This is a genomic window from Stenotrophomonas sp. YJH_SMC_80 (assembly GCF_059372495.1).
The window spans coordinates 1-55,020 of the sequence record NZ_JCAFVP010000012.1 but is presented as its reverse complement, the minus strand read 5'-3'; the positions used below and the strand labels follow the sequence as shown (position 1 = coordinate 55,020).

Annotated in this window: 55 protein-coding genes, 2 tRNA genes and 1 pseudogene (1 of these 58 only partly in view); 26 read left to right on the top strand and 32 right to left on the bottom strand. The window is 66.8% G+C overall.

The genetic code is table 11. The annotated features are described in order from the left end of the window. The 3 genes in view from erpA to AC5P99_RS17115 are tightly spaced (at most 31 nt apart) and all read right to left on the bottom strand, a layout consistent with a single transcriptional unit that may run on beyond the window. On the bottom strand, positions 1-22 hold the beginning of the coding sequence (gene erpA / locus AC5P99_RS17125) for an iron-sulfur cluster insertion protein ErpA (protein WP_005411302.1). The gene continues 371 nt to the left of window position 1, outside the view; the window shows 22 of its 393 coding nt (coding positions 1-22); its start codon is at positions 20-22; the stop codon falls past the left edge of the window. 31 nt (positions 23-53) lie between these two features. Continuing rightward, a complete protein-coding gene (locus tag AC5P99_RS17120) occupies positions 54-518 on the bottom strand; it encodes a bactofilin family protein (protein ID WP_057497546.1) in 465 nt (154 codons plus the stop codon). A 4-nt stretch (positions 519-522) separates the two neighbouring features. Continuing rightward, on the bottom strand, positions 523-1,266 hold the full coding sequence (locus AC5P99_RS17115; RefSeq protein ID WP_057497545.1) for a DUF6776 family protein: 744 nt from the start codon (positions 1,264-1,266) through the stop codon (positions 523-525). A gap of 179 nt (positions 1,267-1,445) precedes the next feature. Here AC5P99_RS17115 and AC5P99_RS17110 point away from each other — a divergent pair, with 179 nt between their 5' ends. The 3 genes from AC5P99_RS17110 to AC5P99_RS17100 are packed head-to-tail and all read left to right on the top strand — an operon-like array spanning position 1,446 to position 6,230. Continuing rightward, complete coding sequence (locus AC5P99_RS17110) at positions 1,446-2,063, top strand: DUF4126 domain-containing protein (protein ID WP_005411305.1); 618 nt, start codon at positions 1,446-1,448, stop codon at positions 2,061-2,063. Positions 2,064-2,107: 44 nt separating this feature from the next. Continuing rightward, positions 2,108-3,994, top strand: a complete 1,887-nt coding sequence (locus AC5P99_RS17105; RefSeq protein ID WP_227832760.1) for an EAL domain-containing protein — start codon at positions 2,108-2,110, stop codon at positions 3,992-3,994. A 1-nt stretch (position 3,995) separates the two neighbouring features. Then, complete coding sequence (locus AC5P99_RS17100; protein ID WP_099481262.1) at positions 3,996-6,230, top strand: ATP-binding protein; 2,235 nt, start codon at positions 3,996-3,998, stop codon at positions 6,228-6,230. Position 6,231: 1 nt separating this feature from the next. Here AC5P99_RS17100 and bfr read toward each other — a convergent pair whose 3' ends face one another. The 3 genes from bfr to AC5P99_RS17085 all read right to left on the bottom strand — a co-directional run bounded on the left by bfr (position 6,232) and on the right by AC5P99_RS17085 (position 7,783). Next, positions 6,232-6,702 (bottom strand): bacterioferritin, encoded by a 471-nt coding sequence (gene bfr, locus AC5P99_RS17095; protein ID WP_005414691.1) that lies wholly within the window; start codon positions 6,700-6,702, stop codon positions 6,232-6,234. A 142-nt stretch (positions 6,703-6,844) separates the two neighbouring features. Beyond that, entirely contained in the window at positions 6,845-7,054 is a 210-nt protein-coding gene (locus AC5P99_RS17090) for a (2Fe-2S)-binding protein (protein WP_005411309.1), read from the bottom strand. 108 nt (positions 7,055-7,162) lie between these two features. Next, positions 7,163-7,783, bottom strand: coding sequence for an RNA pyrophosphohydrolase (locus AC5P99_RS17085; RefSeq protein ID WP_005411310.1), 621 nt, complete (start codon positions 7,781-7,783; stop codon positions 7,163-7,165). A gap of 121 nt (positions 7,784-7,904) precedes the next feature. Here AC5P99_RS17085 and AC5P99_RS17080 point away from each other — a divergent pair. Both AC5P99_RS17080 and AC5P99_RS17075 read left to right on the top strand, forming a co-directional pair. Then, positions 7,905-7,981, top strand: a tRNA-Met gene (locus tag AC5P99_RS17080). A gap of 55 nt (positions 7,982-8,036) precedes the next feature. Further along, positions 8,037-8,111 (top strand) — tRNA-Gln (locus tag AC5P99_RS17075). 322 nt (positions 8,112-8,433) lie between these two features. Here AC5P99_RS17075 and rpsI read toward each other — a convergent pair. Together rpsI and rplM are read right to left on the bottom strand one after the other, a co-directional pair. Further along, on the bottom strand, positions 8,434-8,826 hold the full coding sequence (gene rpsI / locus AC5P99_RS17070; RefSeq protein WP_005411311.1) for a 30S ribosomal protein S9: 393 nt from the start codon (positions 8,824-8,826) through the stop codon (positions 8,434-8,436). Positions 8,827-8,828: 2 nt separating this feature from the next. After that, complete coding sequence (rplM, locus tag AC5P99_RS17065; protein ID WP_005414692.1) at positions 8,829-9,257, bottom strand: 50S ribosomal protein L13; 429 nt, start codon at positions 9,255-9,257, stop codon at positions 8,829-8,831. Positions 9,258-9,454: 197 nt separating this feature from the next. On the opposite strand from rplM, the gene coq7 reads away from it, so the two are divergent. Continuing rightward, entirely contained in the window at positions 9,455-10,099 is a 645-nt protein-coding gene (gene coq7, locus AC5P99_RS17060) for a 2-polyprenyl-3-methyl-6-methoxy-1,4-benzoquinone monooxygenase (protein ID WP_005411313.1), read from the top strand. An 83-nt stretch (positions 10,100-10,182) separates the two neighbouring features. Here the strand turns inward: coq7 and AC5P99_RS17055 are convergent, their stop codons facing one another. Next, entirely contained in the window at positions 10,183-10,503 is a 321-nt protein-coding gene (locus tag AC5P99_RS17055) for a DMT family transporter (protein ID WP_005411314.1), read from the bottom strand. 169 nt (positions 10,504-10,672) lie between these two features. Continuing rightward, the gene (gene speD, locus AC5P99_RS17050) at positions 10,673-11,467 is read right to left on the bottom strand and encodes an adenosylmethionine decarboxylase (RefSeq protein WP_005411315.1); all 795 of its coding nucleotides are present in this window, start codon (positions 11,465-11,467) and stop codon (positions 10,673-10,675) included. 149 nt (positions 11,468-11,616) lie between these two features. Here speD and crp point away from each other — a divergent pair, with 149 nt between their 5' ends. Both crp and AC5P99_RS17040 read left to right on the top strand, forming a co-directional pair. Next, positions 11,617-12,306 (top strand): cAMP-activated global transcriptional regulator CRP, encoded by a 690-nt coding sequence (gene crp, locus AC5P99_RS17045; RefSeq protein WP_012481435.1) that lies wholly within the window; start codon positions 11,617-11,619, stop codon positions 12,304-12,306. A 62-nt stretch (positions 12,307-12,368) separates the two neighbouring features. Next, complete coding sequence (locus tag AC5P99_RS17040) at positions 12,369-13,130, top strand: sulfite exporter TauE/SafE family protein (protein ID WP_076739673.1); 762 nt, start codon at positions 12,369-12,371, stop codon at positions 13,128-13,130. Positions 13,131-13,246: 116 nt separating this feature from the next. Here the strand turns inward: AC5P99_RS17040 and AC5P99_RS17035 are convergent, their stop codons facing one another. The 10 genes from AC5P99_RS17035 to AC5P99_RS16990 all read right to left on the bottom strand — a co-directional run bounded on the left by AC5P99_RS17035 (position 13,247) and on the right by AC5P99_RS16990 (position 21,919). Then, on the bottom strand, positions 13,247-13,963 hold the full coding sequence (locus AC5P99_RS17035; RefSeq protein ID WP_005411318.1) for a haloacid dehalogenase-like hydrolase: 717 nt from the start codon (positions 13,961-13,963) through the stop codon (positions 13,247-13,249). Beyond that, the gene (gene trpC / locus AC5P99_RS17030) at positions 13,960-14,754 is read right to left on the bottom strand and encodes an indole-3-glycerol phosphate synthase TrpC (protein ID WP_005414695.1); all 795 of its coding nucleotides are present in this window, start codon (positions 14,752-14,754) and stop codon (positions 13,960-13,962) included. Before trpC ends, AC5P99_RS17035 begins: the two co-directional genes overlap by 4 nt. A gap of 75 nt (positions 14,755-14,829) precedes the next feature. Then, complete coding sequence (gene trpD, locus AC5P99_RS17025) at positions 14,830-15,861, bottom strand: anthranilate phosphoribosyltransferase (protein ID WP_005414696.1); 1,032 nt, start codon at positions 15,859-15,861, stop codon at positions 14,830-14,832. A 16-nt stretch (positions 15,862-15,877) separates the two neighbouring features. After that, positions 15,878-16,465, bottom strand: a complete 588-nt coding sequence (locus tag AC5P99_RS17020) for an anthranilate synthase component II (RefSeq protein WP_012481439.1) — start codon at positions 16,463-16,465, stop codon at positions 15,878-15,880. Positions 16,466-16,467: 2 nt separating this feature from the next. Then, a complete protein-coding gene (locus AC5P99_RS17015) occupies positions 16,468-17,247 on the bottom strand; it encodes an SIMPL domain-containing protein (protein WP_495213355.1) in 780 nt (259 codons plus the stop codon). Positions 17,248-17,313: 66 nt separating this feature from the next. Next, positions 17,314-18,789, bottom strand: coding sequence for an anthranilate synthase component I (gene trpE, locus AC5P99_RS17010; RefSeq protein ID WP_049418006.1), 1,476 nt, complete (start codon positions 18,787-18,789; stop codon positions 17,314-17,316). A 300-nt stretch (positions 18,790-19,089) separates the two neighbouring features. Beyond that, the gene (gene yegS / locus AC5P99_RS17005) at positions 19,090-20,019 is read right to left on the bottom strand and encodes a lipid kinase YegS (protein ID WP_049451138.1); all 930 of its coding nucleotides are present in this window, start codon (positions 20,017-20,019) and stop codon (positions 19,090-19,092) included. 324 nt (positions 20,020-20,343) lie between these two features. Continuing rightward, entirely contained in the window at positions 20,344-20,826 is a 483-nt protein-coding gene (locus tag AC5P99_RS17000) for a GNAT family N-acetyltransferase (protein WP_049451139.1), read from the bottom strand. Positions 20,827-20,885: 59 nt separating this feature from the next. Further along, the gene (gene rpe, locus AC5P99_RS16995) at positions 20,886-21,560 is read right to left on the bottom strand and encodes a ribulose-phosphate 3-epimerase (protein WP_005411326.1); all 675 of its coding nucleotides are present in this window, start codon (positions 21,558-21,560) and stop codon (positions 20,886-20,888) included. A gap of 29 nt (positions 21,561-21,589) precedes the next feature. Then, the gene (locus AC5P99_RS16990) at positions 21,590-21,919 is read right to left on the bottom strand and encodes a J domain-containing protein (RefSeq protein WP_005411327.1); all 330 of its coding nucleotides are present in this window, start codon (positions 21,917-21,919) and stop codon (positions 21,590-21,592) included. A gap of 144 nt (positions 21,920-22,063) precedes the next feature. Here AC5P99_RS16990 and AC5P99_RS16985 point away from each other — a divergent pair, with 144 nt between their 5' ends. The 8 genes from AC5P99_RS16985 (at position 22,064) to AC5P99_RS16950 (ending at position 29,931) form a co-directional block, all read left to right on the top strand. Then, positions 22,064-22,990 (top strand): phosphoribosylaminoimidazolesuccinocarboxamide synthase, encoded by a 927-nt coding sequence (locus tag AC5P99_RS16985; RefSeq protein WP_005414703.1) that lies wholly within the window; start codon positions 22,064-22,066, stop codon positions 22,988-22,990. Positions 22,991-23,189: 199 nt separating this feature from the next. Beyond that, positions 23,190-23,675, top strand: a complete 486-nt coding sequence (locus AC5P99_RS16980; protein ID WP_495213354.1) for an Mpo1 family 2-hydroxy fatty acid dioxygenase — start codon at positions 23,190-23,192, stop codon at positions 23,673-23,675. A 333-nt stretch (positions 23,676-24,008) separates the two neighbouring features. Next, positions 24,009-26,837 carry a monovalent cation/H+ antiporter subunit A gene (locus AC5P99_RS16975; protein WP_109337547.1) on the top strand — a complete coding sequence of 943 codons (2,829 nt, stop codon included), beginning with the start codon at positions 24,009-24,011 and terminating at the stop codon, positions 26,835-26,837. Then, positions 26,837-27,229, top strand: coding sequence for a Na+/H+ antiporter subunit C (locus AC5P99_RS16970; protein ID WP_024957677.1), 393 nt, complete (start codon positions 26,837-26,839; stop codon positions 27,227-27,229). The genes AC5P99_RS16975 and AC5P99_RS16970 overlap by 1 nt, the downstream gene beginning before the upstream one ends. Next, positions 27,226-28,761 carry a monovalent cation/H+ antiporter subunit D gene (locus AC5P99_RS16965; RefSeq protein WP_495213353.1) on the top strand — a complete coding sequence of 512 codons (1,536 nt, stop codon included), beginning with the start codon at positions 27,226-27,228 and terminating at the stop codon, positions 28,759-28,761. Before AC5P99_RS16970 ends, AC5P99_RS16965 begins: the two co-directional genes overlap by 4 nt. Then, positions 28,758-29,264, top strand: coding sequence for a Na+/H+ antiporter subunit E (locus tag AC5P99_RS16960; RefSeq protein WP_005411333.1), 507 nt, complete (start codon positions 28,758-28,760; stop codon positions 29,262-29,264). Before AC5P99_RS16965 ends, AC5P99_RS16960 begins: the two co-directional genes overlap by 4 nt. Continuing rightward, the gene (locus AC5P99_RS16955) at positions 29,261-29,545 is read left to right on the top strand and encodes a K+/H+ antiporter subunit F (protein WP_005411334.1); all 285 of its coding nucleotides are present in this window, start codon (positions 29,261-29,263) and stop codon (positions 29,543-29,545) included. The genes AC5P99_RS16960 and AC5P99_RS16955 overlap by 4 nt, the downstream gene beginning before the upstream one ends. After that, positions 29,542-29,931 carry a Na+/H+ antiporter subunit G gene (locus AC5P99_RS16950; protein WP_012481450.1) on the top strand — a complete coding sequence of 130 codons (390 nt, stop codon included), beginning with the start codon at positions 29,542-29,544 and terminating at the stop codon, positions 29,929-29,931. The genes AC5P99_RS16955 and AC5P99_RS16950 overlap by 4 nt, the downstream gene beginning before the upstream one ends. Positions 29,932-30,005: 74 nt before the next feature. Here AC5P99_RS16950 and AC5P99_RS16945 read toward each other — a convergent pair whose 3' ends face one another. Together AC5P99_RS16945 and AC5P99_RS16940 are read right to left on the bottom strand one after the other, a co-directional pair. Next, positions 30,006-30,965: a sodium:calcium antiporter gene (locus AC5P99_RS16945; RefSeq protein WP_043034283.1), complete on the bottom strand. Its 960-nt coding sequence runs from the start codon at positions 30,963-30,965 to the stop codon at positions 30,006-30,008. Positions 30,966-31,038: 73 nt separating this feature from the next. Continuing rightward, positions 31,039-31,695, bottom strand: a complete 657-nt coding sequence (locus AC5P99_RS16940; protein WP_005411337.1) for a hypothetical protein — start codon at positions 31,693-31,695, stop codon at positions 31,039-31,041. Positions 31,696-31,820: 125 nt separating this feature from the next. On the opposite strand from AC5P99_RS16940, the gene AC5P99_RS16935 reads away from it, so the two are divergent. Beyond that, a complete protein-coding gene (locus AC5P99_RS16935; protein ID WP_033833880.1) occupies positions 31,821-32,357 on the top strand; it encodes a hypothetical protein in 537 nt (178 codons plus the stop codon). An 84-nt stretch (positions 32,358-32,441) separates the two neighbouring features. Here the strand turns inward: AC5P99_RS16935 and hmgA are convergent, their stop codons facing one another. Further along, entirely contained in the window at positions 32,442-33,740 is a 1,299-nt protein-coding gene (hmgA, locus tag AC5P99_RS16930; protein ID WP_005411339.1) for a homogentisate 1,2-dioxygenase, read from the bottom strand. Positions 33,741-33,825: 85 nt separating this feature from the next. Beyond that, entirely contained in the window at positions 33,826-34,938 is a 1,113-nt protein-coding gene (gene hppD / locus AC5P99_RS16925; protein ID WP_005411340.1) for a 4-hydroxyphenylpyruvate dioxygenase, read from the bottom strand. A gap of 66 nt (positions 34,939-35,004) precedes the next feature. Between hppD and AC5P99_RS16920 the strand changes: the two genes are divergently transcribed. Continuing rightward, entirely contained in the window at positions 35,005-35,562 is a 558-nt protein-coding gene (locus AC5P99_RS16920) for a MarR family winged helix-turn-helix transcriptional regulator (protein ID WP_005411341.1), read from the top strand. Positions 35,563-35,936: 374 nt separating this feature from the next. Beyond that, on the top strand, positions 35,937-36,992 hold the full coding sequence (locus tag AC5P99_RS16915; protein WP_495213352.1) for a PDDEXK nuclease domain-containing protein: 1,056 nt from the start codon (positions 35,937-35,939) through the stop codon (positions 36,990-36,992). 31 nt (positions 36,993-37,023) lie between these two features. Here the strand turns inward: AC5P99_RS16915 and AC5P99_RS16910 are convergent, their stop codons facing one another. The 4 genes from AC5P99_RS16910 to AC5P99_RS16895 all read right to left on the bottom strand — a co-directional run bounded on the left by AC5P99_RS16910 (position 37,024) and on the right by AC5P99_RS16895 (position 41,627). Next, positions 37,024-38,163 carry a hypothetical protein gene (locus tag AC5P99_RS16910; protein WP_495213351.1) on the bottom strand — a complete coding sequence of 380 codons (1,140 nt, stop codon included), beginning with the start codon at positions 38,161-38,163 and terminating at the stop codon, positions 37,024-37,026. 282 nt (positions 38,164-38,445) lie between these two features. Continuing rightward, positions 38,446-39,051: a thioredoxin family protein gene (locus AC5P99_RS16905; RefSeq protein ID WP_329753914.1), complete on the bottom strand. Its 606-nt coding sequence runs from the start codon at positions 39,049-39,051 to the stop codon at positions 38,446-38,448. 19 nt (positions 39,052-39,070) lie between these two features. Next, the gene (locus tag AC5P99_RS16900; protein WP_005411345.1) at positions 39,071-40,570 is read right to left on the bottom strand and encodes a peptide MFS transporter; all 1,500 of its coding nucleotides are present in this window, start codon (positions 40,568-40,570) and stop codon (positions 39,071-39,073) included. 181 nt (positions 40,571-40,751) lie between these two features. Beyond that, positions 40,752-41,627 carry a tryptophan 2,3-dioxygenase gene (locus AC5P99_RS16895; protein WP_282256213.1) on the bottom strand — a complete coding sequence of 292 codons (876 nt, stop codon included), beginning with the start codon at positions 41,625-41,627 and terminating at the stop codon, positions 40,752-40,754. Positions 41,628-41,962: 335 nt separating this feature from the next. Between AC5P99_RS16895 and pdhA the strand changes: the two genes are divergently transcribed. Genes pdhA through AC5P99_RS16875 form a run of 4 tightly spaced genes read left to right on the top strand, consistent with a single transcriptional unit; the run spans position 41,963 to position 45,848 of the window. After that, positions 41,963-43,045 carry a pyruvate dehydrogenase (acetyl-transferring) E1 component subunit alpha gene (gene pdhA, locus AC5P99_RS16890; protein ID WP_495213350.1) on the top strand — a complete coding sequence of 361 codons (1,083 nt, stop codon included), beginning with the start codon at positions 41,963-41,965 and terminating at the stop codon, positions 43,043-43,045. Continuing rightward, positions 43,038-44,105, top strand: coding sequence for an alpha-ketoacid dehydrogenase subunit beta (locus tag AC5P99_RS16885; protein ID WP_005414714.1), 1,068 nt, complete (start codon positions 43,038-43,040; stop codon positions 44,103-44,105). Before pdhA ends, AC5P99_RS16885 begins: the two co-directional genes overlap by 8 nt. Before the next feature lies 1 nt (position 44,106). Then, positions 44,107-44,460: an SH3 domain-containing protein gene (locus AC5P99_RS16880; protein ID WP_005411349.1), complete on the top strand. Its 354-nt coding sequence runs from the start codon at positions 44,107-44,109 to the stop codon at positions 44,458-44,460. After that, entirely contained in the window at positions 44,457-45,848 is a 1,392-nt protein-coding gene (locus AC5P99_RS16875; protein ID WP_005411350.1) for a dihydrolipoamide acetyltransferase family protein, read from the top strand. The genes AC5P99_RS16880 and AC5P99_RS16875 overlap by 4 nt, the downstream gene beginning before the upstream one ends. Positions 45,849-45,986: 138 nt before the next feature. Here AC5P99_RS16875 and AC5P99_RS16870 read toward each other — a convergent pair whose 3' ends face one another. From AC5P99_RS16870 to AC5P99_RS16860, 3 genes are all read right to left on the bottom strand, one after another. Continuing rightward, positions 45,987-46,373, bottom strand: a complete 387-nt coding sequence (locus tag AC5P99_RS16870) for a VOC family protein (protein WP_024957667.1) — start codon at positions 46,371-46,373, stop codon at positions 45,987-45,989. A 187-nt stretch (positions 46,374-46,560) separates the two neighbouring features. Further along, the gene (locus tag AC5P99_RS16865) at positions 46,561-47,268 is read right to left on the bottom strand and encodes a helix-turn-helix transcriptional regulator (RefSeq protein WP_495213349.1); all 708 of its coding nucleotides are present in this window, start codon (positions 47,266-47,268) and stop codon (positions 46,561-46,563) included. Continuing rightward, positions 47,268-47,903 carry a Rossmann-fold NAD(P)-binding domain-containing protein gene (locus tag AC5P99_RS16860; protein ID WP_258391909.1) on the bottom strand — a complete coding sequence of 212 codons (636 nt, stop codon included), beginning with the start codon at positions 47,901-47,903 and terminating at the stop codon, positions 47,268-47,270. Before AC5P99_RS16860 ends, AC5P99_RS16865 begins: the two co-directional genes overlap by 1 nt. 105 nt (positions 47,904-48,008) lie before the next feature. Between AC5P99_RS16860 and AC5P99_RS16855 the strand changes: the two genes are divergently transcribed. Then, the gene (locus AC5P99_RS16855) at positions 48,009-49,547 is read left to right on the top strand and encodes a GGDEF domain-containing protein (RefSeq protein ID WP_005411356.1); all 1,539 of its coding nucleotides are present in this window, start codon (positions 48,009-48,011) and stop codon (positions 49,545-49,547) included. 107 nt (positions 49,548-49,654) lie between these two features. On the opposite strand, the gene AC5P99_RS16850 is transcribed toward AC5P99_RS16855, so the two are convergent. Further along, entirely contained in the window at positions 49,655-50,581 is a 927-nt protein-coding gene (locus AC5P99_RS16850; RefSeq protein WP_005411357.1) for a DUF808 domain-containing protein, read from the bottom strand. 207 nt (positions 50,582-50,788) lie between these two features. On the opposite strand from AC5P99_RS16850, the pseudogene AC5P99_RS16845 reads away from it, so the two are divergent. Both AC5P99_RS16845 and AC5P99_RS16840 read left to right on the top strand, forming a co-directional pair. Then, a pseudogene (locus tag AC5P99_RS16845) lies at positions 50,789-52,435 on the top strand (ABC1 kinase family protein); the annotation flags it as partial. 244 nt (positions 52,436-52,679) lie between these two features. After that, positions 52,680-54,785 (top strand): phosphoglycerol transferase I, encoded by a 2,106-nt coding sequence (locus AC5P99_RS16840; protein WP_088429029.1) that lies wholly within the window; start codon positions 52,680-52,682, stop codon positions 54,783-54,785. Positions 54,786-55,020: the final 235 nt, after the last annotated feature.

The window sequence follows — 55,020 nt, the reverse complement described above, 5'->3', positions numbered from 1 at the left end:
GCAGGGAGACTAGCGTGCTCATGGTGTCAGCATGGGGGTGCCGACGATGGCTTTCAAGCCATCGCCTCGGCCAGCTTGCGGCGCGCGGCGGTGTCGCCCTTGCCGGCATTGGCCTCATCGCCTTCCGGGGCTGGCAGCGCTGCCATCGGGGCGCTGGCATGGATCAGGCGGCCGTTCAGCTGGGCGCCCGCATTCATTTCCACCACCTGGTAATGGACGTTGCCGTTGACCCGCGCACTCGGGGTCAACTCGACCTTCTCGGTGGCGTGTACATCGCCGTCCAGGCGACCGCTGATGACCACCACCTGGGCCCGGATCTCGCCCTCGATCACGCCATGCTCGGCCACCGTCAGGGTCGCGCCACTGGCGCCCTCGGCGGCGATCACCTTGCCATGGATGCGGCCTTCCACATACAGGCCCCCACTGAATTCCACATCGCCGCGGATCACCACCTGGTTGCCGATCAGGGCATCGACCACCAGCTGGCCTTCACGGTTGGATTTGCTGCTTCCGAACATCTGCCTACTCCCCTTTGCTGGCCGGCGCACCGGCCTGTTTCCAGTCGAATACCTGGGTGGTACCCCCCGTACCACTCCCCAATGTCACCCGCACGCGTTGCGGGGTGAAGTCAGCCGGCAGCATCACGCTGCCGGTGAGCTGCTGGAAGTACCGGAACGAGTATTCCTGTCCCGGTACCTTGCTGCGCTGGTGCAGATCATCCCAGCTGATCGTGGCCAGCTTGCCGTTCTTGACGCCTTCCACGGTGAAACGCATCTGCCCCTGGCTGATGGCGCCGCGGTTGAGGTTCTGGGTCAGCACCGCGGTGTACTGCCAGGTGCCGGCCGCTTCCGGGCTGAACTCGATCGAATGGGTGTTCAGGCCCTTGCGCTGGCTGGTCGAACCCACCAGGCGCTCATAGAAGGCAACGTCGGCACGCAGGCCGGCGATTTCCTCATCGCGCTCGGCCAGCGAGGACTGCACCTCGGTGTTGGCGGCGCGGCTGATGCGGTCGGAGGCTTCCAGCGTGGCCTGCTTCTGGCGCAGTTCGGTCAGCTGCGCCTGCAGCGTCTCGGCACGCTTCTCGGCGGCCTGCAGGCGCTGGCCCTGCGCATCGCGCGGGGTGGCCATCCAGCAGCCGCCGAGCACCGCCAGCACCAGGCTGAGCAGCCAGATGCCGCCGATCACCAGCAGGCGGCGGCGGTCGGCCGGCGGTTGCGGCGCGCCGGGCAGGCGGACCTGCACGCGCATGGGAGGACGGTTGGTCATGGGTGGATTCCGGGGCATCGCGAGGGCGACACCGGTACGGCCCCTGTGGCAAACGACGGGCTAGTGTATGACAGGACGGGTGGGTTTCCTGCGCAGTGGCGAGCCACGGTCTGTGGCGTTCAGGCATGCCATCGTCGATAGTGTGGTCCCCTGCACAGTTCCGTCGCCGGAGCATCGCCATGACCGAAGCCCACCTGTTCGTGATCGGCATCCTGCTGGCCTGGCTGGCCGGCATCCGCGTCTACCTCACCGTATTCGGTGTCGGCCTGGCCGGCCTGCTCGGCTGGGTCGACCTGCCACCGGCCCTGCAGGCCACTGAATCGTGGTGGGTGCTGGGCACCTCGGCGGCGCTGGCGGTGACCGAATTCTTCGCCGACAAGATTCCCGGCGTCGACTCGGCGTGGGATCTGGTGCAGACCCTGGCACGTGTACCCGCAGGTGCCTTCCTTGCCGCAGCCACGCTGTCGCCGGATGGCCAGCTGGGCACCGGCGCACTTGCTGCCGGTGCAGGTGTCGCGCTGGCCAGCCACGGCCTGAAGGCAGGCACCCGCGCCCTGCTCAATACCTCGCCCGAGCCTGCCAGCAACTGGGTGGCCTCCGCCGCCGAGGACACCGTGGTGGTCGGTGGTCTGGCCCTGGCCTTGGCACACCCGTGGATCGCGCTGATCGTGGTGCTGGCCTGCAGCCTGGCGGGTGCGCTGCTGGTGTGGCTGGTCTGGCGCACCCTGTGGAAGGGCGTGCGCTGGCTGGCACGCAGTGCGTCGCCCGACAGTCCACGCCAGCCCGGCACCGGTTGATCGCCGGGCTTGTCGCATAATGGACGCGAACACCAGGAGCACCGATGGCCGCAAACGAATCCCCCGCGGGCGCCCGCCCGGGACGCGCTGAAACCCCTCCGGCCGATCATTGGCAACGCTGGACCGCTGAACCGGCGAGCGCCGTCGCCGCAGCGCCGGCAGCGGTTCCGCCGCTGGCCGCCTCCGACGCACCCGCATCGATCGGCAGCGCACCGCCGCCGCTGCCCGGCCCATCCCTGCTGGCCGAGGCCGGCGGCAATGACCCGGCACCGCTGCACTCCGATTCGCCCTACCGCGTGCTGATCGTCGAGGATGATCGCGCCCAGGCACTGTTCGCACAGAGCGTGCTGCATGGCGCCGGCATGCAGGCGATCGTGCACAGCGATGCCGACGGTGCGCTGCAGGCGATCAAGGAACATCGCCCCGACCTGATCCTGATGGACCTGCACCTGCCCGGTCTGGACGGCATGCGCCTGACCGCGCTGATCCGCCAGCAGCCCGGCCTGCAGCTGCTGCCCATCGTGTTCCTCAGCGGCGACCCGGACCCGGAACGCCAGTTCGAGGTGCTCGACAGTGGCGCCGACGACTACCTGAGCAAGCCGATCCGCCCGCGCCACCTGATCGCCGCCGTGGCCAACCGCATCCGCCGCGCGCGGGCGCAGGCCGCAACCCTGCGCGGCGTATCCGGCACCCCGGCCACCAGCAATCCGGAAACCGGGCTGCCGACGCGGCATCACGTGCTGCAGCAGCTCAACGCCGCGCTCGCCCACCGCGACCAGGGCGGCGTGCTGTTCGTCGAGATATCCAGCGCACTGGGCCTGCGCGAGCGCTATGGCTATGCCGCCTTCGAGCGCCTGATGGTGCAGGCCGGGCAACGCCTGGCAGAAGCCGGCCACCCGCACCTGCTGGCGCGCCTGAACGACAACAGCTTCCTGCTGCTTGCGCGCAATGTCAGCGAGGACAGCCTGGAAGGCATTGCCGCTGCGCTGCGCGAGCAGTTGTCGGCGCGGGCCTTCGTGATCCGCGATGACGAATCGGTGCATCTGCGGGGCGTGGTCGGCTATGCACCGCTGTCGCCGGGCTTCGACGATGCCAACAGTGCGCTGGAGGCAGTCGAGCGCACCACCCTGCAGGCACGGTTGCTCAGCGCCGGCGTGGCCGGCCACGTGCACCGCGACGTGACCAGCGAGCAGGAACACCTGGCACTGCTGGAAGGCCAGCTTGAGCTGGCCTACCAGCCGATCGTCGCCGTCGCCGGCGGCAACACCGCGCAGTACCAGCTGCTGCTGCGCCTTCGCCAGGCCGACGGTACGCTGCTGGCCGCAGGCCAGGTGATTCCGGCCGCAGAGGCTGCCGGGCGCATCGCCGATCTCGACCAGCAGGTGATGGACCATGCACTGGGCCTTCTCGACCTTTACCGGCACGCGACGCAACCACTGAACCTGTTCGTTTCGCAGTCGCTGCGCACCCTGCAACGCGATGCGTTCGCGGATTGGCTGCTGGAATCGCTGCAGCAGCGCGACCTGCCCGGCAGCGCGCTGGTGATCGACGTCCGCCTGCCCGACGCGCTGATCCATACCGTGCCGCTACAGCAGTTCTGCCAGCGCATGGCCGGCGCCGGCGTGCGCTTCTGCCTGAGCCAGTTCGAACCCGGGGGCGAAGCCGATGCGCTGCTGACCCAGCTGCCGTTGTCGTTCGTGCGCATGGCCGCGCGCTTCTCCAGCAGTCATTCCAATCCGGCCACGCGCGAAGAGCTGCGCCGGGCAATCGAGCGGGCGCACGCCGCCGGGCAGCAGATCATCGGCCAGCAGATCGAAGATCCGCAGGCCGCCGCCGCGATGTGGGTGGGCGGTGTCGACTACATCCAGGGCAACATGGTGCAGTCGGCCGGCAGCGATCTGAACTTCGACTTCCACAACGCGGTGCTCTGACGTGCCGATGTGGGTCGCGCTGCTGGTTGCCCTTGCTGCGGCCTCCATCACCGCGCTGCTGTTGGGCCTGCGGCTGCGCGCGCGCAACCGGGCACTGGCCCAGCTGCAACGCGAGCGCAGCCTGCTGGCCGCCGAACGTGACCAGCTGCGCCGCACCACCGAACGACAGGGGCAGCTGGAACAGCAGCTGCTGCAGGCCAAGCAGGCCGCCGAGGCGGCGGTGCTGGCCAAGGGTGAGTTCCTGGCCACGATGAGCCACGAGATCCGTACGCCGCTCAACGGCATCCTGCCGATGCTGGAGCTGATCGCACGCGGCCCGCTGGGCGAGGACCAGCGGCAGATGCTGGCCACCGCCTCAGCCAGCTCGCAGCAGCTGCTGCGCATCGTCGACGACATCCTCGACTACTCGCGGCTGGAAGCACAGGCGCTGGAACTGGAGATCACCAGCTTCAACCTGCGCGACCTGCTCGATGGCGTGGTGCAGCTGATGCAGCGCGCCGCCGACGCCAAGGGCCTGTCGCTGGGGCTGCAGCTGGACCCGTCGGTGCGCCTGCCGGTGCGTGGCGACCCGGTACGCCTGCGCCAGGTGTTGAGCAACCTGCTGGCCAACGCGATCAAGTTCACCGCGCGCGGCCAGGTACAGCTGCGCGTGCAGCGCCTGGGCGAAGGCGCGGCCCAGCACCAGCTGCGCTTCGAGATCATCGACACCGGCATCGGCATTGACGAGGCACTGCAGGCGCGCCTGTTCCAGTCCTTCAGCCAGGCCGATGCCTCAACGACCCGCATCTACGGTGGCACCGGCCTGGGCCTGGCGATCTGCAAGCGCATCATCGACCTGATGCACGGGCGCATCGGCGTGCAGTCCACGCCCGGCCAGGGCGCCACGTTCTGGTTCGAGATCCCGTTGTTGAAGGTGCCCGGCGACCTGCCGGCCATGGCGCGCACGCCAGACGCGCTGCTGCTGTTCAGTAGCGATGCCACCCTGCAGGCACGCATCGAGCGCATCGCGGCCCATCATGGACTGCTGGTGCACGCCCTGGCGCAGTTCGATGCCGTAGTCGAGCGCCTGCGCGCGGTGCCGAGGCCGGGGCAACCGGCACCGGCGTGGCTGCTGGTCGATGCACGTGCGCGCCGCATCGGTGAAGCGACGCTGCAACAGGCGTTGGCCGAACGTGGCGAAGACGACGGGCTGCAGGTGCTGTGGCTGCAGGACGATGCCCTTCCGCCACGCCCACGCCAGCGGCAGCTACCCTCGCATTTCGACGACGCTGGGCTGCATGCACTGCTGGCTGCACCGGTTGCGCATGCGCGCCCTGCCGCGCTGCTGGCCAACGCCGGACAGGGCCAGCCCACGCCCACGCTGCCGCCGCTGCACCTGCGCGTGCTGCTGGTGGAGGACAACACGGTCAACCGCATGGTGGCCGAGCAGCTGCTGCGCGTGTTCCAGTGCGAAGTGCGCAACGCCGCCGATGGCGAGCAGGCGTTGCTTGCCCTGCGCGAAGGCGACGTGGATGTGGTGCTGATGGATTGCCAGATGCCGGTGCTGGACGGCTATGCCGCCACCCGCCGCTGGCGCGCCGAGGAAGTGGAAAACGGGCGCCCGCGCCTGCCGATCATCGCGATGACCGCCAATGCCATGGCCGGTGACCGCGAGCGCTGCCTGCAGGCCGGCATGGACGACTATCTGTCCAAGCCGATTGCACGCGACACCCTGCATGCGCTGCTGCAGCGCTGGGGCGGCGGCAAAGCCGCATCACCTGCACCGCCTTCGATAGAGCCGAGCCATGCCCGGCTGACGGCCGATAGCCGTCGCGCTCCATCAGCCGAGCATGGCTCGGCTCTGCAGGACGATGACAGCCGAGTCGGCTCCAAGCCGCAGCCGGTGCTGGACCGCGACGTGCTGGACGAACTGCATGCAGTGATCGGGGAGAGCGCCATCCAGATCGTCTCGGTGTTCCTGGAGGATGCGCCGGCAATGGTGCAGCAGCTGCAGCAGGCCGCGCAGAACGGCGACGAGCCTCGCCTGCAGGCCGTCGCGCACAGCCTCAAGTCATCCAGCGCGAACGTGGGCGCACTGTCGCTGTCGTCAGTCGCGCAGCGCATCGAGCACGAAGCCCGCAGCGGCAGCCTGCAGCGCCCCGCAGTAGCGGTGGCGCTGCTGGTTGCGGAGTTCGCCCGAGCACGCGTGGCACTGACGGGCTACCTGGCACAGCATCGCGCCGGCCAGGCCGGCTGACTCACTCTTCCAGCTTGCTCAGCAGGTACTTCGGTTCGCCGATGCGCTCGATCAGGTCGAGCTGGGTTTCCAGCCAGTCGATGTGCTCTTCTTCCGAATCGAGGATCTTCACGAACAGCTGGCGGCTGACGTAGTCGCCGACCGAATCGGCATACGCCACGGCCTCGCGCAGGGTGACCACGCCATCGCGTTCCAGCGACAGGTCGCACTGCAGGATCTCGGTCGGATTCTCACCAATGCGCAGCTTGCCCAGCGCCTGGAAGTTCGGCAGGCCTTCGAGGAACAGGATGCGGTCGGCGAGCATGTCGGCATGCTTCATCTCGTCGATCGATTCCTTGTACTCGTGTTCGGCCAGTTCCTTGATGCCCCAGTTCTTCAGCATCTTGGCATGCAGGAAGTACTGGTTGATCGCGGTCAGCTCGTTGTAGAGGACCTTGTTGAGGAATTCGATGACCTTGGTGTCGCCCTTCATGGGGATGCTCCTGCACGCTGAAAACGCAGGCACTTTAACGCCTTGCCTGCGGTCGTGAAGGAACGCGAATCGTGCGCATTGGCCTGTGCGGCCGCACGTGAAGAATGCGAAAGCGCGCCGTCAACGCGCCGCCAAGAGACGATCAGGCGACCTGGGCCAGACCCAATACCGGCAGCGGCAGATCGTGGGTGGCACGCGCCTTGGCCAGCAGATCGCCGGCCATGTCCAGGCAGGAACCGCAGGTAGCGCCACAGCCGGTACGCATGGTCAGTTCGGCCACCGTACTGACGCCATGGCTGGCGGCTTCGCGGATCTGGTGGTCGGTGACTCCGTTGCAGATGCAGACGTACACAGGCGTGAACCGGGCTGGCAGGCCAGAAGCGGCCTGTTGGCTATTCCAATGGAAACGAGAATGGTTGTCAATCAGAGACCTGAACCATTCTCGATACCGTTCAGCCCGTCAGCTGGCCGGGCCATCGCCCGTGGCCTTCTTCGGCCAGTAGCCGCGGGTCCGCGGGCGCTTGCGTGGGCGGTCGTGCCCGGCGGTATGGCCAGGCATCCAGGCTTCGGCGGCGCTCTTGGGCATGGCGGTAACCCCCTGCCCGGCCACCCCGCGGGCCAGCGGCGCCAGATGTCGCAACGCACGCGCATAGACGCCACGCTTGAACATCACCACATGCTCCACCGGGTACCAGAAGTCCACCCAGCGCCAGTGGTCGAACTCGGGCGAGTCGGTGTGGTCCAGCTTCACGTGGGATTCGTCGCCGGTCAGGCGCAGCAGGAACCAGACCTGCTTCTGGCCGATGCAGACCTGCCGCTCATTGCGGCGGATGGCCCGCGCCGGCAGCTTGTAGCGCAGCCAGCCGGGCGTCGCCCCGAGCACTTCCACATGCTCGGGCAGCAGGCCGGTCTCTTCCTGCAGTTCACGATACATGGCCTCGACAGGCGTCTCGTCGGTGTTCATACCACCCTGCGGGAACTGCCAGCCGTCCCGGCGCACGCGTCGTGCCCAGAACACCTGGCCGTCCTGCCGCATCAGCACGATGCCGACGTTCGGTCGATAGCCGTCCGGATCGATCACGATGCGGACTCCTAAGAAAATCTACTGGCCGGGACTATCCCATGCCCTCTGTCGGCCCACAAGCACGACACAAAAGTGTTGACAGGGGCGGTACACATCCGCAGAATAGCGGGCTCACCAAGGCTATGTAGCTCAGCCGGTTAGAGCACAGCACTCATAATGCTGGGGTCGGTGGTTCGAGTCCACCCATAGCCACCACACTGAAAATCAAGTTGTTTTTCAGCGTGAAAAGTGAGAAAATAGTTGCACGTTTTGCCCCGTCGCCAAGCGGTAAGGCACCTGACTCTGACTCAGGCATTCGGTGGTTCGAATCCATCCGGGGCAGCCAAATTAAAAGCAAAAGGCCAGATCGAAAGATCTGGCCTTTTGCTTTTAATCTGGTCGCGCATTCCACCTTGTCCCCGCGCCTGTCGGCGCACCCTCTTGAACAACAAGGGGGCTCTTCTCCAAAGAGAACCCTGGGGTCGGATCCTTTTCCGCAGGGAAAGGCCCTGACGCCACCCTCCCGGCACTCGAGACCACGGGTAGTGCCGGCCGCTGGCCGGCAACCAGGAAATCCATGACCCCGGAACGACAAAAGCCCGGCCGAAGCCGGGCTTTTGCTTTTCCATCCAGCGGGCTCCCGAAGGAGCCCAACCAGGCGCGGTAAATCAGCGCTTGGAGAACTGGGTGGCGCGGCGGGCCTTGTGCAGACCGACCTTCTTACGCTCGACTTCACGGGCGTCACGGGTCATGAAGCCAGCCTTGCGCAGCTCGGACTTCAGGGTTTCGTCGTACTCGACCAGAGCACGGGCGATGCCCAGACGGATCGCACCGGCCTGGCCGGTGGTGCCGCCGCCAGCGGCGGTGACCAGGATGTCGAAGCTTTCGGTGTTCTTGGTCAGCTCGAGCGGCTGGCGCACGATCATGCGCGCGGTCTCACGACCGAAGAACTCGTCCAGCGGACGGCCATTGACGGTGATGTTGCCCGAACCCTTGCGCAGGAACACGCGAGCGGTGGAGGACTTGCGGCGGCCAGTGCCGTAGTTTTGAGTGATAGCCATGATTAGATATCCAGAACCTGCGGCTGCTGTGCGGCGTGCGGATGCTCAGTGCCGGCGTAGACCTTGAGCTTGCGGTACATCTGGCGACCCAGCGGGCCCTTCGGCAGCATGCCCTTCACGGCGATCTCGATCACGCGCTCCGGGTGGCGCTCCAGCGCCTGGGCCAGGGACTCGGTCTTCAGGTTGCCGATGTAACCGGTGAAACGGTGATACATCTTGTCCTGCAGCTTCTTGCCGGTGACGGCAATCTTTTCTGCATTGATGACGACCAGGTAGTCGCCGGTATCAACGTGCGGGGTGTAGACCGGCTTGTGCTTGCCACGCAGACGGCGGGCCAGCTCGGTGGCGAGACGGCCCAGGGTCTTGCCCTCGGCGTCGACGAGGTACCAGTCGCGCTGGACGGTCTCGTTCTTGGCAGTGAAAGTGCTCATGAAGAACTCTAGGTTAGGTCGGGCTCATTGCGGCGAAAGGCTCGCCGGAACTCTGCCACGCGTTGTGAAAAGGTGAAGCGTAAGAGGCGGGATTGTACTCATCCTGCCGCGGGAGCGCAACCCGTCCCCTGGGCCGGGTTGGCAGGGGCGCGGGGCCGGGCGAGAATCGGGGGTCTTCCGCCCCACCGCGTACTGCCATGACCGTGCTCCGCCAGACCACTCCGCTGGACCACCTGCTGACCGAGGCGCAGCGCGCCCTGGACACAGTGTTCGGCAATCCGCCGGCGGCCCGCCCCTACCCCGCCACGGACACCGGCGAGCCCGGCATGGACAGCGCCGAGCGGCGCCATGCCGCAGGCCTGATGCGGATCAACCACGTCGGCGAGGTCTGCGCGCAGGGCCTGTACTTCGGCCAGGCCGCCGTGGCGCGCGACCCGGCCACGCGGGAACACCTGCTGGAAGCGGCGCAGGAAGAAACCGACCACCTGGCCTGGTGCGCCACCCGGCTGGCCGAACTGGACAGCCGTCCGAGCCTGTTCAACCCGCTTTGGTACGCCGGCAGCTACACCATCGGCACCCTGGCCGGGCTGCGCGGCGACGGCTGGAACCTGGGCTTCGTGGTCGAGACCGAGCGCCAGGTGGAGGCCCACCTGGACGAGCACCTGGTCGACCTGCCGGCCGGCGACCTGCGCAGCCGCGCGGTCATCGCGGTGATGAAGGAAGACGAGGCCCGCCATGCGGACCACGCCGAGCAGGCCGGCGCTCGCCGCCTGCCGTTCCCGATCCCGGGCGTGATGGCACTGGCCTCCAGGGTGATGAAGACCATCGCCTACCGCATTTGAAGGGTCGCCCGCACCAACGGTGCGGGCCTACCAGGAGATGCGGGGGGGCGACGGTGGGGCCCGACCGTTGGTCGGGCCATCAATCAGTTCGGCGAGACCAGCTTCAGGCCGATCACACCAGCCACGATCAGGCCCACGCAGGCCAGGCGGGCCGGCGATGCGCTGTCGTTGAACAGGTAGATGCCCAGCACCGCCACGCCCATGGCACCGATACCGGTCCAGATCGCGTAGGCCGTGCCGACCGGGATGCTCTTCATCGCCTGGCTCATCAGGTACAGGCTGATCAGCGCGGATACCACCGTGGCAGCGGTGGGCAGGGGTTTGCTGAAGCCTTCGGAGTACTTCATTCCGAGGGCGAAACCGATCTCGAACAGGCCGGCCAGCAGCAGGTAGATCCAGGGCATGGGTGGGGGCTCCTTACCTTTTTTGAAAAAAACGAAACGGCCCGGTGTTTTCACACCGGGCCGTGGGTCGGTACATCACCGTGGAACTGTAACGCGTGCGGGGGCACTGGTTCCACGGGGCGGGTCGTCCCGCCTGGGTGGCGATGCCTGCGGGCATCGCACATGGGGCTTACTCGGACAGGTTGCGGCCGTGGAACAGCTCTTCGATCTCGCGCTTGAGCAGCGCTTCGATCTTCATGCGTTCCTTGAACGACAGGTTCTTGGCCTTTTCCTCGAACAGGTACTGGTCCAGGTCGAAGTCCTTCAGGTGCATCTTCGTGTGGAAGATGTTTTCCTGGTAGACGTTGACGTCGAACATCTCGTAACGCGACTTGATGTTCTTGGCCAGGAAGTTCTGGATCGAGTTGATCTTGTGGTCGATGAAGTGCTTCTTGCCCTTCACATCGCGGGTGAAGCCACGGACGCGGTAGTCCATGATCACGATGTCCGACTCAAGGCTCTCGATCAGGTAGTTCAGGGCCTTCAGCGGGGAAATGACGCCACAGGTGGCCACGTCGATGTCCGCGCGGAACGTCGCGATACCTTCCTGCGGATGGGTTTCCGGGTAGGTGTGGACAGTGATGTGGCTCTTGTCCATGTGCGCGACCACGGCGTCGGAGATCAGCTCCTTGCCGGCCAGCTTCTTGTCGATCACCGGCTCTTCGGAGATCAGGATGGTCACCGAGGCACCCTGCGGGTCGTAGTCCTGGCGGGCCACGTTCAGGATGTTGGCGCCGATGATCTCGGCGACATCGGTCAAGATTTGAGTCAGCCTGTCGGCGTTGTACTCTTCATCGATGTATTCAATGTAACGCTGACGCTCCTCTTCGGTGCGCGCGTAACACACGTCATAGATGTTGAAGCTCAGCGCCTTGGTGAGGTTGTTGAAACCCTGCAGCCTCAGGCGAGGCAACGGCTTGACCACGGCGGTCGATTCCTGTGTAAGAAGGGAAAGGGGGAATTATGGGGCAAACTGCCCCCGGGGGGAACGTGAAGACGCAAGAGTTCTGGCACACTGTTTGCCCTTAACAATTGCGCTGGTTAAGCTCCGCTATCGACCCCGTGAATCCGTTCATGCGCAGAGGGAGCGCCCCTATCGTGTCAACCGTGCGCCTAGCTAGCAGTCCACTGGCCTTGGATATCGCCACCATCGATCGTTTCCTGGCGCACAGCCACCGGCGGCGATATCCCACCCGTACCGACGTCTTCCGACCCGGTGACCCGGCGGGAACCCTGTATTACGTTGTCAGCGGCTCGGTTTCAATCATGGCCGAGGAAGATGACGATCGAGAGCTTGTGCTGGGCTACTTCGGTGCCGGCGAGTTCGTTGGCGAAATGGGCCTGTTCGTCGAATCGGACCGCCGCGAGGTGATCCTGCGGACCCGTACCGCCTGCGAACTGGCCGAAATCAGCTACGAGCGCCTGCACCAGCTGTTCCTCGGCCCGCTGTCGGCCGACGCCCCGCGCCTGCTGTATGCGCTGGGCCAGCAGATTTCCAAGCGCCTGCTCGATACCAGCCGCAAGGCCAGTCGCCTGGCATTCCTGGATGTTACCGATCGGATCGTGCGCACACTGCACGATCTGGCGCAGGAACCAGAAGCGATGAGCCATCCGCAGGGCAGCCAGCTGCGCGTGTCACGCCAGGAACTGGCGCGCCTGGTCGGCTGCTCGCGCGAAATGGCCGGCCGCGTGCTGAAGAAGCTGCAGACCGACGGCCTGCTGCATGCCCGCGGCAAGACCGTGGTGCTGTACGGCACCCGTTGACGGTTGAGCACCCGGTGGGTGCGGACCTTGGTCCGCACTCCTTCGCGCGCTAGGCTCGGTGCATGGAACTGAGCAGCGAATTCTGGTGGTTCATCCTCATCGGCCTTGGCGCGCAGCTGGTTGACGGCGCACTGGGCATGGCCTTCGGCCTGGTGTCCTCGTCGGTGATGCTGAGCATGGGCCTGCCACCGGCGCAGGTCAGCGCCAGCATCCACACCGCTGAAGTGTTCACCACCGGCGCCTCGGGCGTGTCGCACCTCGCCGCCGGGAATGTCGATAAACGCCTGTTCCTGCGGCTGGCCCTGCCCGGTGCGGTGGGCGGCGCCCTGGGCGCGTACGTGCTCACCCAGATCCCCGGCGACATCATCCGCCCCCTCATCTACCTGTACCTGCTGGTGCTGGCGATCATCATCCTGGCGCGCGCCGCGGGGCGCTGGATGCCCAAGGGCGAGATCCGCCGGGTACCGGTGCTGGGCTTCTTCGCGGGCCTGCTGGACGCCAGCGGCGGTGGCGGCTGGGGACCGATCGCCACGTCCACCCTGCTCGCCCGTGGCGGCCAGGCGCGCACCACCATCGGTACGGTCAACGCGGCCGAATTCGTGGTCACGTTGACCGTGTCAGCGACCTTCCTGTTGTCGATGGGCGTGCAGCACCTGCAGATCGTCGCCGGCCTGCTGATCGGCGGCATGATGGCCGCGCCGGTGGCGGCGATCCTGGTCAAGCGGGTGAAGGAGCGCTGGGTGCTGGTGGCCGTTGGCGTGCTGGTGCTGGGGATCAGCCTGTTCCAGATCGGCCATGCGGTGTACGGGCAGCTGGGGCGCTGAGCGTTTGCCGGCCAGCGGCCGGCACTACCGGGACGGAGGAGGGTAGTGCCGGCCGCTGGCCGGCAGATCCGTCATCGTGCGATGGGGTCAGGCCCCGGACGGGATCCGGCCCCGGGCTACGCCTTGTCGCCGCCGCGGTCCACGCAGCCCCAGTTGAGGATGCGGGTGCCGGCCGGCAGCACGCGGCGGAAGAAGTCCACCCTGGATCGCTTCGGGTTCACCACCACCGGCGCCTTGGCGGCCAGCAGCAACGGCAGGTCGGCGGTGCTGTCGGAGTAGGCGATGTCGATATTGCCGTAGCCGCGCTCGCGCAGCATGCGCATCTTTTCTTCGTTGTGGCAGTGGCGGGTCGGGCCGACGCCGCCCAGTCGCGGGCCGACCTCGGTGCCGATCACCGGCACGTCCTGGTGGGCAACGAACGCCAGGATGGCGCGGGCCAGTTCCGGCGGCGCGCCGGTGGCGACCACTACACGGTCGCCCTTGGCACGGTGCGCGGCGAACACCTCCAGCGCCTGCGGCAGCAGCTTGGCGCGCATCTGCGCCTCGTTGCGCAGCACGTAGGCATCGATCACCTTGTTGAAATCGCGCGCACGGTGCAGGCCGAAGCTGCCGATCCACACGTAGACCGAAATACCCGTTCGGCGGGTCGGCAGCATCGCCACCAACGGCCCGGCGATCGGCGTGACCAGCAGCGCGGCCAGCATGCGCAGCGGGTTGCGCTTGATCAGCGAGGCGAACAGATGGGTGCCCGAATCGCCGTCGTAGAGGGTGTGGTCGAAATCGAAGACCACCAGCGGCGCATCGTCGCGCGGCGTCGGATAGTGCGTTGTCATGCCGCGAAGAATAGCTGACGCAGGCCCTCGCCCGGCTCTTCCACGCGCATGAAGGCCTCGCCGACCAGGAATGCATGGATGCCGGCATCGCGCATCAGCGCGACGTCCTGCGGGCCGAGGATGCCACTCTCGGTGACCAGCAGGCGGTCACGCGGCACCGCCTGCTGCATGTCCAGCGTGGTCTGCAGCGACACCTCGAAGGTGCGCAGGTTGCGGTTGTTGATGCCGATCATCGGCGCCGGCACCTGCAGCGCGCGCTCCAGTTCATCGATGTCATGCACTTCCACCAGCACGTCCATGCCCAGCGACAGCGCCAGCTCGGACAACGTGGCCAGCTGGGTATCGTCCAGCGCGGCGACGATCAGCAGGATGCAGTCGGCGCCCAGCACGCGCGCCTCGTACACCTGGTAAGCGTCGATGACGAAGTCCTTGCGCAGCACCGGCAGCGTGCAGGCTTCGCGGGCCTGCTGCAGATAGGCGTCGGCGCCCTGGAAGAAGTCCACGTCGGTCAGCACCGACAGGCAGCTGGCACCGCCGAACTCGTAGCTGACGGCGATGTCGGCCGGGCGGAAATCCGGGCGGATCACGCCCTTGGAGGGGCTGGCCTTCTTCACCTCGGCAATCACCGCCGGGTCGCCATTGGCCACCGCCGCCTGCAGCGCGCGCACGAAGCCACGTACCGGCGGGGCGCTGGCCACGGCGGCCTGCAGCTCCTCGAGCGGGCGCTGGGCGCGGCGCTGGGCCACTTCTTCGGCCTTGCGGGCCAGGATCGTCTGCAGGATGTCGCTCATCGTCTTCGGGTCGGTGCGGGGGGCGGTGAGGACGGCCATTATCGGCCATCGAGAGGGTGAGGCTGAACCGCGCGCTCAGGCAACCAGCGCGCGGGTGGTCTCCACATACTGCTGCAGGCGCTGGCGGGCGCTGCCATTGGCGATGGCGGCACGGGCGCGGGCCAGGCCGTCTCCGATGTCGCTGGCCACACCAGCCACGTACAGGGCGGCACCGGCATTCAGCGCGACGATGTCCAGCGCCGGGCCCGGCTCGTTGTCGAGCACGGCGCGCAGCATCTGGATGGACTGTTCCGGACCGTCCACGCGCAGGTTGCGGCTGGCCGACATGGCGATGCCGAAGTCCTCCGGGTGGATCTCGTACTCGCGCACCTTGCCGTCGCGCAGTTCGCCGACCAGGGTGCCGGCGCCCAGCGAGATCTCGTCCATGTTGTCACGGCCCCAGACCACCATCGCGCGCTCGGTACCCAGTTCGCGCAGCACGCGCGCCTGGATGCCGACCAGATCGGGATGGAACACGCCCATCAGTACCGACGGTGCACTGGCCGGGTTGGTCAGCGGGCCGAGGATGTTGAAGATGGTGCGCACGCCCATCTCGCGGCGTACCGGCGCGACGACCTTCATCGACGGGTGATGGATCGGCGCGAACATGAAGCCGATGCCGGTCCGGTCGATGGCCGCGGCCACCTGGTCAGGCTGCAGCTCGATCACCGCGCCCAGCGCTTCCAGCGCATCGGCACTGCCGGACTTGGACGACACGCTGCGGTTGCCATGCTTGGCCACGCGCGCGCCTGCAGCAGCAGCGACGAACATCGAGCAGGTGGAGATGTTGAAGGTGTGCGAGCCATCGCCACCGGTGCCAACGATGTCAACCAGGTTGGAGGTATCGGCCACCGGCACTGGCCGGGCGAATTCACGCATCACGGTGGCCGCCGCGGCGATTTCGTCCACGGTCTCCTTCTTCACGCGCAGCCCGGTGAGGATGGCGGCGGTCATCATCGGCGAGACATCGCCGCGCATGATCTGCCGCATCAGGTCGACCATTTCGTCGAAGAAGATTTCGCGGTGTTCGATGGTGCGATGCAGGGCTTCCTGGGGGGAGAAGCTCATGGGAATGCTCCTTGGATCAGGCCGCCGGGCGCTGCAGGAAATTGCGCAGCAGGGCGTGGCCGTGTTCGGTGAGGATGGACTCGGGGTGGAACTGCACGCCTTCCACCGGGAACTGGCGGTGGCGCAGGCCCATGATCTCTTCGATCGAGCCGTCGTCGTTCTCGGTCCAGGCAGTCACTTCCAGGCAGTCCGGCAGACTGTTCTTGTCCACCACCAGCGAGTGGTAGCGGGTGGCCTGGTAGCGGTCCGGCAGGCCGGCGAACACGCCCTTGCCTTCATGGCGGATCGGCGAGGTCTTGCCGTGCATGATGTTGCCGGCACGGATGACCGTGCCGCCGTAGACCTGGCCGATGCCCTGGTGGCCCAGGCACACGCCGAGGATCGGCGTGGTCGGGCCCAGGCGCTCGATCAGTTCCAGCGACACGCCCGCTTCGTTGGGCGTGCACGGGCCGGGCGAGATGACGATGCGCTCGGGCTTCTGCGCGGCGATCTCGTCCACGCTCATCGCATCGTTGCGCACCACCTTCACCTCGGCGCCCAGTGTCTGCAGGTACTGCACGAGGTTGTAGGTGAAGCTGTCGTAGTTGTCGATCATCCACAACATGGTCAGGTTCCGTCGCTTATCAGGAAAATGGCGTACACGTTTTCGGTGTAGGTGATGGGGCCGGCTTCGATGGATTCGCGTAGACGCGAGCCGGTGGTCTCGATCATGTCCATCTGCGCCGCAGGTGACGGCGGCGATGGCGGTGTCACCATGTCGTCGCTTCTGGGCCAATTGCCCGCCTGCACGCCATAGGCAAAGTTCGGCGCCACATCGGAAATGCTGTACAGCCCGCGCAGCTGGGTGCCGTAGGCCTTGGCCAGGCCCTGCGCAGACTGGCGGGTCTGGCCCGCCGCCTCGCCCTTGAGTTCGCGGCGCAGCGCCACTTCGCCCGAGTAGGTCGGGGCCACGCTGCTGACCTGCACGTTCTCGTTGGCCTTCAGCGCCCCCAGCACGTCCTGCATCTGCTGGACGCTGGCGAAGCTGGCGCGCAGTTGGCGTGACACGCGGGTGCCGATGAAAACCTGCCGGTTCTGCTCATAGCGCGTCGCAGGACCGATCCGCAGGTTGTCCGCGCGCACGCTGCCTTCCACCGCCTTGTGCTGCTTGAGCAGTGCCAGCACGCGGGCAACGTTGTCCTGCACGCGGCGGCGCGCGGCGTCGGCGTCCATGTCGGTCTCTTCGATGTTCAACTGCAGGCCGAACCGGTCCGGCATCACCACGCGACGCGCCTCGCCCTTCACCAGCAGGTGCGGCTGCGACGGAATGGTATTGGCCTGCGCCCACGCAGACGGGGCCATCGTGGCCAGCAGTGACGACCACAGCAATGCGCTCAGCAGCTTCATGCGGTACTCCTTGTCTTCAACGGGAACAGCGGAACGACCACGGCGCGGCGCCGTGGCGAGGCAGGCTTACAGGCCCTTGGCGGCCTGGGCGACGGCGCGGAACAACGCGCGGCCCTTGTTCATCGTCTCGTCCCATTCCTTGTCCGGGTCCGAGTCGTAGACGATGCCGGCGCCGGCCTGCACGTACAGGCGGCCGTCCTTGATCACCGCGGTGCGGATCGCGATCGCGGTATCGGCATCGCCGTGCCAGCCGATGTAGCCGATGCTGCCTGCGTAGACATTGCGCTTGATCGGTTCCAGCTCGCGGATCACTTCCAGCGCGCGGATCTTCGGCGCGCCACTGACGGTGCCGGCCGGGAACGTGGCACGCAGCACGTCGGCATAGCTCAGGCCCGGCTGCAGCTGCCCGGTGACTTCGCTGACGATGTGCATGACGTGGCTGTAGCGCTCGATCACGAACTGCTCGCCCACTTCCACGGTGCCGGCCCTGGACACACGACCGGCATCGTTGCGGCCGAGGTCGATCAGCATCAGGTGCTCGGCGCGCTCCTTCGGATCGGCCAGCAGCTCGGCTTCCAGCGCCAGGTCCTGCTCGGGCGTGGCGCCACGCGGGCGGGTGCCGGCGATCGGGCGCACGGTGACTTCGCCATCCTGAAGGCGCACCAGGATTTCCGGCGAGGAGCCGACCACCTGCAGGTCGCCGACATCCAGGAAATACATGTACGGCGACGGGTTCAGTGCACGCAGCGCGCGGTACACATCCACCGGCCGCGCCTTGAACGGCACGCTCAGGCGCTGGCTCAGCACCACCTGGAAGATGTCACCGGCGCGGATGTATTCCTTGCTGCGCTGGACCGCATCGACGAACCCTTCGCGGGTGAACCCGGAAACGAAATCGGATTCGTCCAGCACATCGCTGTTGAGCGGTGCGGGATAACCGGCGCCCGGTGCACGCAGCTTGGCAGTCAGCGCATCCAGGCGCGCCTGGGCCTGCTCGAAGGCGCCCTCGACACGCGGGTCGGCGTGCACGATCAGGTACAGGCGGCCCTTGAGGTTGTCGAACACGGCCAGCTCGTTGGAGTCCAGCAGCAGGATGTCCGGCGTGCCCAGCTCATCGCGGCCGGCCGGCGGGGCCAGGCGTGGTTCGATGTAGCCGATGCACTCGAAGCCGAACCAGCCGACCAGGCCACCGGTGAAGCCCGGCAGGCCTTCCAGCTTCGGCACCGAGTGGGCGCTGCGCAGCGCCTCGACTTCGGCGAACGGGTCGGCGACCTCGCGGGTGTCCACCACCTGGCCGTCTTCGCGCACGGTCAGCGTGTGGCCGTGGAAGGCGTACACGCGGCGCGCCGGCAGGCCGATGATCGAGTAACGACCAAAGCGCTCGCCGCCTTCGACGGATTCAAACAGGTAGGTATTGGGGCCGTCGGCGAGCTTCAGATAGACCGAAAGCGGCGTGTCCAGGTCGGACAGCACTTCGCGGACGACGGGAATATGGGTGTGGCCTTCAGCGGCCTGCTGCTGAAACTGAGCGTGCGAGTTCAAGACGACTTTCCTTCCGGGACACAGCGTTATGGGGGCGGACGACGGCAACGGGCCACCATCGCCACCAACGGCGTGCGGAAGAAAGGGTATGCGGGGTCGTCAGGCTGGACACCCCTTGACTGTATCGCAGCTTGGACGGCAGGGGAACCCTGGAAAACTGAACCACGGGACGGGCGGGGCCAGCCACGGGAACCGACGACGCGGACCGGTAGAGTCGACTGTTGGTCGACTTGCGCGCGTAGCGCAGGGTTTTACGCCGCCGGAACGAAGAGCAGTCGACTAACAGTCGACTCTACCTCCCTACCCACCCAGCAATGGGCAGCCAGCCGGCAGATGCATCCGTACCCTGCCCGGCACGCACTCGATGCGGAACTGACGGGCCTGTACCGGCTCGCCATCCAGATTGAGGGTCAGCGGGCGCTCGGATGCGACCTCCAGCCACGGCAGCCGCGCACGCGTGGCCAGCTGTTCCAGCGCAGCCTGGGTGCCTGACTTCAGCATCTGGCCGAGGGTGGCGGTGACCTCCCCTTCCAGCTCCGGAAGCACCGTCACATCCAGCAACCCATCATCGATCAATGCCTGCGGGCACAACTGCTGGCCGCCACCGGCCTGGCGACCATTGCCGATGCCCAGTGCGATGAAGTCGCCTTCCCAGGCGAAGTCCGGACCGGACAACCGTGCGTTGATCGGCTCGATGCGGCCAAGCTTGGCGATGCCGGTGATCACATAGGCCAGCCCGCCCAGCATCTTCTTCAAGCCCGCATCAGTCTCCACCGTCACCTGCGTGCCGAAGCCACCGCTGGCGAGATTGGCGCACCACCATTGGGTGCCATCGGCGTTCACGCGCAACAGGTCAATGGCGTGCGGCGTCGCCTGCCCGATCAAGGCGAAGGCCTCCTTCGGTTCGGTCGGTATGCCGGCCGCAGTCGCGAAATCGTTGGCGGTCCCCATCGGGATCAGCGCCAGCGAGGGCAGCGCATCTGCCAGCTCCTCACGATGCGCCAGTGTCTCGGCCACCGCACTGAGCGTGCCATCGCCACCGGCGGCCACGATCACATCCACGCCATGATCGATCGCCTCGGCGACATAGCGCTCGGCGTCACCGTCCTCCCAGGTCACCCGCACTTCCAGCTGCACGCCCTGTCCGCGCCAATGGCCGACGGCGTCGCGCAACTCATCATTGCCGGCGGATTTGCCGTTGAGGATCAGGCGCCAGCGCGGGGTGGTCATGCAGAGCTTCCAGGGATGCGGTGGCACAGGCTAGCAATGCGCTGTTTGCCTGCGGTGAATGTCACGCAGATGTCATTCAGCTACCGGAGAATGGGAGTCCATAGCAGGGACGACGGATGGAGGCAGGATCAGCCTCCCACGCATGCAGCGAGGCCACGCCAGTGATTGGCGTGGCTTTTTTTTGGGGTGTGCAGGGAGTGCGAACCAAGGTTCGCACCCACCAGGTTGCGGTTCGCTCCCCCCAGGTTGCGGTTCGCCCCCCCCGGGTTGCGGTTTGCACACACCCGGTTGGTAGATCCACGCCATGCGTGGATGCACTTCGCTTCAACCGTTGGCGAAATCGTGCAGCGCCTGGCCCTGCAGCCGGTACACGGTCCACTCGTCCTGCGGCTTCGCACCGGCAGCGGTGTAGAACTCGATGGCCGGGGTGTTCCAGTCCAGCACCGACCATTCGAAGCGACCGCAGCCCTCGGCCACGGCCTGGCGTGCGATGTACTTCAGCAGTGCCTTGCCGGCGCCCACGCCGCGCTTTTCCTGGCTGACATACAGGTCTTCCAGGTAGATGCCCTTGCGGCCCAGCCAGGTGGAGTAGTTGTAGAAGTACACCGCATAGCCGATGGCCTCGCCGTCGGCTTCGCAGATCAACGCGCGCGCCGTGGCATCGACACCGAACAGGCTCTCGGCGATGCCGATCTCATCGGTCTGTACCGAATGCTCGGCCTTCTCGTAGATGGCCAGTTCGCGGATGAAATGCAGGATCAGGCCAGCATCGGCCACGGTGGCCGGACGGATGTTCAACAGTGCCATGCGCAGATAAATGGGACGGAGAGAATTAAACGAGATTAATCCCCTCCGTCCCCTTTTTGTCAGCGTGCCGCAGCGACGTTGGCGCGCATCTGCGCGATCACGTCCTGGTAGCTGGTCTTGGCGTTGAAGATGGCCGAGCCGGCGACAAAGGTGTCGGCACCGGCAGCCGCGATCTCGCCGATGTTGTCGGCCTTCACGCCGCCGTCGATCTCCAGGCGGATGTCCTTGCCGCTGGCATCGATCATCTTGCGCACCACCTTCAGCTTGTCCAGCGCCGAGGGGATGAAGGCCTGGCCACCAAAGCCCGGGTTGACCGACATCAGCAGCACCAGGTCCAGGTCCTCCAGCACCCAGTCGAGGATGTCCACCGGCGTGGCCGGATTGAGCACGATGCCCGGCTTGCAGCCCAGCGAGCGGATCAGCTGGATGGTGCGGTGCACGTGGCGGCTCGCCTCCGGGTGGAAGCTGATGTAGGTGGCACCGGCCTCGGCGAAGTCCGGGATGATGCGGTCCACCGGCTCGACCATCAGGTGCACGTCGATCGGCGCGGTCACGCCGTGCTTGCGCAGCGCCTGGCAGACCATCGGGCCGATGGTCAGGTTCGGCACGTAGTGGTTGTCCATCACGTCGAAGTGGACCCAGTCCGCGCCAGCGGCGAGGACGTTGTCGACTTCCTCGCCGAGGCGGGCGAAGTTGGCGGACAGGATGGAGGGGGCGATGAGGCAGTGGGACATGGCCGGGCCTTGCAACGAGGGGAAAGGGGTCAGCGCTTGCGCAGGGTCTTGATGCGGTCGTAGGCGGCGTTGATGCGCCGCGACTTCTGCTCGGCCTGCTGCTGCAGCTCGGGGGCGGCGCCGCCAAGCTTGTCGGGGTGGTACTGCGAGATCAGCTTGCGGTAGGCGCGCTCGACCTCGGCATCGGTGGCCTCGGAGGTCAGCCCCAGCTCCCGGTACGGGTTCTCCTTGTTCAGGCGGAACCAGTCCGAATCAAAGGCATGGCCGATCAGCAGGCCGACCACCGCCCCGAACAGCGGATTGGGCCGGAACAGCAGGGCGCCGGCGATGAATCCGAGCAGTTTTCCGTACCAGCGCATGGCGCTCCGGGGTCGACCGACGAAATGGACGCTCATTTTACGTCACAGCGGGCCCGGACGGCTTTACACTAGGCCGCCCGCTGGTCAGCGGGCCCGCCGGGTCCGTTGGGCAGCAGCCGTATCGACAACGCCCCAGGAGTGCCCGTGCCAACCACGCTGTTGCAATCCGATCTCCCCGGCCTGCCCTTGCGCCATCGCGGCAAGGTGCGTGATGTGTTCGATATCCCGCGCGAGCGGCTGCCAGCCGGAACCCCGCCGGGCGAGTACCTGCTGATGGTGGCCACCGATCGCCTGTCGGCGTTCGACGTGGTCCTGCCCGACCCGATCCCGGGCAAGGGCGAGATGCTCTGCCAGGTCTCCAACTTCTGGTTCGCCAAGACCGCGCACCTGATGCCCAACCACCTGACCGGCATCGACGTGGCCAGCGTGCTGCCCGAAGGCGTGGACCCGGCCCTGTATGCCAAGCGCGCGGTGGTCACCCGCAAGCTGAAGCCGGTGCCGGTGGAAGCGATCGCACGCGGCTACCTGATCGGCAGCGGCTGGAAGGATTACCAGCGCACCGGCAAGGTCAGCGGCATCGACCTGCCCGACGGCCTGCGCCAGGCCGAGCAGCTGCCCGAGCCGATCTTCACCCCCTCGACCAAGGCCGCTGTCGGCGACCATGACGAGAACATCGATTTCGATGCGATGGTGAAGCAGGTCGGTGCGGAACTGGCCGAGCGCGTGCGCGACGCCACCCTGCGCATCTACAAGTTCGCGGCCGATTACGCCCGCGAGCGCGGCATCATCCTGGCCGATACCAAGTTCGAGTTCGGTACCGACGCCGATGGCCGCCTGTACATCATGGACGAGATGCTGACGCCGGATTCCTCGCGCTACTGGCCGGCCGACGAGTACGAAGTGGGCACCAGCCCGCCGAGCTACGACAAGCAGTTCGTGCGTGATTACCTGGAGACGCTGGACTGGGGCAAGACCGCCCCGGGCCCGACCATCCCGGCCGAGATCATCGAGCGCACCCGCGCCAAGTATGCCGAGGCACTGCAGCGCCTGGCCGGGATCAGCGTCGACTGATGCGCCTGCGCCCCCGGCCGGAAAGGCGGGGGGCGTTCGGTAGTGCCGGCCGCTGGCCGGCAACCTCATGAACACCTGCAGCCAGGCATGGCCTGGCTCTGGTAGTGCCGGCCGCTGGCCGGCAACCTCACGAACTCGGCTATGCTCTGGAGTGCCGGCCAGCGGCCGGCACTACCGTTGTCCGAGGAAGCAACGCAGCATGCAGACATCCACCGAGCTTGCGCGGCCGATCGACCGCTATTTCGCCAGCTACTCCGACGACCACCGCAATGTGATCAACCAGCGCATCCACGTGGTGGCGGTCCCGGCGATCCAGTGGTCGGTGGTGGCCCTGCTGTGGTGCCTGCCGCCGCTGATCACCTGGTTCCAGTACGGCATCTGGTCGGCGTTCGCGATGTTCAGCGCCTGGTGCTTCTACAACAAACTGTCGCGCCCGCTGGGCATCGGCATGCTCATCCAGTTCTTCGTGTTCGGCTGCCTGTGCCGCCTGCTGGAGGCCGAAATCGGCCTGCACAACCTGTTCTGGCTGGCGGTGGGCGTGTTCGTGGTGGCCTGGATCGCGCAGTTCATCGGCCACAAGTTCGAGGGCCGCAAGCCCAGCTTCCTGACCGACCTGACCTACCTGCTGATCGGCCCGGCCTGGGTGATGGCCAAGTTCTACCGCAAGCTCGACTGGCGCTACTGACCTGCCCAGGGTCGACGGCGCCCCTCGTTTCCTGAACGGGCAGATTCCATCACCCGCACTCCACGACGGCCCTGCCAGCCTGCGCCGGTGATCCGCTCCCCACTTCCCGCCCGTCGACGGCAGCCCCTGTGCGACAGGGCCTGCGGTCTCCCTGCGTGGGCGTAGGGCGTCCCCCGAGGGCAACCGGGGAGGGACTGCAGGAACGCGATGTTGCATCGCAGAAAATATGAATCAGCGGACGTTACATGCAATTGATCGCTGTTCGATGGGTTTCAGCGACATTTCGCAGCCTGTTATCCTCCCTGACCTGCTCGTGAATCATGGATTCCCTGCATGCTCCCCAGCCTGCCCCTGCTGCTGGCCCTGCCGTTCCTGATGGCAGCGGCTGTTGCAGCCTTCCCCCGTAGTTCGCGCTCGACTGCTGCCTGGCTGGCGGCGCTGGCGCCGTTGGGCGGACTGGCCATCCTCGGCTGGCTGACCCCGTCCGTACTCGACGGCCAGGTGGTGCGGACGATGGTCCCTTGGCTGCCGCAGATCGGCCTGGACTTCACCCTGCGCCTGGACGGGCTGGCGTGGATGTTCGCCGGGCTGGTGCTGGGCATCGGCGCGCTGGTGGTGCTGTACGCGCGCTACTACCTGAGCCAGCAGGACAACGCGCACCGCTTCTACTGCTACCTGCTGCTGTTCATGGGCGCCATGCTGGGCATGGTGCTTTCGGGCAACCTGCTGTTGCTGATGATCTTCTGGGAAATGACCAGCATCAGCTCGTTCCTGCTGATCGGTTTCTGGTCGCACCGCCAGGACGCCCGCGAGGGCGCGCGGATGGCGCTGGTGATCACTGGCGGCGGCGGCCTTGCGCTGCTCGGTGGCGTACTGCTGATCGGGCGCATCGTCGGCAGCTTCGACCTGGACGTGGTGCTGGCCGCCGGCGAGCAGATCCGCGCCAGCGCGCTGTACCCGTACGCGCTGTTCCTGGTGCTGGCGGGCATCTTCACCAAGAGCGCGCAGTTCCCGTTCCATTTCTGGCTGCCGCACGCGATGGCCGCGCCCACTCCGGTCTCTGCCTACCTGCACTCGGCCACCATGGTGAAGGCCGGTGTATTCCTGCTGGCGCGCCTGCATCCAGCGCTGGCCGGCAGCGACCTGTTCTTCTACACGGTCAGCGGCATCGGTGCGATCACGCTGTTGATCGGCGCCTGGAACGCGATCTTCCAGCACGATCTGAAAGGCCTGCTGGCTTATTCGACCATTTCCCATCTGGGCCTGATCACCCTGCTGTTCGGCCTGTCCACGCCGATGGCGGTGGTGGCCGGTGTGTTCCACATCCTCAACCACGCCACCTTCAAGGCCTCGCTGTTCATGGCCGCCGGCATCATCGACCATGAGACCGGCACCCGCGACATGCGCAAGCTGGGCGGCCTGCGCAGGCTGATGCCGTTCACCAGCGCGCTGGCGATCATCGCCTCGCTGGCGATGGCCGGCATCCCGCTGCTCAACGGCTTCCTGTCCAAGGAAATGCTGTTTGCCGAGGCGATCACGGCCGGAGGCCCGGGAATCATGCGCACGGCGGTGTCGATCGCCGCATTGCTGGCTGGCGTGTTCGGGGTGGCCTACAGCCTGCGCTTCGTGCACGACACCTTCTTTGGCCCCGGCCCGCACGACCTGGATCGCGTGCCGCATGAGCCGCCGCGCTGGATGAAGGTACCGGTGGAACTGCTGGTGGTGATCTGCGTGGCAGTGGGCATCGCCCCGGCACTGACCGTGGCACCGGTGCTGCATGCCGCTGCGGCGTCGATCCTCGGCAGCGCCATGCCCGAGTACAGCCTGGCGGTATGGCACGGCTTCAACCTGCCGCTGGCGATGAGCGCGATCGGCGTGATCGGCGGCGTGGCGCTGTACTTCGGCCTGCGCAAGCTGATCAACCTGCATGCCGTGACCAACGTCAGCACTGGCCGCAATGTGTTCCATGCACAGCTGGATGCCGTGTCCGCACTGGCCATGCGCCTGACCAACGGCATCGCCAACGGCAGCCTGCAGCGCATGCTGCTGGGCCTGGTGCTGGTGGCGATCGCAGTTGCCGCCGCGCCATTCGTGGCAAATCCGGCGTCGCCAAACTGGACCGCGCCGCAGCCGATGCCGCTGCTGGGCTGGGCGCTGTGGCTGGTGATGATGGCCTGCGCGGCGGCCACCCTGCGCATCTACAAGCAGCGCCTGCTGGCGGTGCTGCTGGTCGGCGGCGTCGGCCTGATGGTGGCGCTGACCTTCGTGTTCCTGTCCGCACCCGACCTGGCCCTGACCCAGCTGCTCGTGGAGATGGTGACCCTGGTGCTGATGCTGCTGGGCATGAACTACCTGCCCGCGCAGTCCGGGCCGGAACGTCCGCGCTGGCGCAAGCGCCGCGATGCGGTGATCGCGATCATCGCCGGCGCCGGCCTGGGTGCGCTGGCCTATTCGGCGATGACCCTGCCGCCGAACACCATGGCCGGCGAACTGCTCGCCCGTGCGTTGCCCGAGGCCTACGGCCAGAACGTGGTCAACGTGATCCTGGTCGACTTCCGCGGCTTCGATACCTTCGGCGAGATCACCGTGTTCGGCATCGCCGCGCTGGTGGTGCACGCACTGCTGCGGCGCACGCGGATGGCACCGGAACAGATCATGCCCGGCCCGCCGATCAAGCTGCCGGTGCCGGCCGACCTGGCGCAGATCATGTTCCCGCTGACGCTGACCGTGTCGATCTTCCTGTTCCTGCGCGGCCACAACGCGCCCGGTGGTGGCTTCATCGCCGGCCTGGTGCTGGCGGTGCCGCTGCTGATCCAGTACGTGATCCAGGGCACCGCGTCGGTGGAATCGCGCTTCGGCTTCGACTACATCCGCTGCATCGGCATGGGGCTGCTGATCGCCCTGCTCAGCGGCAGCGCCTCGATGCTGTTCGGCGTGCCGTTCCTGACCAGTGGCCACCTCGACCTGCATCTGCCATTGATCGGCGACGTGCCGCTGGCCAGCGCGATCGGTTTTGACATCGGCGTCTATCTGGTGGTGTTCGGCGGCGCCATGCTGATGCTGTCGATGATGGGCACGATCAAGCCGTCGCGTACCCGCGCTGCCCGCAAGGGTGAGATCGACCTGCAACGCCGTTCGGCCCGCACCGGGGAGATGCACTGATGGAACTGGCCCTGGCTACCGCGATCGGCGTGCTGACCGCCATCGGCATCTACCTGCTGCTGCGTGCGCGCAGCTTCGACGTGATCCTCGGCATGACCTTCCTGTCCTACGCCACCAACCTGCTGATCTTCGCCGGTGGCCGCGTGGTGCTGGGCAAGGCGCCGGTACTGCAGGAGGGCGTGGACAGCCACCTGGGCAACTACACCGACCCGCTGCCGCAGGCACTGGTGCTGACCGCGATCGTGATCGCCTTCGCGATGACCGCAGTGAGCATCGTGCTGGCCATGCGCAGCCGCAGCGACAACCACAGCGACCATGTGGACGCCCACGAGCCCGACGACGACCTGCAGGATGAGAACGCATCGGCGCGCCAGGGCGAGGATCGCGCATGAACCATCTGGTGATCCTGCCGATCCTGATTCCGCTGCTCGGCGCCGCGCTGTCGCTGTTCGTCGAACACCGCCGCTACGGCCCCAGGGTGCAGCGCGCGGTGGCCTGGACCGCACTGTCGGCGCTGGCGCTGGCGGTGGGCCTGCTGTTCGCGTCGACCGCGGGCGGTGATATCAACGTCTACCTGCTGGGCGACTGGCCGTCGCGGCTGGGCATCGCGCTGGTGGCCGACCGGCTGTCGGCATGGATGCTGCTGACCACCCTGCTGCTGGCCATTCCCTGCCTGCTGCACGCCTGCTCGGGTTGGGACCGCCGCGCACCGCACTTCCATGCACTGTTCCAGTTCCAGCTGGTCGGCCTCAACGGTGCGTTCCTGACCGGCGACATCTTCAACCTGTTCGTGTTCTTCGAGGTGATGCTGATCGCCTCCTACGGCCTGCTGCTCAGCGGTGGCCGCGGCCTGCGCATGCGCATCGGCCTGCACTACGTGGTGTTCAACGTCACCGCCTCGACCCTGTTCCTGATCGCGCTGGGCCTGCTGTACGCCACGCTGGGTTCGCTGAACATGGCCGAGCTGTCGCAGCGCATCGCTGCGGTGCCGCCGACGCAGCTGACCCTGGTGAAGGCCACGATGGGCCTGTTGCTGCTGGTGTTCTGCGCCAAGGCCGCGCTGATGCCGCTGTACCTGTGGCTGCCGGAAGCCTATTCGCGCGCGCCGGCTGCAGTAGCGGCCCTGTTCGCAATCATGACCAAGGTCGGCCTGTATTCGGTGCTGCGCATCCAGATGCTGTGGTTCGGCGACGATGCCGGCGCGATGGCCGGCTATGGCCGCGACTGGCTGCTGTGGGCCGGCGTGGCGACGCTGGTGCTGGGCGGGCTCGGCGCCCTGGCCGCGACCCGCCTGCGCGTACTGATTTCCTACCTGGTCATCGTGTCGGCAGCCACGCTGTTCATCGCCTTCTCGGTGGGCACGCCGCAGGTGCTGTCGGCCGGCCTGTACTACCTGCCGCACAGCAGCTTCGTGGCCGCTGCGCTGTTCCTGGTTGCCGACCTGATCCGCCGCCGCCGTGGTGGCGCCAGCGACCGCAAGGAGGTGGTGGCGCCGATGCCGGGCAAGGAAACGCCGGCGGTGCTGTTCCTGCTCGGGGCAGTGTCGGTGGCCGGCCTGCCGCCTCTGTCCGGCTTCCTGGCCAAGGCCGCGCTGCTGGCCGGCATGCCGGCGCAGTACACCGGCCCGGTCTGGACCGCCGTGCTGGCCAGCAGCCTGCTGGTGATCATGGGCCTGACCCGCGGCGGCATCCGCCTGTTCTGGCGCGTTCCGCCGGTCGATCCGGAGGCACCGAAGCCGCGCAAGGCTCCCCTGCGCCGGGTAGAACTCTACGCCGCCTGCCTGCTGCTGGCCTACGGCATCGGCATGACCCTGGCTGCGGCACCGTTGATGCGCTACACCGACGCCACCGCCGCACAGCTGCTGCAACCCAGCGAGTACGTGCAGCAACTGCGTGCGACCACGCCGGAGATCCGCCAGCCATGACCGCCCAGCGCTCCCTGTTCCGTCGCCTGATTCCCTCGCCGATGCTCAGCATCATGGTGGTGGCGTTCTGGCTGCTGATGTCCGACAGCTTCACCCTCGGCCAGATCGTGCTGGGGCTGCTGCTGGGCGTGGTGGTGCCGCTGTTCGCCGCGCGCCTGGACCGCGAGTTCGCCCGTATCGGCACCCTGCGGCCACTGCCCAGGCTGGTGTGCGTGACCCTGTGGGACATCCTGATGTCCAACATCCGCGTCGCCCTGCAGGTGCTGGGCCCGGAAAAGAACATCCACCCGGGTTTCATCTGGCTGCCGCTGGACATCGCCAACATCCACGGCATCGCCGCGCTGACCAGCATGATCACCCTGACCCCGGGCACGGTCTCGGCCGCGCTCAGCGACGACCGCAAGTTCCTGCTGGTGCATGTGCTGCACCTGGAGGACCCACAGGACCTGATCGATACGATCAAGCGCCGTTACGAGGCGCCGTTGATGGAGATCTTCCCATGACCGGTTTTGAAGTCATCCAGACCACCCTGGTGGTGTGCATGCACGTGGTCGGCCTGGCCATGCTGCTGGCCACCTGGCGCCTGCTGCGCGGGCCGACCGTGCCCGACCGCATCCTTGCGCTGGATACCCTGTCGGTGACCGCGATCGCCGAGCTGATGCTGTTCGGCATGTACCTCAATTCGCCGATCTACTTCGAGGCGGCGCTGATCATCGCCATGCTCGGCTTCGGCAGCACCGTGGTGCTGAGCAAGTTCGTGCTGCGCCGGGACATCGTCGAATGATCACCGCGATCCAGATCGGCCTGTCGATCCTGCTGCTGTTCGGCTGCTTCTTCATCCTGGTCGGCGCACTGGGCCTGGTGAAGCTGTCGACCTTCTTCAAGCGCCTGCACGCGCCGACCAAGGCCAGCACGCTGGGCGTCGGCTGCGTGCTGGTGTGCTCGGTCTGCTACCACATCTTCCTCGGCCAGGACCCGCAGCCGCGCGAGCTGCTGATCACCGTGTTCCTGTTCATCACCGCACCGATCAGCGCGCACATGATGGCCAAGGCCGCGCTGTCGCTGCTGATGGAGACCCGCCCCACCCTGCCAGGCAACGAACGTGCCGCCGAGGAGCAGCTGCCGCCGCCGGAGCCGGTGCGGGAAGAAGAAACCACGCAGAACCGGTAGTGCCGGCCGCTGGCCGGCAGTGGCAAGGGTTCCGTCAGAGGCAGTGAGGTTGCCGGCCAGCGGCCGGCACTACCTCATGCCGCGCCGACCAGCAGCAGTTCCAGCACGAACCAGCCGACAAACGCGACCAGCAGGATCACACCTTCGCCGCGGCTGATCTTCAGGTCGCCACGCAGCATCGGGTACAGCACCAGCGCGAACGCCAGCAGCGCCGGCAGTTCCAGGCGCACGAACGAGGCCGGCAGCGCCAGCGGCTGCAGCACGGCCATCGCACCGATCACCAGCAGCAGGTTGACCACGCTGGAACCCAGCACGTGGCCCAGTACCATGTCGCCATGCCCGCGACGCGCGGCGGCGATGGCGGTGGCCACCTCCGGCAGTGCGGTACCGATCGCCACCGGCAGCAGGCCGACCAGCAGCGGCGTCCAACCCAGGGCGGCGCCGAAGTCGGCGGCGGCGCCCACCACCAGGCGCGCGCCCCAGTACAGCGTCAACGCGGCAATCAGCACGCGCAGCACGTTCAACGGCAGGCTGGTGCGGCTCAGTGCGGACTCGGCGATGGCCACCTGCACCTCCGCGCTCTCGCTGCGACCACGGCGCAGCAGCAGCACCTGCACCACGATGAAACCGGCCAGCAGTATGCCGCCTTCCCAACGTGCCAGGCCGCCATCAAGCCCGAACAGGATCAGCAGCACACCCGCCGCCAGCAGCGACCACCACAGCACCGTCTGCAGGCGCGCGCGCAGCAGCAGGGGCGCAGCCATGGCCGCCACGGCCAGGGTCAAGCCCAGGTTGACGATGCTGCTGCCCACCGCGTTGCCCAGTGCCAGCTCCGGTTGGCCCACCGCCAGGGCGCGCGCGTTGACTGCCAGTTCCGGCAACGAGGTGGTCACTCCGAGCAGCAACAGCCCGGCAGTGAATGGGCTGGCGCCGAAACGCTGGGCCAGGCCGGACACGGCCTTGACGATGGAGTCCCCGCCCAACGCCAGCAGCAGCAGGCCGAGCAGGAACCAGGCAATGGCAATGGCGATCATCGAGCACTCCCCCAGCGGTCGTGGCGCGATTCTACGCTTGGCCCGTACGCGCGGCTGGGCCGTGGATCAAGGATCAGCCACAGCCTTCCGCATAATCGACCTGCGGGGTCTGTCCGACGCGCCAGGCACCCACCCGGCCATCGGCACCGAGTGCGAAGTCGATCACCGCCCCGCCCTCCTGCGCCGGGCGCACGCGCAGGTGCTGGGCCTTCTCGTCATACTTGTCGGGGCCGACGTCCGCGCGCTCGGGATACAGCACCTGCAGCTCACCCAGGGTCATGCCGACCTTGCCACCGCCCGGTGCGGTGATGGCGGCGCTGCGCACGTCGTAGCGCACCAGCTTGCGGCCCTCGATCATCAGGCGCGGATCTTCGGCATCCTGCGGGCGCAGGAAGTAGCAGCCGTCGTTGCTGTCGTCAGCCGGCAGCGGCTTGCCGGCCGCATCGGTGCCCAGACCCTGCAGCGGCGTGCCGAAGCCGGCACGGACCTCGGCGATGCCGGCACCCAGCTTCGCCCCAGCGAAGCCATCCAGGCGCGCGGGACTGTCCTCGCGACGGTCATTGGCTGGACGGGCGGCCAGGTCGGGATCCGTCGACTGCGCGGGTCCGGTCGCCGAGGCGGTTTCCGCCGGGGTGTCGCTGCCGCTGCCGGCCGCCCCCTGCTTGTCGGGGCCAGCACTGCAGGCGGTGAGCGAAAGGAGCAACAGACCAGCAAGCGGAAGGTGCTTCATCGGTGCGGTTCCCTGGCACAAGGATGGCTGCACGCTAGCCCATCCGGTGTGCAGGCGCTGCATTGTCATCGCGGTTTCATCGCCTTCGTTCAGGCTCGGCGAGCACCGACCTGGCCGTCCCTTCCATGCAACCGCGCAAGACCGATCTCGCCCGAACCGCGCTGCAGGCCCACCGCGCGCCGCTGGACATGCGCCAGCGCCGGCTGCTGATCCTGTGCGACGGCCAGCGTACCGTCGCCGACCTGACCGGTCTGCTCGGCCAGGAAGCACCGGCGATGGTCATCCAGCTGGTACAGGCGGGGTACCTGAGCACCGGCACGGGCGCCACGACCCCAGCACCGTCGACCGCAGCCGCGGTAGCGCCGGTGCCCGCGCCGCCGGCAGCGACACCTGCTGCACCCGCGGTCGAACGCCGGCGCTCACTGGTGGCAGCGCGCATCTACGTGCTGGGCATCCTGGAAATGCAGCGGCATCCACAGGCGGCGGCGCTGTTCCGCGACCTGCAGCAGGCGCGTGCGGAGGACGAGGTGCTGCAGCGACTGCAGTCGGCAATGCAGCTGCTGCCCACGCTCACTTCGGATGGCTATTGCCAGCGCGTACGGCAGCGCCTGCTGGAGGCATTGCCATTGGAGCATTGCGACGCGTTCGCCGAGGTCGCCTGAAGAAAAAGGGGACGGAGGGGATTAAGTCGTTTCAGGCACACGTGTGCTGATTGCGGCTTAATCCCCTCCGTCCCCTTTTTAGGGTCAGCGGAAGTTATTGCGCAGGCCGTTCCAGCACTGCTGGTAATCGCCCTGGCGGTGGCCGGCGGCCAGCGCCTGTGCGGTCGGGCGGATCACTGCGCGGGTCTCGAACATGAAGGCCATCGTGTCCTTGATCACATCGGCCTTGGACAGATCGGCATTGGACGCCTTGTCGAAGGTCGGCGCGTCCGGGCCATGACCACTCATGCAGTTGTGCAGCGATGCGCCACCCGGGACGAAGCCTTCGGCCTTGGCATCGTAGGCGCCATGCACCAGGCCCATGAACTCGCTGGCGATGTTGCGGTGGAACCACGGCGGACGGAACGTGTTCTGCGCCACCAGCCAGCGCGGCGGGAAGATCGCAAAGTCCATGTTGCTGGTGCCCGGGGTGTCGCTGGGCGAATGCAGCACCAGGAAGATCGACGGATCCGGGTGGTCGTAGCTGATCGAACCGATGGTGTTGAAGCGACGCAGGTCGTAACGGTACGGCGCGTAGTTGCCGTGCCAGGCCACCACGTCCAGCGGCGAATGGTCGATCGGTGCACGCCACAGGCGACCCTCGAACTTCGCGATCAGCTCGAAATCGCCATCGACGTCCTCGAACGCCGCATGCGGGGTCTCGAAGTCGCGCGGATTGGCCAGGCCGTTGGATCCGATCGGGCCAAGGTCGGGCAGCTTCAGCAGCGCACCGTAGTTCTCGCAGATATAGCCGCGGCTGGGGCCATCGGGCAGTTCAACGCGGAAGCGCACGCCGCGCGGGATCACCGCGATCTGCTGCGGCTCGATCTCGATCACGCCCAGCTCGGTCAGCAGGCGCAGCGCGCCCAGCTGCGGCACGATCAGCAGCTCGCCGTCGGCGTCGTAGAAGTAGCGGCCGACCATGTCGCGGTTGGCAGCGTATAGGTGGATGCCCACGCCGGCATGCGCATCGGGCGAGCCGTTGCCACCCATCGTGTACAGGCCTTCGACAAAATCGGTCGGCAGCTCCGGCAGCGGCAGCGGGCTCCAGCGCAGCTGGTTCGGTGAAGCCGGCTGTGCGCCGAAATCACACTGCAGCTGCGACTGCGCGAACGGGGTGAACTCGCCATGGGTCACCGCCGGGCGGATCCGGTACAGCCAGCTGCGGCGGTTGCTGCCACGCGGCGCGGTGAAGGCGGTGCCGGTCAACTGTTCGGCGTACAGGCCGTGGGCCACCTTCTGCGGTGAGTTCTGCCCGACCGGCAGCGCGCCGGCAACGGCCTCGGTGGCGAATTCGTTGCCGAAGCCGGACTGGTAGCCGCGGGCGGTGATGGCGGGGGACATGGGAACTCCAGAGATTGCCGGCCAGCGGCCGGCGCGACCATTCGGACAGGCAATGCCGGCGGGACGCCGACATTGCCTGCAGACCTTACAGCACGCCGCGGCGGATCTGGTCGCGCTCGATGCTCTCGAACAGTGCGGTGAAGTTGCCTTCGCCGAAGCCTTCGTTGCCCTTGCGCTGGATGATCTCGAAGAAGATCGGGCCGATGCAGTTCTGGGTGAAGATCTGCAGCAGCTTGCGCTGGTGGGTTTCCGGATCGGCATCGATCAGGATCTTGTTCTTCGCCAGGCGCGGCACGTCTTCACCGTGGTTCGGCACGCGCTGGTCGATCACGTCGAAGTAGGTCTCCGGCGTATCGAGGAAGTCCACGCCCTGCGCGCGCATCGCTTCGACGGTCTCGTAGATGTTCTCGGTGAAGCAGGCGATGTGCTGGATGCCCTCGCCCTTGTACGCGTCCAGGTACTCGTTGATCTGGCTCTTCGGATCGGACGATTCGTTCAGCGGGATGCGCACGATGCCATCCGGCGCGGTCATCGCCTTGGACACCAGGCCGGTCTTCAGGCCCTTGATGTCGAAGTAGCGGATCTCGCGGAAGTTGAACAGGCGCTCGTAGTAGTCCGACCACTGCTGCATGTTGCCGAAATACAGGTTGTGGGTCAGGTGGTCGATGAAGGTCAGGCCGAAGCCCACCGGGTGCAGGTCGGCACCGGCGATCGGCTCGTAGTCGCCGTCATAGATGCTGCCGGCGCTGCCGTAGCGATCGACCAGGTACAGCATGCAGTCGCCGATGCCCTTGATGACCGGCGCGCTGACCGCCTTGCTGTCCGGCTTGAAGGCGATGGCTTCGGCGCCGTTGCCCAGCGCGGTCTGGTAGACCTCCTGGCCCGGCTTCTTGAAGCGGATGGCGAAGCCGCAGGCGCACGGACCGTGCTTCTCGGCGAAGTCGGCGGCGAACGAATCGGGGTCCTCATTGACCAGGAAGTTGACGTCGCCCTGGCGATAGACGGTAATCGGACGCTGCTTGTGCTTGAGCACCGCGCTGAAGCCCATCTTCCGGAAGTACTCGTGCAGCTCCTGGCCACGGCCGGCCGGGGCGGCGAATTCGACGAACTCGAAGCCGTCGATGCCCATCGGGTTCTCGAAGGTGGTGACCTGCATGCCGGGGTTGGGATGCGAGGCGGTCGGGACTGCGGTATTCATGGCGTGGCTCCGAATCGGTACCGCATCGGTACAAACCAGGTGCGGGCAGGTAGGGACCCGGCGAGAATGCAGGGTCTGGACCTACCCCTTATAGTTACACTTGAAACCACCAGCAAGGTGCACCGCAACATGAGCCCCGCCGATCCCGTTTCGACCCGCCTGCGTTCCTCGCACGTCCTGCTCGACCTGGAACAGTTCCTGCCGTACCGGCTGAGCGTGCTGTCCAACCGGGTCAGCGGCAACATCGCCAAGCTATACGGCGATCGTTACGGTCTGGCGATTCCCGAATGGCGGGTGATCACCATCCTGGCGCTGTACCCGGGCTCCTCGGCCAGCGAGGTCTCCGACCGCACGGCGATGGACAAGGTGGCGGTCAGCCGTGCCGTGGCCCGCCTGCTGGAGCGCGGCTTCATCAAGCGCGAGACCCACGGCGACGACCGCCGCCGCTCGGTGCTGGCGCTGTCGGCAGCCGGCTTCGAGGTGTACGAGACCATCGCGCCGATGGTGATCGAAATCACCCGCAAGCTGATGTCGGTGCTGAGCGAAGAGGAAGAGCAGGTGCTGGAGAAGCTGATCCTGCGCCTGGCCGGCGAAGGCCTGGAACGGATGGGCGAAGGGGTCTGAAAGAAAAAGGGGACGGAGGGGATTAAGTCGTTTTGGGCCCCAAGTCGCGGGTGCCGACCCCGGCCGGTAGCGGAACAGTGGCTGGGCGATTGTCGTCCACTCCCTTTGATCTGACGGGACCCGCTCTTTGGCGGACTGCGGACCGACCGCAAACGATGCCATCGGACGCATTCACCTTCCGCAGATCCCGCCCTGAAGTGTCGCCCTCGCCCAGCGGCATTTCCGCATTGGCCCGATACGGCCCGTTTCCGCCAGGCTGGTGTATCGAAACGGGCTGATCCAGTGAATTCTCCTATTGGACTGCTCACGTGTGCGGCCGGACGGTACACGTTCAACGGGTACAGCCCGGCCATCCACATCGAACGGGCTCCCTCATGGATGACTCGCGTTCAACGTCGCCGCATGGCCAGGAATTGCTGGCCGATCTCAGAGAGCTGATCTGCGCAGCGCGCAGCAGGATGCACAGGTCCATCAACGCCGAGTTGACGCTGCTGTACTGGCGAATCGGTCGTCGCATCCATGTTGACCAGATGGCTGGGCGACGTGCGCGCTACGGAGAGGTTCTCTTCACCCGGATCGCCAAGGCGCTGTCTGCCGAGTTCGGCACATCCTTCGGTGAGAAGAGCCTGCGCCGGATGGTGCAGTTCTCCATCGCATTTGCAGACGAGCAGATTGTCGTATCGCTGATACGACAATTGAGCTGGACCCATTTCATCGCGCTGATCCCACTGGCGGACCCACTCAAGCGCGACTTCTATGCACAGATGGCCGCCACCGAGGGCTGGAGTGTACGTACGCTGCGCCAGCGCGTCGATTCGATGCTGTATGAGCGCACGGCACTCTCCAGTCAGCCAGAGCAGACCATCGCCGAAGAGTTGGCGGCACTGCGCGGCAACCAGCAGCTGTCTCCAGGGCTGATACTGCGTGATCCCTACGTGCTGGACTTTCTTGGCCTCAAGGACAGCTGGGACGAGCAGGACCTTGAAACCGCGATCCTTCGCGAGATGCAGGGCTTCCTGCTTGAACTTGGCACGGGCTTCAGTTTCGTCGCCCGCCAGAAGCGCATCCAGATCGACGGCGATGACTTCCACCTGGACCTGCTGTTCTACAACCGGCGCCTGCGCAGACTAATTGCCATCGAGTTGAAGATCGGCGAGTTCAAGCCGGCCTACAAGGGACAGATGGAACTCTATCTGCGCTGGCTGGACCGGTACGAACGTGAGGACGGCGAGCAGGCGCCGTTGGGCATCATCCTCTGCACAGGGAAGAAGGCGGGCCAGATTGAATTGCTGGAGCTGGACCGCTCAGGCATCCATGTTGCGGAGTACCTGACCACGCTGCCCTCCCGGGAGGTCCTCAAGCAAAGATTGCAGACTGCCATGGAGCGGGCGCGGCAGCAGCTGCAGACCGCGGCGCCCGGCCTCCCGTAGATCTACGCCACGCGCGGATGGCGTTCATGCTTCAACTCAGATGCTTGCGCCGTGCATGGATCCACGGCACCGCGAGCGCCGCGATGGCACCACCGGCGAAGCCGAGGGAAGCCGCAACCGTGGCTGCTTCGACCGCCCCCGGCAGCGCCAGCGCTGCCGCCACCAGCAGCAGCGACGGCAGGCCGACGAAGGTGCCCAGGAAGAAATGCCAACGCGGTGACCAGGTATTGAGCTGCAGCAGGCTGACCGGTTGCCAGGCTTCCGAGGCAGCGTCCTCGGCGATCTTCGCCACCGCCTTGGCCAGGTCCACTTCCGGCAGCGCGCGCCCCTGCCGTGCGGTCGCCAGCAGCTCGGCCACGGCCTCCACCGGCGGGAAACTGGACGGCCACGCGACCGGCGCCGGCACGCCATACGCGGTCAGCACCGGCACGCTCAGCCACGGCGCCACCAGCGGGCGCATGCGACGGCGGCCATGCACGCACCAGATCTGTTGCTGCCCATGCGCGGTGACGCTGTACAGCGCCAGTTCGTTGGCCGGCGGGTAACCGAGCATGGTCACCCGCGCGGCCAGGCTGTCCTGCCCCATCGCGCGCAGGAAGCCGGGGCGGCTGCGCCCTTCCTGCATCCACGCCAGTCCCAGCGCACCCACCAGATAGGCCTCGGCCATGTCCTTGCTGCCAGCGGTGGCGCGTTCGTCGCTGGCCAGGTACCAGGCCAGCGATTTCGGTTCGGCGACATTGTCCAGGCCCCAGCGGCTGTCGTCTCCCAGCACATGGCGCACCGGCAGGCGCGCGGGCGCGGTTTCGCCACGTTCGCCGGGTTGCAGGAACGGCAGCACGCCCTGGATGAAGGTGGACAGCTCGATCGCACGCACGCCGTGCCCCTGCCACTCCGGTGGCAGCAGCCCGGCCAGCTGGCCATCGGCGGCCAGCGCATCAAGCCGGGACTTCTGCTCGACCAGCTTCTGCACCGCCCCCTTCAGCACCACGTTGTCGGGCAGCGCGATCTGCGGCAGGCGATGACGCGGCGGCGCCAGGTCGACGGTGGCCTCGCCGGTTCCGGTGTCATCCAGCAGCGCCTCCTGCGGCGGCAAGGTTACGCCCTCGCCTGCTCCACCCTCGGCCAACTCACTGGCGGGTTCGGGCAGTCGTTCGGCGTGGTCGCTGTGCATGGGCGTTCCGGAAGGTTGCATCGACGGGATGTCGACTGAGGTCCTTGCCGGTAACGGCGAGTGCGTTGCGATATTGAGATGCCGATTCCGGGAATGTGACCGCAACCACAGTAGATCCACGCCATGCGTGGATGCACTTCTGTGCCGACCAACGGTCGGCACCCACCGGGGATGGCGGTCAGCGGTCGGCACCCACCGGGGATGGCGGTCAACGGTCGGCACCCACCCGGGATGGCGGTCAGCGGTCGGCCCACCCCTGCCGGCCAGCGGCCGGCACTACCCCTATTCCGGTTTGTCAGGTGCCCATTGTTTCAGGAACGCGCTCACCCGTGCCGGCTGGAAGGCTTCGCCCCTGCGCAGTTCGCCGGTGGCCTGCGAAACCAGCAGGCTTCCATCGGCATCGAGCACCAGCAGGTGCGGGTAGTCGCGCTCCATCACCGGGAACTGGGCGAAGAAGGCGGTGTTGGGCTGCTCGTCGCTGGCGTTGACCTTCACCCACACGTAGTGGGCATCGCGGAAGCGACGCAGGTCGCCGTTGCCTTCCACGACGTCGTCCAGCGCGCGGCAGCGCTCGCAGGCGGCGTTCCCGACCTCCAGCAGGATGCGCTTCTTGCCCCGCTGGGCTTCCACCTTGGCGGTGGCCAGGTCATCGGCGGGGTTGCGGGCCGGGTCGAACTGCGCACCGAGCCCGGCGATGGCGGCGATGTCTGCCGCCACCGGGGTGTTGCCCGAGGCCACCGGTTCGCTGGGGTCGGCGACCGGTGGCTCGGTGGGTCGGGTATCCAGGGGCTGCGTGGGCTCGGCGGTGGCAGGCGGTTGCGGTTGGGAACAGGCGCCGATCAGCGCCGCACAGACCACCACTGCCGCAGTACCGAGCTTGCTACGCATGCCTTCTACCCTCTCATCATTACTTGACGCCGTGCATCAGCTTGTTGATCAGCGGGGCGATCAGGAACAGCACCACGCCGGAGCCGATCAGGGCCCAGAACCCGAAGGTATACCCCTTCAGGGCCGACTCGACCGTCATGCCGCCTTCACCACTGACCACACCAGCGAAGATGCCCGACAGGTTGTTGCCGATGCCGGTGGACAGGAACCAGCCACCCATGCCGAAGCCGACCAGGCGCACCGGGGCCAGCTTGGTCACCATCGACAGGCCGATCGGCGACAGGCACAGCTCACCCACGGACTGGATGACGTAGACCATGAACAGGGTCCAGAACGGGATCTTGCCGTCCACGACCATCTGCGACAGGGCGAACATCAGCAGCGCGAAGGCGGCGCCGTTGAACAGCAGGCCCAGGCCGAACTTGCGCGGGATGGACGGATTGGCGCGGCCCATGGCCACCCAGATCCAGGCGATCACCGGGGCCAGGGTGATGATCGCCACCGAGTTGACCGACTGGAACCACGCGGTCGGGAAGGTCCAGTCACCGAACTGGCGGTTGACGATGTTCTCGGCCAGGAAGGTGAACGAGCTGCCGGCCTGTTCGAAGAACATCCAGAACATCACGTTGAAGGCGAAGATGATCAGCATGGCGATCACGCGGTCGCGCTGCACCTTGCCTTCGCGGATGCCCTCGACCAGCAGCAGGACGGCCAGCGCGGTGAACATCGCACCCAGGATCCAGGCCAGCGCGGTGGCGCCGGTGGCCAGCAGGAAGTACGCGACCGGGATGGCGACCACGGCACCGGCCAGCACCATGATGATGCGGCCGAAACCTTCAGCGCCGGCCGGCGGTGCACCGATGCCCTTCAGGCCGGCACGACCGATGTAGAACCACACCAGCGAGATCAGCATGCCCACGCCCGAGGCGATGAACACGACCTTGTAAGACGGCATCGCGTCGGTACCGAACACCTTGCGGGCCAGGTACTCGGTCAGCACCGGGGCGATCATCGCGCCGATGTTGATGCCCATGTAGAAGATGGTGAAGCCCGAATCGCGGCGCTCGTCCTTCAGCCCGTACAGCTTGCCGACCATGGTCGAGATGTTGGGCTTGAACAGGCCGTTGCCGACGATGATCGTGGCCAGGCCGAGCTTGAAGATGTGCTCCTGCGGCAGCGAGATCATGAACAGGCCGGCGGCCATGATGATCGCGCCGGTCAGGATCGAGCGCTGGTAGCCCAGTACCCGGTCGGCCACGTAGCCACCGAAGATCGCCGCGGCGTACACCAGGGCCAGGTAGGCGCCGTAGATGCGGCTGGCGTCGCCTTCACCGGCAGCGCTGCCGTTGTAGAACTGGGCGACGATGTACAGCACCAAGGCCCAGCGGATGCCGTAGAACGCAAAGCGTTCCCAGAACTCGGTCATAAACAGCATCCACAACGGGCGCGGGTGGCCCAGCGTGGTCTTGAAGTCCGGCAGCGCCGGCTCTGGGGTGTTCGCAGTGGCGTTTACGCTCATGCGGGTTTCCTGGTTCGGTGGATGACGAGCACGTCCGCTGTGCAGTTGGAGCAACGCGCGAGGATCACCGACTTCTGGCGTTCACGTCAAATACACGCCGTTTGAGGCAGGTGCCAGCCTGCTCGCTGAACTTGCATCTGAAACGATCCAGCCGTCGGCCGCGATCCAAGCTGAATACGGATCAGGCCTGTTCTGCCGCGGGCGCGGCCTGCAGGCTGGTGCGCACCTGGAACAGCTCGGGGAAGAAGGTCAGCTCCAGTGCCTTGGCCAGGAAGCCCACGCCGGACGAGCCACCGGTGCCGCGCTTGAAGCCGATCACCCGCATCACCGTGCGCATGTGGCGGAAGCGCCACAGCTGGAAGGCGGTCTCCAGGTCCACCAGGTCCTCGCACAGCGCGTACTCGCGCCAGTAGCGGTCGGTGTCCTGGTAGATGCGTTCGAAGACCGGCTGCAGGGCGTCGTCGGCCACGTGCGGCTGGGTCCAGTCATGGGCCTCGTACACCGCCGGCACGGCATGGCCGAAGCGGGCCAGGTACTTCAGGAATTCCTCGTACAGGCTGGGCGCCTCCAGCACGGTGCGCAGCTGCGCCTGCCCGGCCGGGTCGTGCTCGAACACCTGCAGCATCTGCGCGTTCTTGTTGCCCAGCAGGAACTCGATGTAGCGGTACTGCAGCGACTGGAAGCCCGACGACGGGCCCAGCACGTCGCGGAAGCCCATGTATTCGGACGGGGTCAGGGTTTCCAGCACCGACCACTGCTCGGTCAGCTGGCGCAGCACCTGCTTGCTGCGCGCCAGCACCTTGCGGCACTGCCAGACTTCATCGCGCTGCAGGAAGCCGATTGCGGCACGCAGCTCATGGCCCAGCAGCTTCAGCCACAGTTCGGAGGTCTGGTGCTGGATGATGAAGAGCATCTCGTCATGGTGCGGCGGGCTGGACAGCGGCTGCTGCGCGCTGAGCAGCTGGTCCAGCCGCAGGTAGCCGCCGTAGGTGAGGCGTCCCTGCAGGTCGGTGTGGATGCCGGCTTCGAGATCGCGTTGGTTGTTGTCGACGGACATGGGCGGGACCAGATCGGGGGCGGCAAGGGTAGCGCGTTGCCGCCGCGCTGGCAGCCGCCGGGTCCATACCGGGGCGTGCGGTTGGCCGTGGAGCATCGGCCGATCCCAGGCCTGCGCGTGGAACCGTCCAGGCCGTTGTACTGGCGGTCAGCCTGAGGCGTATTCTGATGCTTTGCAGCAACGACTGAATACGTTGTTGTTATTGGCCCCCCACCCGCCGGCAGGGGTAAAACGGGGAATCCCCGTGTTGCGGCGCAGGAAGGCTATTCCGTACGCGTTCCTTAACATGGCGATTCATATCATTTGTAACTTCTCTGTCGAAGGTGCAGTACGCAATGACGGTTGCCGCTGAATTCAAGATCGAATACCTGCAGTACCTGGATACGGACGGCAAACTCGTCCGCGATGACCTGCCCGCGTCGCTGCGCGACCCCAAGGTCCTGGTACCGCTGTTCAAGCAGATGCTGTTCGTACGTACGTTCGACAGCAAATCCATCGCACTGCAGCGCACCGGCAAGCTCGGCACCTATGCCGCCTGCCTGGGCCACGAAGCCGCGCACGTGGGTATCGGCGCGGCGATGCAGAAGGGCGACGTGTTCGCGCCTTCGTACCGCGAGTATGGCGCGATGTTCATGCGTGGCGTGCGCCCGCACGACGTGCTGATGTACTGGGGCGGCGACGAACGCGGCAACGATTACGGCGGCAACGCGGCCAAGGACTTCCCGTTCTGCGTGCCGATTTCCACCCAGTGCCTGCATGCCGCAGGCGCGGCGCTGAAGTTCAAGCTCAACAAGGAACCGCAGATCGCGGTGGCGGTGTGCGGCGACGGCGGCAGTTCCAAGACCGACTTCTACGCAGCACTGAATTCGGCCGGCGCCTACAAGCTCCCGCTGATCCTGTGCATCGTCAACAACGGTTGGGCCATCTCGGTTCCGCGTTCGGCCCAGACCGGTGCCGAAACACTGGCGCAGAAGGGCCTGGCCGGTGGCCTGCACTGCCTGCAGGTGGACGGCAACGACCTGATCGCGGTGCTGGCGGCCATGGAGCAGGCGCGCGAACGTGCGCTGGCCGGCGACGGCGGCACCGTGCTGGAACTGATGACCTACCGCCTGTCCGACCACACCACCGCCGATGACGCGCGCCGCTACCGCGACGACGCCGAAGTGAAGGATGCCTGGCAGCGCGAGCCGATGCTGCGCCTGCGCAAGTACCTGATCAACGCCGGTGTGTGGAGCGAAGAAGAGGAAACCGCCTGGGTCGCCGAGTGCGGCACGCGCGTGGACGAGGAAGTGAACCTGTACCTCAACACGCCGGTGCAGCCGGTCGAGGCGATGTTCGACTTCCTGTATGCCGATCCGCCGCCGGACCTGCTGGCCCAGCGTGCCCAGGCGATCGCCCTGGAGAAGCGCCATGGATGAGATCAAGAACGGCGCGCCCGGCGCGCACACCAACGCCGCCGACAGCGCTGCGGTCGCGCGCGGAGAAGAGAGCATGACCACCACCCCGATCACCCTCATCGAAGCCATCACCCAGGCGCTGGCCTGGGAGCTGGAACACGACCCGTCGGTGCTGGTTCTGGGCGAAGACGTGGGCGTCAACGGCGGCGTGTTCCGCGCCACTGCCGGTCTGCAGCAGCGCTTCGGCTCGGACCGCATCCTCGACACCCCGCTGGATGAAACCACCATCGCCGGCCTGACGATTGGTCTTGCCGCGCAGGGCATGAAGCCGGTGGCCGAAGCCCAGTTCGATGGCTTCATGTACCCGATGGTCGACCATATCGTCTGCCACGCCGCACGCCTGCGTTACCGCACGCGTGGCCGCCTGCACTGCCCGATGGTGCTGCGCGTGCCGTGGGGCGGTGGCATCCGCGCGCCGGAACACCACAGCGAAGCCAACGAGGCGATCTTCACCAACGTGCCCGGTCTGCGCGTGGTGCTGCCGTCGTCGCCGCAGCGCGCCTACGGCCTGCTGCTGGCCGCGATCCGCGAACCGGATCCGGTGATCTATATGGAGCCCAAGCGCATCTACCGCCAGTACAAGGAAGTGGTCGTCAACGACGGCGAAGCCTTGCCGCTGGACGTCTGCTTCGTGCTGCGCGACGGCACCGACGTGACCCTGGTGACCTGGGGCGCGCAGGTGAAGGAAGCGCTGGAAGCGGCCGACAAGCTGGCCGGCGAAGGCATCAGTGCCGAAGTCATCGACGTGGCCACGCTGCGTCCGCTGGACTTCGCCACCATCGCCGAATCGGTGGCCAAGACCGGCCGCTGCGTGATCGTGCAGGAGGCCCCGAAAACCGCGGGCTTCGGCGCCGAGATCGCCGCGCGCCTGGCCGAGGAATCGATCTACGACCTGCTGGCCCCGGTCGAGCGCGTCACTGGCTACGACACCCACATTCCGCTGTTCCGCCTGGAAATGAAGTACCTGCCGAGCGTTGAGCGGATCGTGGCTGCGGCCAAGCGCGCGGTGGCGGCCGGCTGACATGCGGGCCCGCCTTCTGGGGGCTTACCGCAGCCAGTATCCCAACCCGCTCCGGTTCCACACCGGCCAGATCGTCGAAGTAGGTGTACGTGACGAGGAATGGCCGGCGTTTGCCTGGGTACGCACCAACGATGGGCGCGCTGGCTGGGCGCCCATCGCCTGGTTGCAGCTGCTGGACGAGGGTCGCGCCGAAGCGCTGTGCGACTACGACGCCCGCGAGCTGGATGTGGAAAGCGGCGAGATGGTGAAGCTTCATCACGAACACGGCGGCTGGTGGTGGTCCGAGCGCGCCAATGGCGCGACGGGTTGGCTGCCGGCCCGCGAACTGGAACTGCTGGAAGAGAACTGCAAATGAGCCAGACCAAGAACTTCAACCTGCCCGACCTGGGCGAAGGCCTGCCGGACGCGACCATCGTCGAGTGGTTCGTCAAGGAAGGCGATGTGATCAAGCTGGACGAGCCGCTGGTCTCGATGGAGACCGCCAAGGCCGTGGTGGAAGTGCCCTCGCCGTTCTCCGGCAAGGTGCTGAAGCTGTCCGGCGGTGCCGGCGACATCATCCCGACCGGCTCGGTGCTGGCCAGCTTCGAACTGGACCCGAACCTGCCGCAGCGTGCCGATGGCCAGGACACCGGCCACAGCCATGGTCATGCCGCACCGGCCGCGCCGGCTGCCGCACCGACCCCGCCACCGCTGCCGGCTGCGCCGGTCGCTGCGGAGGAAGCCAAGCCGGCCGCCGCCGAGCGTGACGACGCCGGTACCGTGGTCGGCGCCATGCAGAGCTCCAACGCCGTGCATGCCGAACAGGCGCTGGCCGTCGGTGGCGTCAAGGCCGTGCCGGCCGTGCGTGCGATGGCGCGCAAGCTGGGCGTGGACCTGAGCCGCGTGGCCGCTACCGGCACCGATGGCGCGGTCACCATGGCCGACGTCAAGCAGGCCGCCGCCAACGGCACCGCCAAGCTCGGCGCTGCTCCGGCACCGGTTGCCGCTGCTGCCTATGCCGCGCCGGCCCCGGCGCAGGTGTCTGCCCCGGTGCAGAGCGAAGCCCGCACCCCGCTGTCCGCCGCCGGCAAGCCGATGCGTACCCAGCCGCCGGGCGTGGTGGCCAAGGGCCAGCCGGAACCGCTGAAGGGCGTGCGCCGCAACATGGCACGCGTGATGGCTGATGCGCACAGCAAGGTGGTGCCGACCACGCTGAACGACGACGCCGACATCCACGCCTGGCTGCCGGGCAACGACGTCACCGCGCGCCTGGTGCGTTCGATCGTGGTCGCCGCGCAGAAGGTGCCGGCGATGAACGCCTGGTTCGACGGTGAAGCGCTGACCCGTACCCTGCACGCACAGGTGGACATCGGCATCGCCGTAGACACAGACGACGGCCTGTTCGTGCCGGCCCTGCGCAATGCCGACATGCTCGACGCACGCGGCATCCGCGAAGGCGTCAATCGCCTGCGCGAGCAGGTGGAATCGCGTTCGATCGCCGCTTCGGAACTGAGTGGCTACACCATCTCGCTGTCCAACTTCGGCATGTTCGCCGGCCGCTACGCGACCCCGGTCGTGGTGCCGCCGTGCGTGGCCATCGTTGGTGCCGGCCGTGCCCGCCACCAGATGACCCCGGTGATGGGCGGCGTGGAAGCGCACAAGGTGATCCCGCTGTCGGTCACCTTCGACCACCGCGCGGCCACCGGCGGCGAAGCGGCGCGCTTCCTGCGCGCAATGATGGACGACCTGGCGCTGGCCAGCTGATCGGCCACCTGATCGGTGGGTGCCAACCGTTGGTTGGCACATGACTTGGAGAAAACGCCGGGCATTGCCCGGCGTTTTTTTGTGCCTGCTCCGTCGCGCTCCATCCACGCATGGCGTGGATCTACACAACGCGGGCGATCAATCGCGCGCGACCAAGCCCTCGGCGCGGCTGTACACACGCAGGCGGTGGCCATCAGGATCTGCCCCGACAAAAGTATGGCCGAACTCCAGCGTCACCGGCGCCTGCAGGATCTCCACACCAAGAGCGCGCCACGCATCGTGCATCTGCTGCACGGCGTCGGGGTTGGCCACCACCATTGCCAGTTCGGCGGCGCCTGCTTGCGCGGACACCGGAGGCTGCACGTCGTCGCGTTGCCACAGGCCGAGTGCGGCGCCATCGCCGAGCAGGAACAGGGCGAAGCCGGGCGACTGCTCGACCGGCGGTTTGCCGAGGATGCCGCTGTAGAAGGTGGCGCTGGTGGCGACGTCGCGCACGTACTGCAGCAGAGTGCTGGGCGTGAACATGGGGAAGCTCCGTTGTTGGGAGCGCTCATGGTGGTACGGCCCTGCTGACAGATTCTGTCAGTAGAGTCGACTGCCGGTAGAGTCGACTGTTAGTCGACTGCTCTTCCTTCAGCCTGCTTAAAATCCCGCGCTGCGCGCGATAGTCGACTAACAGTCGACTCTACCCCCGCTCCCGGCTGTTGCTCTGTTATGAACGGTCCAGCCAGTCCGGCGCGATGCCCTGCGCCTTCTGCCAGCGTCGCAGCAGGGTGGCGCGTGGCACGAGGTAGTGATCCTCCAGCACACGCGCCTGGCGGATGCGGTCCAGACGGAAATGGCGGAAATCCTCGCGGCGCTCGCACCACGCCGCCAGCATCGGCACCTCATCGAAGTAGCCCAGCGCGAACGGCCAGACGATGCGCTCGCTGCGCTGGCCGTGCGCGTCCTCGTAGCCGAACTTCAGGCGCTGCTGTGAACCCACTGCTTCGCGCACGGCCTGCAGACGCGCAGCCGGCACCTTGGCCGCAGCACGCGAAGGGCCCACCCGCAGGCCACTGTCACGCAAGGCCTCGCGCCGCGCTGCGGGCAACACATGCGCGATACGCGCCAGGGCATCGCGTGCGGCTTCGGCCAACGCGGGTTCGGTACGGGTCGCAACCCAGCGCAGGCCCAGCACCAGCGCATCGATCTCGGCCGGCGGCAGGGTCATCGGTGGCAGGGTGTCGCTCGGCGCCAGCTGGTAGCCAACGCCGGCCTCGCCACGCAGGTCAGCGCCCTGCTCACGCAGGGTCTCGATATCGCGGTACAGCGTGCGCAGGCTGATGCCCAGCGCTTCGGCCAGCGTCTGCCCGGCCACCGGCCGCCGATGGCGGCGCAGCAGCTGCAGCAACTGGGTCAGGCGCAGCGCACGCGACATCAGCCGACCAGTGCGCTCGATGCAACCACGTGCTCACCCGGCTGCGGGGCCAGCGCGGACTCGACCAGTGCCTTGGCGATCTCGCTCGCCGGGTTGATCCGCCACGCCCGTGGCAACATCGGCCCCAAAGCACCCAGCACCATCAGCGCCAGGCGCTCGCCACGACGCACCTCGTTGCGCTCGCCCCCGATCAGCCCTGGGCGGACCAGGGTCAACGAATGGAAGCCCAGCGCACGAAGGTCACGTTCCAATTCACCCTTCACCCGGCTGTAGAAGATCGACGACTGCGGGTTGGCACCGGCCGCGGAATTCAGCACATAAGTCTGCGCACCCTGTGCCTGTGCGAGCCGCGCGAACGCCAGCGGGTAGTCATGATCGATGCGGTGGAAAGCCTCGCGGCTGCCGGCCTGGGCAATGGTGCTGCCCAGCGCGCAGATGACCGCGTCCACGCGCGCCCATGCTGGCGAAGTGGGCAACGCGTCGAAGGCCAGTACCGGGTTCTCCAGCTTCCCGTGGGTCATGCCCAACGGGCGGCGGGTGGGCGCCACCACGCCACTGCAGCGCGGGTCGTCCAGCAGGCGGGGCAGGGCCAGCCCACCAACCAGGCCGGTCGCCCCCAGCAACATCACGCGCATCACCACCTCCACTGCGGCATCCTGTCGCCCATCCTAGCCGTTCAAGCCGTCGGCGACCGCGCCGATATGCTGGAACCAGTCCCTGCCAGCCCCAGGATTCGCTCCATGACGGACCAGCCCGACCATCGCCCTGCCCCCGGTACCGCCCTTGGGCCGCCGGCACGCGTGCGCGCGGTGGTGGACGATGGGCTGGGCGACCGCGTGGTACTGCAGGGCGGTGGTGGCGTGGCACTGCAGCAGCTGTTCGCCGGCGCCGACGCGCCGGAACCGCTGCTGGCCGCCTTCGCCAACGGCATGGCCACCCTGCCCGGCGAACTGGGTGACATGGGCGACCGCCTGCAGTCGGCGCAGGCCAGTGCCGATTGGCCGCGCTACGGGCGCGCGATGCGGCAGTTGATCGACAAGTACATCCGCACCATCGAACAGCATTCGCCGGACGGACAGCCGGAAAGCCTGCGCCTGTCCGAGCAGCTGCGGCTGCTGCTGGGTGGCGCGGTGGTGGCCCTGCTGCAGCACGACCCGGATCTGCGCGAACAAGCGCAGGCCCTGGCCACGCGCCTGCGCCAGTGGCAGCCGGGTACCGCACTGGAGCCGATCGAACAGGGCGTGCGCGAACTCGGGCACCAGGTCGGCGTGCGTGCCGAGAGCTGGCAGGAGCAGCAGGCGCTGCTGCTGGAACTGTTCGCGCTGCTGTTGGAAAACGTGAGCGAGCTGCTGGACGACCGCAGTTGGCTGCAGGGCCAGATCGCGGCGGTGCGCCAGCTGCTGGACGGGCCGCTGGAAGCCGAGGCAGTCGAGCGCACCCGTGCCGAACTGCGCGAAGTGATCTACAAGCAGGGCCTGCTGCGCCAGGGCATCGACGATTCGAAGGCGGCGATGCGCGGGTTGATGGGCGAGTTCATCGAGCGCATGGATGGCATGGCCACCAGCACCGGCGAATACCACGACCGCATCGGCAGCTACGCACTGCAGCTGCGCGAGGCGCGTAGCATCGCCGACCTCAACCAGCTGCTGCAGGACGTGATGCGCGACACCGGCAAGGTACAGCAGCAGGCCGCGCAGGCCCGCGATCACCTGGCCAATGCGCGGCAGGAAGTGGAACGCGCCGAACAGCGCATTGCCGAGCTGGAGCAGGAACTGCGTGCCGCCGGTGACCTGGCGCGTATCGATCCGCTGACCCAGGCGCTGAACCGCCGCGGCCTGGACGAACTGCTGCAGCGTGAACTGGCGCGTGCTGCGCGCAACAACTCACCGCTGGGCGTGGCGGTGATCGACCTGGATGATTTCCACCTGACCAACGAGGCGCACGGCCACGCCGGTGGCGATGCGTTGCTGCAGCACCTGGTGGCCGTTTGCAGGCTGCTGCTGCGCGCCACTGACGGCATCGCACGGCTGGGTGGCGACGAGTTCGTGCTGGTGCTGCCGGAAACCCAGGGTGCCGATAGCATGGCCACCGTGCAGCGCCTGCAACGCTCACTGGCGCACCGTGTGCTGACCGTGCAGGACCGCCGCGTGCCGGTGCACTTCAGCGCCGGGCTGGCGCAATGGCAGCCGGGCGACGATACCGAGGCTTTGCTGCGCCGTGCGGATGACGCGTTGTATGCGGCCAAGCGACAGGGCAAGAACCGCGTGCAGGCGGGCTGACCGTCCGGCCCGTCGCGAACCGCTTTGGTAGGTGCCAACCTTGGTTGGCACGCGCAGGAAACAAAGCGCCGACCAAGGTCGGCCTCTACCTTGCGACCCGCCGGTGATTACTTGCCGCGCAGCTTCTGGAACCCGGTCACCGCCGCGAGCACGATGGCACCGGCGATGATGCCGACCACCATGTTACCCACCGCGCTGACCAGCCAGCCCCACTGCCCCTCGCCGCCCATCGCCTGTACTGCGTGGTGCAGCGCCGGCACGTTGTGCACCAGGATGCCGCCGCCCACCAGGAACATGGCAATGGTGCCGGCCACCGACAGGAACTTCATCAGCCACGGTGCCGAAGCCACCAGGCCGCGACCGAAGGCGGCCACGGCCCCACCCTTGCGCGACAGGTACAGGCCGACGTCATCAAGCTTCACGATGCCCGCCACCAGCCCATAGACGAAGACCGTCATCGCCAGTGCAACCACGGCCAGCGTGACCAGCTGGTTGGTGAACGATGCGGTGGCGACCACGCCCAGGGTCAGTACGATGATCTCGGCCGAGAGGATGAAGTCGGTGCGGATCGCGCCTTTCACCTTGTCCTTCTCCCACGCCACCATGTCCACCTGCGCGTCGGCCAGCGCCTTGCGCCGCTCGGCCTGATGCTCGGCGTCGTCCTCGGCTGAGTGCAGGAACCGGTGCGCCAGCTTCTCAACGCCCTCAAAGCACAGGAACGCGCCGCCGATCATCATCAGCGGCACGATCAGCGGCACGTTCCAGCCGCGGCTGTGCAGCCAGGCCTCCAGCGCACTGATCGCCAATGCTGCGGGCACCAGGATCACCTTGTTGACCAGCGAGCCCTTGGCCACCGCCCACACCACCGGCAGTTCGCGGTTGGCGTTGACCCCGGTGACCTGCTGCGCGTTCAGCGCCAGGTCGTCGCCCAGCACGCCGGCGGTTTTCTTCGCCGCGACCTTGGTCAGGACCGAGACATCGTCGAGGAGGGTGGCGATATCGTCGAGCAGGGCGAACAGGCTGGCACCGGCCATGGGAAGTCCAGAGAGGGAATGAGCGGATTCTGACCGATCCGGTGTGGACTGCGGAAGACGTCGGATTCACCGCGTGCCCACCGCCCCCCGGCGACACTGCGGAATCCGGACATCGCCGGCCCGTGGCCGGCGCTACCTGTCTTCGTCGCATGGGAGTTCCGCTTGAGCAATCCGCCCACCGCCAATGGCAATCCTCCGCTGGTCAAAGGCATGAACCGGCGCAGCCAGATCCTGCGCCTGCTGATGCGCTATCGCCATTCAGGGGTGTTCTCGGGCATGAACCTGGATGCCGCAGGCAATCCAGCCGACGTTCCCGCGGACGGCAACCCGGAACAGTTCGTCAGCGACCTGGAAGCGCTGGGCCCGACCTTCGTCAAGCTGGGCCAGATGCTGTCCACGCGCCCGGACATGGTGCCGGTGGAGTTCGCCACAGCCCTGGAGCGCATGCAGGAAAAGGTGGCCGAGATTCCGGTCGAGCGCATCCATGCGATCGTCGAGCAGGAGCTGGGCGCACCGGTGAACAAGCTGTTCGCCTCATTCGATCCCGAACCGCTGGGCTGTGCCTCGATCGCGCAGGTGCATCGCGCGGTGCTGCATGACGGACGCCAGGTGGCAGTGAAGGTGCAGAAGCCTGAAGTGGCTGCACAACTTCGCTCGGACCTGGAGGCGCTGCGCAGCTTCGCGCTGGCCGCCGACCACCTGACCCAGGTGGGCCGCCGCGTGCGCCTGCGCGACTGGCTCAACGAGTTCGCAAAGACCCTGATGCAGGAGCTGGACTACCACGCCGAGGCCGAGAACCTGGCCCGTTTCGGCCGACACCTGAAGCCGTTCCGCCGCCTGTGGATTCCGCAGCCGCTGTGGGACTACAGCAGCCAGCGCGTGCTGACCATGGAACTGGCCACCGGCGTGCGCGTGGATGCGATTCCCGATGTGCGCCGCACCGAACAATCGATGGACCCGCTGGCGGCGGCGCTGATCCGCGGCTACCTGGACCAGATCTTCGTGCACGGCGAGATCCATGCCGACCCGCACCCCGGCAACCTGCGGGTGATGCCCGATGGACGGCTGGCGATCTTCGACCTGGGCATGGTCGCGCACATGCCGCCGCGCCTGCGCGAGCGGCTGCTGAAGATCCTGTTCGCCGCAGTCGATGGCCGTGGCGAGGAAGTAGCCGACGATCTGATCAGCATCAGCACGCGGCTGGAGGCCTTCGACGAAGAGCGCTACCTGCGCGAGACCGGCCAGCTGATCGCGCGCTACGCCGCCAGCGGCAGTTTCTCCGAAGGCCGCGTGGTGCTGGACATGGTGCGCATCGCCACCGCCTGCGGCCTGCGCACACCGCCGGAACTGAGCCTGCTCGGCAAGGCGCTGCTCAACCTGGAAACCGTATGCCGGTTGCTGGCACCCGAACTGGAGACCCGCCGCATCGTCGAGCGCCAGCTTCAGCATGTGATGCGTGCGCGCCTGAAAAAGTCCCTGTCGGCAGCCAACATCGCCAGCGAGGCGATGGAGCTGCAGCAGCTGCTGCGCGATGGGCCGCGCAAGCTGTCGGACATCATGGCGCTGCTGGCTGAGAACCGTCTGCAGATGAAGGTGACGGGCCTGGAAGAATCGCGGCTGATGGAGAACCTGCAGAAGATCGCCAACCGCGTGGCGGCCGGCATCATCAGCGCGGCATTGATCATGGCCGCCGCGATGATGATGAAGATCGACACCGGCTGGCATCTGTTCGGCTACCCGCTCATCGCCCTGATTCTGTTGTTCATCGGCGTAGTGCTCGGCCTTGGCATCGTGACCAGTGCATTGCTGTTCGATCGTCGCGCGCGGGCACGCGAAGAGCGCGGGCATCGCTAGCGCATCTGCGAAAACACCCGTATTCATGCGGTTTTTAATGTAATCCAACGAAGCCTTTCACGCTCGATTTACCTTCTGAGCGCGATTTCGCGCGCGTCATTTCAACAAACATTTCAGTCAGGTTCGTGCATGCACTATCGGGTCATCGGCCTGTCACATGCATGTGCTTGCGGCAGCGCTGGTCGGATGGACACGCGTCGGTACGACGTCCATCACCACCACCCCGTCACTGCCGAAGCTGCCTATGCTCTGGATACTGCTGCTGTCGTTGTTGCTGCTGTGCTGGTTGTTCCTCGCGTCCGGCAAATGGGTGTGGTGGAAGGCCAGTGCGTTCTCGCTGCTGCTGCTCACGCTCAGCGCATGGTGGCTGATCGACAAGCTGTCCGGTGATGGGCTCAACGCCGCCACGCTGTACCACCTCGGCGCCGACATGGAAGGCGCCGGAGTCTCCGACTTCAAGGGCTACATCGCCGGCTTCATCGTGCTGGCGCTGGTCTCGCTGCTGCCGCTGTTCGCCACGCGGGTGAAGCGCTGGCGCCGGCCCGGCCACGGTGGCGCGCTGTTCGCGGGCTTCGCGGCCGTGTGGGTGGCCACGATCATGATCAGCCCGCTGGCCCGCGACGGCCAACGCCTGTACCAGCAGCTGCGCCCGGTCGACTTCGCCCGCATCGCCCCCGAATACCAGGTGCCGACGCAGCCGCTGCAGCGCCCGCGCAACATCGTCTGGATCTACGGCGAGAGCCTGGAGCGCACGTACCTGGACGAAAACGTATTCCCAGGCCTGATGCCCAATCTCAACCGGCTGGCGTCCGAGTCGCTGGACGTGCGCAACCTGGCCTCGGCCGAGGGCAGCGGCTGGACCATCGCCGGCCTGGTGTCGTCGATGTGCGGCGTGCCGCTGACCACTTCGCAGGGCGATGAGAACAGCATGGACCGGATGGGCAGCTTCCTGCCCAAGGCAGTGTGCCTGGGCGACTACCTGAAGCAGCAGGGCTATACCAACCATTACCTGGGCGGGGCCAACGGCCAGTTCGCCGGCAAGGGCCAGTTCCTCGCCAGCCACGGCTTTGATGAAGTGCATGACCTCGCCTGGTTCAAGCAGCAGAAGAAGATCGGGCGCATCCACTACTCCGCCTGGGGCGTGCACGACGACGTGCTGCTGGACACCGCCTACCAGCGCTTCGAACAGCTCTCGCGCGCCGGCTCGCCGTTCATGCTCACCACGCTCACCATGGACACCCACCACCCGGCGGGCCACCTGCCGGTGTCGTGCAAGGGCGAGCGCTACCAGAGCCAGTACGGCAACATCAACATGCTCAACGCGCTCAAGTGCAGTGACCGGCTGATCTCGCAGCTGGTCGAACGCATCCAGGCCAGCCCGTACGGCAAGGACACGCTGATCGTGATCGCCTCCGACCACCTGGCGATGCCCAACGATCTGACCCACATCCTGACCCGGCAGAAGCGCGAGAACCTGCTGCTGTTCCTCGGCGATGGCATTGCGCCGCAGCAGCTCAGCGCCGACGCCGGCACCACCCTGGATTCGGGTGCGACCCTGCTCAGCCTGCTGGACCCGAACCTGAAGACGATGGGCTTTGGCCGTTCACTGATCGATACCCAGCGCGCGCCCAGCGCCAGCGTGGCCACCCAGCGTGATGGCGGCCGAGATTACCCGCAGTACCTCGCCTTCGCCCGCTCGCTGTGGCTGGGTGAGCCGACCCGCGAGCTGAAGATCGACGGCGACGACCAGGTGGTGGTCGGCCTGCAACACGTGCAGCCACCGGTGCTGCTGGAGTACGACAAGGATTGGGGCTTGAAGTCGGTGTACCTGGAAAACACCTCGCGCCAGTTCGATGATGCCAACCCGGACAACACCCTGGCCTACGTCGACCGTTGCACCGCATTCGAGGATGGCTCGGCCGACGGTGACTGGTGTGCCCTGCTGGTCAACCGTGACAACGGCATCAAGCTGTACCGTGACAACGACCTGCGTGGCGGCATCGCCGTGGATGCACCGCTGGACGCATTCCAGGGCCCGCGCCCGAGCGTGCGCCAGGCGCACATGATCACCCAGAAGGGTCGCCGCACCCGCGCCGGCCAGTACATGCTGCAGCTGGTGGCGAGTACGCGGCCGGATCGTGGCTTCTGGATCGAAGCGGTGTCCTCGCAGCGCAAGGTGGTGCTGGCCCAGCAGTGGGTGCAGCCCGATGCCAACGGCAAGATCAACGTGTCGTTCGGGCTGGACCACGAAGTGGATGATCTGGAAATCCGCGCGTGGTTGAACCATGCCGAGAAGCTGGCGGTGGACACGTTCGCACTGGTGCCCTCGCGCGGCCGACCGCGGGGGTAGGGCTCTTTGCAGGGCTGCGCCCTGCACCCGTGGTAGTGCCGGCCGCTGGCCGGCCACCTCAGAAGCAACGGCAACAGCGGGCATTCCGTGGTTGGGCGGGGTGGGTCCGGTTGCGGGGGACGCTGCAAGTCCCCCTTCCGGGGCCCGGCCCAGCCGCTGGCGGCTGTGCGTTCGGGCGCTTGCGAAGCAGTGCTTCGCAAGCAAAGCGCCCTCACCCATGTAAGCTCGGTCGCCG

Coding starts and splice junctions, on each gene's coding strand:
- AC5P99_RS17120 (WP_057497546.1), bottom strand. CDS start 518: ATGTTCGGAAGCAGCAAATCCAACCGTGAAGGCCAGCTGGTGGTCGAT.
- AC5P99_RS17115 (WP_057497545.1), bottom strand. CDS start 1,266: ATGACCAACCGTCCTCCCATGCGCGTGCAGGTCCGCCTGCCCGGCGCG.
- AC5P99_RS17110 (WP_005411305.1), top strand. CDS start 1,446: ATGACCGAAGCCCACCTGTTCGTGATCGGCATCCTGCTGGCCTGGCTG.
- AC5P99_RS17105 (WP_227832760.1), top strand. CDS start 2,108: ATGGCCGCAAACGAATCCCCCGCGGGCGCCCGCCCGGGACGCGCTGAA.
- bfr (WP_005414691.1), bottom strand. CDS start 6,702: ATGAAGGGCGACACCAAGGTCATCGAATTCCTCAACAAGGTCCTCTAC.
- rpsI (WP_005411311.1), bottom strand. CDS start 8,826: ATGGCTATCACTCAAAACTACGGCACTGGCCGCCGCAAGTCCTCCACC.
- rplM (WP_005414692.1), bottom strand. CDS start 9,257: ATGAGCACTTTCACTGCCAAGAACGAGACCGTCCAGCGCGACTGGTAC.
- coq7 (WP_005411313.1), top strand. CDS start 9,455: ATGACCGTGCTCCGCCAGACCACTCCGCTGGACCACCTGCTGACCGAG.
- AC5P99_RS17055 (WP_005411314.1), bottom strand. CDS start 10,503: ATGCCCTGGATCTACCTGCTGCTGGCCGGCCTGTTCGAGATCGGTTTC.
- crp (WP_012481435.1), top strand. CDS start 11,617: ATGCGCAGAGGGAGCGCCCCTATCGTGTCAACCGTGCGCCTAGCTAGC.
- AC5P99_RS17040 (WP_076739673.1), top strand. CDS start 12,369: ATGGAACTGAGCAGCGAATTCTGGTGGTTCATCCTCATCGGCCTTGGC.
- AC5P99_RS17035 (WP_005411318.1), bottom strand. CDS start 13,963: ATGACAACGCACTATCCGACGCCGCGCGACGATGCGCCGCTGGTGGTC.
- trpC (WP_005414695.1), bottom strand. CDS start 14,754: ATGAGCGACATCCTGCAGACGATCCTGGCCCGCAAGGCCGAAGAAGTG.
- trpD (WP_005414696.1), bottom strand. CDS start 15,861: ATGAGCTTCTCCCCCCAGGAAGCCCTGCATCGCACCATCGAACACCGC.
- AC5P99_RS17020 (WP_012481439.1), bottom strand. CDS start 16,465: ATGTTGTGGATGATCGACAACTACGACAGCTTCACCTACAACCTCGTG.
- AC5P99_RS17015 (WP_495213355.1), bottom strand. CDS start 17,247: ATGAAGCTGCTGAGCGCATTGCTGTGGTCGTCACTGCTGGCCACGATG.
- yegS (WP_049451138.1), bottom strand. CDS start 20,019: ATGACCACCCCGCGCTGGCGCCTGATCCTCAACGGCAAATCCGCCGGC.
- AC5P99_RS17000 (WP_049451139.1), bottom strand. CDS start 20,826: ATGGCACTGTTGAACATCCGTCCGGCCACCGTGGCCGATGCTGGCCTG.
- rpe (WP_005411326.1), bottom strand. CDS start 21,560: ATGTCCCACTGCCTCATCGCCCCCTCCATCCTGTCCGCCAACTTCGCC.
- AC5P99_RS16990 (WP_005411327.1), bottom strand. CDS start 21,919: ATGCGCTGGTACGGAAAACTGCTCGGATTCATCGCCGGCGCCCTGCTG.
- AC5P99_RS16980 (WP_495213354.1), top strand. CDS start 23,190: ATGCAGACATCCACCGAGCTTGCGCGGCCGATCGACCGCTATTTCGCC.
- AC5P99_RS16975 (WP_109337547.1), top strand. CDS start 24,009: ATGCTCCCCAGCCTGCCCCTGCTGCTGGCCCTGCCGTTCCTGATGGCA.
- AC5P99_RS16970 (WP_024957677.1), top strand. CDS start 26,837: ATGGAACTGGCCCTGGCTACCGCGATCGGCGTGCTGACCGCCATCGGC.
- AC5P99_RS16965 (WP_495213353.1), top strand. CDS start 27,226: ATGAACCATCTGGTGATCCTGCCGATCCTGATTCCGCTGCTCGGCGCC.
- AC5P99_RS16960 (WP_005411333.1), top strand. CDS start 28,758: ATGACCGCCCAGCGCTCCCTGTTCCGTCGCCTGATTCCCTCGCCGATG.
- AC5P99_RS16955 (WP_005411334.1), top strand. CDS start 29,261: ATGACCGGTTTTGAAGTCATCCAGACCACCCTGGTGGTGTGCATGCAC.
- AC5P99_RS16950 (WP_012481450.1), top strand. CDS start 29,542: ATGATCACCGCGATCCAGATCGGCCTGTCGATCCTGCTGCTGTTCGGC.
- AC5P99_RS16945 (WP_043034283.1), bottom strand. CDS start 30,965: ATGATCGCCATTGCCATTGCCTGGTTCCTGCTCGGCCTGCTGCTGCTG.
- AC5P99_RS16940 (WP_005411337.1), bottom strand. CDS start 31,695: ATGAAGCACCTTCCGCTTGCTGGTCTGTTGCTCCTTTCGCTCACCGCC.
- AC5P99_RS16935 (WP_033833880.1), top strand. CDS start 31,821: ATGCAACCGCGCAAGACCGATCTCGCCCGAACCGCGCTGCAGGCCCAC.
- hmgA (WP_005411339.1), bottom strand. CDS start 33,740: ATGTCCCCCGCCATCACCGCCCGCGGCTACCAGTCCGGCTTCGGCAAC.
- hppD (WP_005411340.1), bottom strand. CDS start 34,938: ATGAATACCGCAGTCCCGACCGCCTCGCATCCCAACCCCGGCATGCAG.
- AC5P99_RS16920 (WP_005411341.1), top strand. CDS start 35,005: ATGCAGGGTCTGGACCTACCCCTTATAGTTACACTTGAAACCACCAGC.
- AC5P99_RS16915 (WP_495213352.1), top strand. CDS start 35,937: ATGGATGACTCGCGTTCAACGTCGCCGCATGGCCAGGAATTGCTGGCC.
- AC5P99_RS16910 (WP_495213351.1), bottom strand. CDS start 38,163: ATGCACAGCGACCACGCCGAACGACTGCCCGAACCCGCCAGTGAGTTG.
- AC5P99_RS16905 (WP_329753914.1), bottom strand. CDS start 39,051: ATGCGTAGCAAGCTCGGTACTGCGGCAGTGGTGGTCTGTGCGGCGCTG.
- AC5P99_RS16900 (WP_005411345.1), bottom strand. CDS start 40,570: ATGAGCGTAAACGCCACTGCGAACACCCCAGAGCCGGCGCTGCCGGAC.
- AC5P99_RS16895 (WP_282256213.1), bottom strand. CDS start 41,627: ATGTCCGTCGACAACAACCAACGCGATCTCGAAGCCGGCATCCACACC.
- pdhA (WP_495213350.1), top strand. CDS start 41,963: ATGACGGTTGCCGCTGAATTCAAGATCGAATACCTGCAGTACCTGGAT.
- AC5P99_RS16885 (WP_005414714.1), top strand. CDS start 43,038: ATGGATGAGATCAAGAACGGCGCGCCCGGCGCGCACACCAACGCCGCC.
- AC5P99_RS16880 (WP_005411349.1), top strand. CDS start 44,107: ATGCGGGCCCGCCTTCTGGGGGCTTACCGCAGCCAGTATCCCAACCCG.
- AC5P99_RS16875 (WP_005411350.1), top strand. CDS start 44,457: ATGAGCCAGACCAAGAACTTCAACCTGCCCGACCTGGGCGAAGGCCTG.
- AC5P99_RS16870 (WP_024957667.1), bottom strand. CDS start 46,373: ATGTTCACGCCCAGCACTCTGCTGCAGTACGTGCGCGACGTCGCCACC.
- AC5P99_RS16865 (WP_495213349.1), bottom strand. CDS start 47,268: ATGTCGCGTGCGCTGCGCCTGACCCAGTTGCTGCAGCTGCTGCGCCGC.
- AC5P99_RS16860 (WP_258391909.1), bottom strand. CDS start 47,903: ATGCGCGTGATGTTGCTGGGGGCGACCGGCCTGGTTGGTGGGCTGGCC.
- AC5P99_RS16855 (WP_005411356.1), top strand. CDS start 48,009: ATGACGGACCAGCCCGACCATCGCCCTGCCCCCGGTACCGCCCTTGGG.
- AC5P99_RS16850 (WP_005411357.1), bottom strand. CDS start 50,581: ATGGCCGGTGCCAGCCTGTTCGCCCTGCTCGACGATATCGCCACCCTC.
- AC5P99_RS16840 (WP_088429029.1), top strand. CDS start 52,680: ATGCTCTGGATACTGCTGCTGTCGTTGTTGCTGCTGTGCTGGTTGTTC.